A 54,930-nucleotide genomic window follows, 5' to 3' on the forward strand; every position below is an offset into this window, starting at 1 on the left:
CTCCCGCTGCGGTGAAGGCCCTTTGAATCAATACATACAAGCAATTTCAAGAGGCTGATTGGGTTTTAACCCTAGTAACGCTGACCGCCGATATCGTCGCTGCGCATGTCAGCAACAACAGCGTGGCGATATCGGACATTCCGCTCGTTATTCGGTCGGTGCATGAAGCCCTTGCCGGTCTTGGCGCGTCCGAGGCTCCGGAAGTCAAACAGGAGCCCGCCGTCTCGATTCGAGCGTCGGTGAAACCCGATTACATCGTGTGTCTGGAAGACGGCAAGAAACTCAAGATGCTCCGCCGCCATCTGATGACGGCCTATAACATGACCCCCGACGAGTATCGCGCGAAGTGGAACCTCCCCAAGGACTATCCGATGGTCGCGCCCAACTATGCCGAAACGCGTCGCACCCTGGCCAAGGCTATCGGCCTCGGAACCAAAGGTCGGGGCGGCGGCCGCAAGCCGGCCCCGCGCGGCCGTGCCAAGGCAAAATAACTCGGCGCCTCTTCCCATATAGATCGGCCGCGCCGATCACTCGGGCTCCGGGCAAAGTCTTTGATGCCATTAGCCACTTGGATGACCGCCCGTTGGTCGGTGGACGGCGGGCCTATTCGAGCGGCATCGCGACCGCGCCGCTCCGGGACCGCGGGCTGCCGCTCGCTCTGACGCCTTGCAAGGCGGGCGCCTCTCCATTCTTCATACTGCCGACCGACCGTAGGCGCGCCTCATTAGGGGCCCGCCTGCGGCGAACTCGAGCCATGCCCAAGACTCAAACCCCCAGAACCCAAGCCCCAAGTCTCGGCAGTTGATCCGCTGATGGTCGGGTTTGCTGGCGGGCGTTGCTGTAGGGCGGCTGCCCTCTATCGCGGGCACCGCCGCTCTATCTCCGCGGCGCTACGCGCCGCTCCGACCGAGCTCCGGCTTCGCCGGATCTCGGCCCTGCCGGGTAACGATCGGCTGCCGTAAGGAACATGCGCGGGAGCCGGGCGGGGCAAGGTCGGTCGGCCGCGCCCGCGGGATGGCCGGGGATTGGCCTCGCACGCATCGGCCGAGACTTCGAGATCGACCGCGAGCTGACGGAGCGCCCGCGCGGCTCCAAGCCGCTCGAGCCCGTCGCCATGTGTTGCGGAACTTCCGCGATCCGCGCGAGAACGCGCAAGTCGCGCAACCGTCCTCATCGTCTCGGCATCCATGCGCCCTGCATAGCGCATTTGCGTGCCTGAAGCGAGCGGGTGCGTGAGGGCGCGAGGGCGGGAGCGACCGCGGGCTGCGGCGCGGGACCGCGGCGCCGGGACAGAGAGGAGAGGGGGACCTTGGCGGGTGTCGCTTCGGGATTGGCCGGAGCGATGAACGTCAAAGGAAAGTCCCATGAATATCGGTGAGTTCAGCAATAACAACGGCCGTCTGATGGGGTCGATCGCGACCCGCACCATCGATCTGCCGCGTCTCGGTCTTCGTCCGGTCGAGAGCGATCACGAGCGGGCCCCGGCCTATGAGATCGTCGCGCTCAACGTCGGCAATCGCTGGGTCCAGCTCGGTGCTCTCTGGGAAGCCGTCGCCAAAAATACCACCGGCGAAGTCTTCCTTCAGGGCTCGATCGACGACCCGAGCCTCCCCGAGCCGCTCCCGATCGCGCTCTTCGGGTCGGAGCGGGATGGCTACCGCGTCGCGTGGCGGCGCCCGCAGCGCCGCGATGACTTTGGTCCCGCGATCCGCTCGTCGCGCCGCGACTATGGCGACGGTGAGCAGGGCGGCGGCTTCGGTGACAGCACCGCGGGCACTGACGGCGCACTGATGGACAATGGCCCGGATACCGGTGCCGACGTCGACGATCAGATCCCGTTCTGACGGGCACGCCTGACAGGCCGGGGGCTTCGGCTCCCGGCCCATTTTTTTCATCCAGCTTGGGAGGCCGTCATGGCCCAGATTCGTCTCATCGAATGCGGCGCCGTCATCGCCGCTGTCTTCGACATCGTTGCCGGAACCACGCTCGAACCGCTCGCGCCCGTCCTCGCATGGGAGGTCGTCAACGGGCTGCGCCCGCTGGAGGGCATCGCCGCCAGTCCGGCGCAGCGGAAGCCTGCGGGCGCAACGCTCCACTGATCCCCGTGCGGCCGGGCGGCGCAGCCGCTCCGGCCGCTTTTCATTTTTGCTGACCGGAGGTCCATCATGACCAACGCCAACCCCGCGTCCGTCGACCGCTTCGCCGACCTGAAACAGCTTTACGCCGAGGCCATCGCCACCCCTGAATTTCAGGCCGCCTTCGGCGACCCGATCCCGCTCTCGATCGTCTCCGCTGGCGACGAGCCGACCGACCTCGACATGCCCGAGCCTTTCGCCGCGCAGGCCGAATGCGGCGGCGTGATCGCCGCCATCTTCGACCTCTTCACCGACACCCGCCTCGAAGCGTTCGCCCCGGATATCGCATGGGGCTTCGTGAATTCGTTCCATTTCACGGCTGGAAAGCTTGCGCGCCGCGAAGATTCAATCGCGCAGGAACTCGGTGATCTCGCGCGCATGCCCGATCTCAGCGAAGTCTATGCAACGAGCCTCGAGGAAAAGCAGCTCCTCTGCCGCTCGCTCGCCGAGCAGCGCGACGCCATCGAATGCATGCGCGACTATGCCGCCGAAATGTATCGCGCGCTCACCGGCTGGCCATGGTCGCCGGCGAAGGGAAGCCGGGCGTCGTCCGTCTCGATGGCGAGCCAGATCGCGGCGCAGGATTTTCTGCGCGAGCGGGCGCTCGCCGCGCGCGAACGGCATCTACCGCAGGGCCCGATCGTTGTCTTCTCGGGTCCGGCCATCTGGTCCGACTGGGAACCGCTCTGGGCGCGGCTCGACCAGATCAAGGCCCGCGTGCCGCATATGACGCTGGTGACGACCGGCCAGCGCAAGGGCGCCGACGCGATCGCGGCGGCATGGGCGGCGCGTCCGGAGAACAGCGTGCCGCTCGTCGCCTATGGCCTTTATGGTTCGGGACGGAAAACCGCCTTCAACCGCAACCGCAAGCTCGCCGAGTTGAAGCCCGTCGAGGCTTTGCTCTGCGAGGGGTCGGGGCTTCAGGCAAATCTTTATCAGCTCCTTCGCAAGGCCGGGGTGCCGATTCATGCTTTCAAGAAGCCGGACGGTGTTGCGCGCCCGGCGGCACAGCGGGGCCCCGGCCTCCGCCTGACGGCGTGACGGCGATGGCGATTCCCGACGCTTATCGGCGGAACTTCGCGACGCTCCGCCGCGCGGCGGAAAATGGCGACCTCGCCCTCATGGAATGCACCGACGCCGCGTCGGGAGAGCCCCGCTATGTCATCTGCGCGGTGGGGCGCGAGGGTTCCAGCCATGTCATGACCCCGTTCGGACATTTGCATGACGGAAACCCGTTCGAGGCCTATGTGCCGCCGACCGGAGAAACCTTTGATCCGGATTAAGGAAATGAGCGGCCGCCTCCTTTGCGAGGCGGCCGCTCTTCTTGTTCATTCGGTCAGCAGCGCCAGCCGCCGCAGCGCTGCGGCGAGTGCCGCGCGATGTGCGGTGACCTCCAGCGCCTGGGGCATGCCGGTCGCGTGGAGCGAGACTTTGGAGCCGGCTTTCGCCGGCTCGATCGTGAAGGTCAGCCTCATCATGCCAGCATAGGCGGGGTCGGTGTTGGTATAATGGATTTCCTCGACGATGCGCTCATCGGGCACGAACTCGGCGAACTCGCCGGTGATGATCTCGATAGCGGCCGCGGGGCCATCGGTCTCCGTTCGGTCCGAATAGAGAAGGTTAAGACAGAAGCGGCCGCCCGGCTGCGGCTCGAGCACCGAATAGGTGCCTGTCGCGCCATCCGGCACGCGCCAGCCCTTCAGCGTCTCGGCGTCGAAATAGGTGCGGAACAGTTGCCGCGGCGTCGCGAGAATGACCCGCGACGCGCTGTCCACGCGCTCATTCTTTTCGCACCCGTTCAAGATCGTTCAACCTCCAGAATCTGCGCCAACCGCTACGGCCGGACGTCCCCGCTTTATCCTCGCTGCGGCCTGATCCGTTTCAAGGAATAGAGCACATGGGACCGTGCTTTGCGGCAACCATTTGCGAATCGGGGGCATCGAGCCCCCGCTTCGCAAGCCTCTTCTTCTCTCTCAACTCTTTTTAGTGTGGCACGGGGGCAGCGTCGGCCTCAAGAACGACGGGGCCCCACCATTTTCCTTGGCGGGGCGAGCGCCGCACATCCAGTCGGGCGACGGGTGGCCGCCAAAGAAAATCGTGACCCCCATCGCCGCTTCGCGGTCGGGCTGCGCCCGATCCTTGACCCCGTCGCTCAGAGCCCGTGCAGGGAAAGAGACCTCTTTTTCAAGGAGGTTCTCATGACGAAGCTTACACAATCCTTCCGCACCGCAGACGAAATCGCCGACCTTATCGCCGAGGAAACTGTGTCGCCCGCCTTCGAAAACGCCTTCACCGAAACCATAGGCGGGTTCCGGATGGGCTATGCCGACGAGCCCACCGACGCCGACATGCCGCTTCCGCGCGCGGCGGAACTTGCCACCGAAATGGCGGTCCGCACCTTCTTCGACCTGTTCCGAGACACCCGCCTTGAAGGGATCGCGGACCGCATCGCGTGGGGCATCGTCCATAGCTTCCACAAGGTCGCGGACCAGCTCGATGCTGAAGCCGACAAGGCCGCGCTGAAGGTCAAGGATCTGATCCGCGACGCCGACGGCAGCGAGATCCTGACCGCTGAGTTGGAGGAGGCGCAGACCTTCTGCCACTCCCTCGACGAAGCGCGCGACGCGGTGGCCTGCATGCGCGACTATGCCGCCCAGACCTTCGCCGCCGAAACCGGGCGTCCATGGTCGGCGCCGCGGGGCTCGCTGGTATCGAGCAAGCGCACCGCTGCGGTGGTGGCCGCGACCGACTTCCTCGCCGCGCGGCGCCAGCGCGGGATCGATGCCCACGCCCCGCAAGGGCCGGTGGTCATATTCTCCGGCGGGCAGCAATGGGAAGATCACGCGCTCCTCACCGAGCGGCTCGATCAGATCAAGGCGCGTATCCCGGCGATGGTGCTGGCGACGACGGCGCAGTCCAAGGGGTGCGACGCGATCGCCGCCGCATGGGCGGCACGGACCGGAACACCACTCGTCGCCTTCACCCTCAACAGCAAGTTCGGACAACGCGCAGGATTTCTGCGTAACGAGCAACTGCTCGGACTGAACCCGGTAGAAGCGCTGGTCTGCGAAGGCTCGGGGCTTCAGTCCCATCTCGCTCGGCTGGTGCGCGCGAAGGGTGTGCCCGCGCATTTCTTCCGCTTCATCGACCAGCGTATCGCCGCCTGATCGGGTGGTGCAATGGGACGGTCCGGATTGCCGGGCCGTCCCTTTTTCTTTTCGTCAGGGGAAAGGTCGTCCGCACTCAGGGACCCCTGGCGGGGCCCGTCGCGCGACCGATGCGATGGCGATGCCATCGGCCTCCTGCGCGCGGCTTCGCCGTGCTCGTCGCAGGGGCATCCCTTCGGGATGGCTTTATTTGTGGGGCCGTATCGGCAGGGACTTGAGTGCTCCCACCGCCGCTGCGCCGCCACACCAGATAGCGAGGTCGACAAGCTCCCGAAATTCCCGCTCGGTCAATTCCTCGACGGCCAGCTCGCCGATGATCGACGCATAGCGGCCGCGCACGGCGCGGCGGGCAATCTCGACCTCCTCCGCAACCTTGCGCTGACGCGCTTCGAGGTCGGCGAGGCGTTCGCGTTCACTCTTCTTGGGCATAACCATCATCCTTCAAATGGTCTGCCCGCCGGCTTCCAATTCTACCCGAGGGAGTGCGCCATGATCAAACGGCAATTATCATGGCCGGCGTGCCGCCGGCAGGTGAAGAAATCCCCCCGGACGGGGGGAACCCCCGCGCCTTCCGGCACGAGGTGTCGCAGCGACACGTCGCTGCGTTGGGCGGACGCACGCCGTTGGCGTTTGTAATGCACCCTACGCACGGGTTCTGCGGGGCCAAACCTCCCTGCAAATCAATAGCCTAACCCTAAAGTCGAACGCTGGCGCAGGCGGCGTCATTTGGCCGCCGTGGCAGCCAGATGCGGCGGCACTTGGCTGCCATCCGCGCCAATGCCCTGATAATCCTTGGCATCTTTGGGCAGCCGTGGCTGCCGCGCTAAGCTATTGGAAAAACGGCAGGTCTCGGCTATAACAGTGGGGCTACGTGTCCTCACTTGCCGAAGCTCCAGACCAGGAGCTTGCCATGGCAAGACTGACTATTCGTCTTCCCGACGAACTATACGACCGCCTCGCGGCCGATGCCGATGCGGCGGGCGTCCCCACCGCGGCCTTCGTTCGCGATGCCCTCGAACAGCTGAACGGCGCCGACCCCTTCGGCTTCCATGCCCGATTCGACGAACTCCACTCGACCGTCATCCAGGTGCTTGCGATCCTTGCGTCCGACGTCGGCGCGCGCGCGCCCAAATCTCTCGCCAAGGGGATGGAGGATACCCGCCGTCTTCTCCTCGACCGGGGGCTGATCGGCGCGGGCGACCTGCCAGCTCTGGGGGAAGGGGCGTCGTCATGAGCATCTTCCGCAACGACACACTCGGCAGCTGGACGCGGGGCGGCCAAGCCATCGTCCACAATGTGCGGATGACCACCCAGGTCTTCTTCCAGACGACCCTCGCCGGGCTTAGCATCTGGGTCATCGGCGCGATCTGGTACGCCTTCGAAAAGTCCGATGCCTACCAGCGCTTCGTCCTCACCAAGCTCGTTGAGGCAACCTTCAAGGCCGATGCGGCGCCGGGAACCAACGACCCGGTCCTGTTCCGTACGCCGGAGGGCCGCGAATATTGGACCTCGGCCGACTGGCTGGTCGACTCCGCGATCGCGAAACAGGCGCTCGAAAAACTCGAGAGCGACCTCATCAGCGGGGCGATCCTGTCCGGGGTGTTTGCGCTCGCCGCGCTCGTCTTCGCCTGGTTCTATTTCACCCGGACGGGGAAGGGGCTCGGCTCCAACGAGTACCTGCGCGGGGCGCATTTCGGTACCGTTCGGCAGGTCCGCCGGGCGCTGCGCAGGGAGACGAAAGGAAGCTTCTCGATCGGCGGCATCAACGTCCCCCATGCCTTCGAGACCGAGCATGTCCTGATCTGCGGTGCACCCGGAACGGGGAAGACCAACATGATCGTCAAGATGCTCGAAGGCATCCGCGCCAAGGGCAAGCGCGCGATCGTCTATGATACCGCCGGCACCTTCGTCGAAAAATTCTACCGCGAGGGGAAGGACATCCTGCTCAACCCCCTCGACGAGCGTTCGGCCGTCTGGTCGCCCTGGGTCGATGTCCCGCACGATTATCATTACGACCAGATCGCGGAATCGACGATCCCCGACAAGCATGGCGATCCCTTCTGGCCGAAGGCCGCGCGCGGTACTCTGGTCGCCGTTCTGCGCAAGCTCGCAGCGCAGGGACGGACCTATGTATCGATCCTCCTCCACACCATCGTCCGCTCTCCGCTGAAGGATCTGTCCGCCTTCGCCGCGGGCACCGATGCGGCGGCATTCATCTCGATGGAAGGCGAACGGACGTCGGCGGGCGTCCAGGCTGAGCTCGCGTCGGTCATGCGCAGCTTCGCCTATCTTGACGATACCGACGACGGGCTTTCGATCCGCGACTGGGTCGCGACCGAGGGGGACGACAGCTGGCTCTTCGTTACCGTGAAGGCCGACCAGCTTCCTTCGCTCCGTCCCCTGATCACCGTGTGGCTCGATATCGCGATCAGCGCGATCATGAGCCTGAAACCCGATCAGCAGCGCCGTCTCTATTGCGTGATCGACGAGCTTCCCTCGCTCCAGAAACTGCCGTCGCTCTCTGACTTTCTCGCTCGCGCCCGCAAATATGGCGGCTGCGGCATCCTCGGCTTCCAGTCCTACCCGCAGCTCGAGGCGACCTATGGCATCCAGGATGCCGCGGCGATCACCGGCTATTGCTCCACCTGGGTCGCGCTCCGCGCCAACGATACCCCCACCGCCAAGCATGTCAGCGAGAATCTCGGGCAAGTCGAGCAGGTCGAGGCGAACGAGGGGATGAGCTATGGCGTCAACGACATGCGTGACGGGGTCAACCTCTCGCGCATCCAGGTGACAAGACCTCTTGTGATGCACACGGAGGTCACCAACCTGCCGAACCTGTCGGGCTATCTGCGCTTCGGTCGCGACCTGCCCGTCGTTCGGTTCGCGGATAAATATAATGACGTGCCATCCATCGTTGAGGCCTTCGCCGAGCGCAGCCGTCCGCCTCGACATATAGCACCACCACCGTCGTTGCCGTCGTCATCCGGTACGTCCGAAGAGGCATCAAGATCGGCGAAACCGGAGAAGAATGACGCGCCAGCGCGCAAGCGGACTGGCAGACGCGGACCGGACGTCAATGCGCCCGCGTTGAAGCTCGATCACCCGGCGGGCGCATCCGGAAAATCGCGTGACAACAAGAACGGGGAGGTCTCAGCCGCACCTGTCACGCCTACCGATGGTTCGCCCGACCGTCCCGCGACGCCTCTCGAAATTATCGCTCCGCACTGGGACCGCACCCTGCGACAGCATGGGCGTCCGGGTGGTCGTCGCCGTCCGGCGAGACCGGCATGATCCATCCGCGGCGCCTCGGAGGCAAGCCCGGCAATATCGCCCGCTATTATACGATCGGCGATTATTACACCAAGGGCGGGAACGAACCCTCGGAGTGGGGCGGGAAAATTGCGGCCGGGCTCGGGCTTTCGGGCCCGATCGACCGCAGGGCGTTCGAGGCGTTGCTCGCCGGCAAGGTCGAGGAGCAGCAACTCGGGCGCATCCGCCACGGCGAGGTTCAGCATCATCCGGGGTGGGATTTTGCGGTCAACGCCCCGAAATCGGTATCGATCATGGCGCTGGTGACGGGCGATGAACGGATCGTCGCCGCGCATGAGCGGGCAGTCGGCACCGCCATCGGCTGGATCGAAGAGCATGCCGAGCTTCGCCGACGTATGGACGGCAATATTCGGCATGAAACGACAGGCCAGCTGCTCTATGCGCGCTTCACTGAACATGCCTCGCGCGAACTCGACCCGCATCTCCATACCCACGTCGTGATCCTCAACATGACTCGGCATGCCGGCGACGAGCAGATGGCGAGCCTCGAAACCCGCGCCATGTTCGCCGAGCAGATGACTGCGGGACAAATCTATCGCAACGAACTCGCCCACGACCTGCGCGAACTTGGCTACGAGATCGAGTTCGACCCGCGAAGGGGACTGTTCGAAATCCGCGATGTTCCAAATGATCTTATATACGCGATGTCGCGCCGCGCTGAGCAGATCGATGCGCATGCGAAGGAGCATGGTCTCCAGGGGCAGGCCGAACGATCGATTTCCTTCTTCGCGACCCGGCCCCCCAAGCAGAAAGTTGATCTCGATACGCTCCATGCCCAGTGGGCAGAGAGATCGAAGGCACACATTCCCGCGCTCGAAGCTGTCCGCGCCGCCGCCGATGCGCGTGGGGAGAAGCATCTGGACGCCGATCCCGCGACCGCGCGCCGCGCAGCGCTGTTCGGACTTCGCCAATCGGAGACGCGCGAAGCGGTCAACAATCTCGGCCGGCTCATTCGAACTGGGCTCGCTTCGCATGTCGGCGACGTCCGCCTCCGCGACGTCCGGCCTCTGTTTGAGGAACATGAAGCGCGGCTCAAGCTGCTGAAGACGAGGGAGCTGACCGGCGACCAGATTCTCACGCGCGGCAGGACCTCGCGCCGCGCCGCGCGGCTAGAGATCGCGCTATCGACGCATATTTCGCTGAGCCTTGGCGATGGGGTTCCGCTGGCATTGCCGGAACAGGTCGACACGTCGCTGCGCGGTAGCATTCTCAACGATGACCAGCGAAAGGTGCTCGCCGAGATCGCGCTGTCCAGTGACCGCGTCATGGGTGTTCATGGCGTCGCCGGCTCGGGCAAATCCACGCTCATCAAGGAATTGAAGGCCGCGGCCGATGCCGGTTGGACCTTCATCGGTCTGGCACCGACCTCATCTGCGACCGCGAAGCTGGGCCAGGACGCTGCCATCGACTCTCGTACTGTCGCCGCGCTGCTGGGCGGCGGCGGGCATGATATCACCGATCGTCATGTCCTGGTCGTCGACGAGGCGGGCCAGCTCGGGAGCCGGCAAGCGCAGCGGATCTTGCAGATCAGCCACGACACCGGCGCGCGCGTGCTTCTTCTTGGCGACAACAAGCAGACGGGGGCGATCGAGCAGGGCAAACCCTTCTGGCTGATGCAGAAGCTCGGCCTTCCGACGGCTGAGCTCACCGAGGCGGTCCGGCAGCAAACCCGCGCGATGAAGACCGCGGTCGCGACCGCGCGCAGCGGGGATTATGCCGCGTCGCTGCAATCGCTCGACAAGATCATCAGCGGGGAGGGAGCCGACAAGCTCGCGGCCAACCTCGTCGCGGAATGGACGCGGCTCAAGCCCGAGAACCGTGACAAGACCAATATCCTCGTTCTCGACAACGCGACCAGGCTGATCGTGAATACCCAGATCCGAGAGGTGCTGAAACGGGAAGGCGCTATCGCCGCCGAAGATGCGCGGATCGATATTCTCGCTCCGTCGGGCATGACCGACCAGGAGAAGCATTTTGCCCGCTTTTACTCGGGCGGCCAGGTAGTGATGTTCGCGCGCGACAACGCGGGACTCGGGATCGCCGCCGGGGCAGAGTATCGCGTCAGTGGCCTCGCGCGGGATGCGCGCGGCCGCCAGATCGTGCGTCTTGTGGACGAAAAGGGCCGGACCATCCTCTGGAATCCCCGTCTTGGCCGCGCGTCGCAGGTCAATGTGTTCATCGGGGACAAGCGAGATATTGCCGCGGGCGATCGCATTCAGTGGCGGCTGGCGACGAAGGAACTCGACCTAAAAAATGCCGAGCGCGGGACGATCGAGTGTCTCGACGGGACCGTCGCGACCATTCGCTGGGACCGGAGCGCCGAGCCGCAGAAGATCGATCTCGCCGTTCATCGGACTTGGGACCATGGCTATGCCGAGACGGTCTATTCGGCGCAGTCGAAGACCTATGACCGAGTCTATGTCCTTGCCCCGGTCGGATCGGGCCTCGTCAATGGCCAGAATTACTACACCGCCATCACGCGCGCTCGCTATGGCGTGAAACTCTGGACCGAAGATCTCGAGCGCCTTGTGCAAAAGCTCGAGCGGTATTCCGGCGAAAAGACGTCCTCGCTCGAAGGCCTCGGGCGGCTCTGGCGAGACAGCCATCGCATCCGCGGCGCCCGGCTCGCTGAAAGTCTCGACTGGGCGCGAAAGCAGATGCTGAGCACGCGTGCGGATCGCGCCGAGCGAAGGGCCGAGCGGGAGCGGGAATGGAACGAGATTCTGCGCCCGCCATCGCTTGCAGAAATGCTCGCGGGCCGCGCGAGAGACGGCATGTCGAAGCTCGATGCCTATCTGAACGGCATTCTCGCCGGCTCGACGAAGGACCAGCGCGCGCATGCACCGACCGCTCCCGAGCCCGCCGAACAACCGCATTCCCGACAGCAAGGACATGATCGATGAACATATTCCGATTTCCACGGACAGCCGAAGCCGTCAGGTCGCATATCAGGGGCCGCGTTCCGCAAAGTTTGCGGTTCGGCGCGGCGGCGGCCATCTTCACCTTGGCGTTCGGCCTCTCGCTGCCGGCGATGGCTCGCGCGCCAGTCGCGACGGCCAATGCTGAGATCGCGCGCTGCATTCGCAGCGCAGCCCATGGCAAGCCGTGGCTCGAACGTACGCTTTGGGGTTTGCGCGATCAGGAAGGCGGCTGGATCGGCGCCGCTGTCGTCAACAGCAATGGCACTCATGATCTCGGGCCGCTGCAAATCAACAGTTGGTGGGTACCCAAAATTGCGGCGCTTGTCCGGCGATCCGAAACCCATGTCCGGCATTGGCTCCAGAACGATGCCTGTTTCAATGCCGAGGCGGCGCGCTGGATTTTTCTCTCGGGTCTGGCGGTCACGGGTGACTATTGGAAAGCGATCGGCGTTTATCATAGTCCTACCGCTTGGCGGCAGGCGCGCTATGCGACGAGCGTCGCAGCGCATCTCCAAAAGAGATATGGGAAGGCGATATTCTGATCACAGCCGAAGCTCCGCACGGGGCCGCGCCGGACATCATGAAAACCATGGCCCGCATAAGGGGTCGGCAAGGCGGCGCTGGGCGGCCTTGACCAGGCGCTGCACCCGCGACCGGTAAGGTGAGCTTTCTTTGCGCCACCGCTCCGACGCGACAGCGGAACCGAAGAAGGCCTGAGCGATCTCGTGCTGGGTCGCTCCCGTGGCGATCGCGTCCGCTGTTCTCAGTTCCAATATCCATCGCGGCGCCCGGGTCTCGCGCGGCTTAAGGGACGTAGGCAGTTCGCCGTCGGTAGCCAGTGCGACGAGCTGCTGCAGCGCGGAGATTTTCGGCCCCGTGTCCGCTAGACCTCCGATCTGATAATCCAGAAACAGTGGGCCGCCGAGCAGCGTCCCGTCATGGAGATCGAGCCTGATCACCCAATGTCCGTCGGATAGCAGCCAGTGTTCGGCGTTGGTTTCGTCGACGGCGACTGACACGAATTCGGCAAAGTTCCGGATATCGAGCAGGTTGGCGCTCGATGCCGATTGATCGTCCGCCGCGGTGCTGCGGAGAACCCTCGGATCAAGCGCCGGCGTCCATATTGGTCGAGCATATGGCGTCGCAAGATCCGGGTCCTCTAGTTTCATCAGTCCAAAGTCAGAGGGGACAATCTCACCAACTTCCCGATCCCGCCATGCCGCGCGATAGGGCGCGCTGCGCCGGAGCCATTCCCATGCGAAACTGCGCCGATCGGCAAACAGCAACACGGCATATTCGCTGGCCAGCAGCCAATCCGGCACTTGAGGTGCCGGTCCGGGATCGCCGCCCAGCCCGTTCACTCTGACAGTTCGTGATCTTGCTTTAGCGACCCCATGCAAAATGGATAGGCACGCCCGTCCGCGTTGTCAGCCGAATGCGTTCTGAAACAAACGGTGCAAGGCAGCGAAGCGCGCGCACGGCGAACTATCTATGCGCGGCGCGGCGTCCGACACCCCCTTTCCTGCTATGGCGCGCTTCGATTTTTCGGTTCAATTGGAAGGCCTTTCTTCGCCAGGGAGGCAGCCCATGCTTAAGGTGGTCGACCGGTTCAATCGAACGCGTGAGCACGTTGCGCTCCGTTCCATGTTTGAGGCGCGCAAACGCTTCTTTGTCGATGAGTTGGGGTGGGATTTGCCTGTCTTGGCCGGTCTCTACGAAGTCGATCAGTTCGATGATGGGCACGCAACCTACCTCATCGTTGTCGATCAAGACGATCGGCATCTAGCCTCAGCGCGCCTGCTCCACACGATCAGGCCGTCCCCGATCGAGTCCGCTTGTCCGCCCTTTGTCGAAGGGATTGTTCCGAAGGGGCGCGATGTTTGGGAGATTACCCGAATATGTTCGTTGTTCCCTGAGGGTAGCGACCGAGTTTGGGAAGTTCATGATATGCTGCTTAACGGACTGGCGAAGTTCGCCGTCGAAGCCGGCGTTCGAACTTACACGATCATCGCGGACCCCGAACACTCATCATGGTTTGCCAGTGTCGGCTGGAAGTGCAAGCGACTGGGCCCGGCACAGTATCAGGGTGGGCAGGTATTTACGGCGCTCGGGATCGAGATTGATCCCGCGATCCGCGCGAACTTTATGGCCGGCGGTATCGCCGGCGGGTCTCGCCTCTTCCAGCCCGAAACGCGCGCGGCGGCCCATGTGGCGCGCATTTCGTCAGCCAATCATCGACATCATGGAGCGGCGTTCAGGAGGACGCTGAGTCGAAAAATAACCGATTCCGGTTACAGTTCTCCTTGAAAGACCAGATAGATTTATCACTATATTGTCGCGCTTTTTTCAAAAGCGCGTGACCGGGTTCCGGTGCGAATGTTCAGGCTTTGGCTAAAGGCTCCGGTGCGCGATCCCAACGCGCGTTTCCAATAGCTCGGTCACATTTTTTCTTGTCGATCCTGTTCCGATTATAATCCGATTATAATTGGATTATAAAATGGATCGTCCCCTTCATCGAGCTTAGCTTTTGAATGCGACTCAATTTCGGTCGCAATCGATGGAAAGGACGAACCATGGACAAGCATGAAAACGGCATCGTCGACCTGGGCGATGCGCGCATCGAAACCCGCGGGTCGGGAGGCAACGGCGACATCGACCTCCAGACGTTCCAGCGCTACGTCGCGGGCGGCATCGAGACCGACGACTGATGCAAAGGGCGTGCGGCGCCCCGAGTGCCGCACGCCAGCGCAGTTCTCCCACGATGATGAGCCGCCCTCGCACGGACCTTCGGTACAGCATTATTGGCGCGGACGTCGTCTGCCTTGATCTCACGACCAGTCGCTATTTTCTCCTTCAAGGCGCAGCTGCCGAAGCCTTCAAAGCGGCGACTTTGGGCACGGCGACCTGCGGGCAATTGCGCTGGCTCGTCGAAAACAATCTCGTTGAAGCTGGCCCACCTGTTCCTGCACCGCGGCTCGCTCCACGGCCCGAGACGAGCGCTTTTGATAATTGTCTCGGGTCGGCGTCTCCATGGACATTAGTAGAGGCGCTGGCGGAACAGTGGCGCGCGCGCAGGAGTCTTGCGCGGCAATCGCTCGGAGCGATCCTGAAACCGAGCTCGCTGTCCCGCGGTGATCTCGATAGGTGCCAATCAACGGCGGCAGCATTTGTGCGGGCTTGGCGCTATCGCAATGCGACGGACCAATGCCTCGTGCGCAGCATTGCAATGCGCGCGATGTTGGCGCGCCGCGGTCTGGGATCTGACCTAGTCATAGGTGTCATGCTGCCATTTTCGGCACATTGCTGGATTCAGGTGGGTGCGGCGGTGCTGAGCGACCCGCTCGATCTGGTGGTGAATTACCAACCTTTGCTGACGGTGCGATGAGGCTCGCCTTCCGCCTTGAAATCGCAACATCAGGATGGGCCGGCCAGGAAGTCGCGGCTGACGAGGCGGATTGCGCGTACATCTCTGCGGCCGCGCGCCTTACGAGCCTCGCTCCCACTATCGAACTCGGCGAAGGTGGCTGTCTCGTCGGTCTTCTTTTCCGGCGCCAAATACCGGCAGTTCGCATCACCAACCTTGAGAATGCGGAGCGAAAGCGCATCATCGAAACAGATGGGCGCGCGTTGCTGTCTGACTATTGGGGTGCCTATATTGCAGTCCTCAGCCGGCCGGACGGCTCAGTCACTGTTCTGCGCGATCCATCGGGCATGATGACATGCTACATGAGGCGCAATGCCGACCACGTGACCTTGGCGAGCGAGCTGACCACCCTCGCAGTTCCGGGTCGCACCGCAATCGATTATGGGCCGCTCGCTCGCATGTTCGCCGGGATCGACCTGCTCGGACGCTGTACCGGCATCGTAGGCGTCGAGGAACTGCTTCCGGGAGAGCGTCTTGTCGTGAGCGCCGCCGGGCCCCATGTCGAGCAAGGCTGGTCGCCGTGGGATTATGTCCAATCGGGGAAGGGGTTCAGCTTCGACAATGCAGCACAAGCTCTTCGCGAAACGCTAAAGGACAGCATCGGAGCTTGGTCGACTTGCTTCGACCATATTCTAGTTGGCGCCTCGGGAGGCCTCGACAGTTCAATCGTCGCGGCCGCACTCGGCCCGCGCTCGCCAGCCATGCGCTGCCTCACGATGGTTGAGCCCGGCACGACGGGAGATGAGAGGCGATACGCCGAGGCGCTGGTCACGAAGCTCGGCACACGCCTCGATGCCCCGCTATACGACCTGAGTGCTGTTGACGTCTGCCGACCGGTCCTCCCTCATCTTCCTTTGCCCTTTGCAGCACACTATTTTCACGCGGTCTCCGCCGAGCATTCACGGATCAATGCCGCGTGGCCCGTCGATGCGTATTTCTCTGGCAACGGGGGAGACAATGTATTCTGCAGCCTGCGCAGCGCGGCGCCGCTCGCAGACGTGGTTCTCACGCGAGGCGTTGGGCCCAGCGCTTTTCGCACTGCGCTGGACCTCGCCGATCTTACCGGGGCCGGCTTGGCCGAAGTCATCCGAAAAGGCTGGGATCGAATAAACCGGCGAAAGGCTGGCCACCGGATTCAATATGACCTCACTGGCCTCGGCCCTGTCGGCCGAGCCGCGGCGCTATCCGGCGGTGATCAACATCCATGGCTTTGCGCGCCTCGACGCACACTGCCTGGAAAAGCAGCGCATATTGCGCTGCTCGCCCGCGCCCAAAAGAGCATCGAGCTTTATCCTCGATCCACAGCGGCCCCCCAAATTACTCCGTTGCTGTCGCAACCAATCGTCGAACTCTGCCTGTCGATTCCAACTTGGCAATGGGTACGCGGTGGCCGTGATCGTGCCGTCGCGCGCGCTGCGGTCGCCGATCTTCTCCCGGCCCTCATTGCCCAACGGAGGACAAAGGGAGGGCCGACGGGCTTCCTTCGGCGAGTCTTCAATGCGCGGGCGGACGACGCCATCCGGATGTTGGTCGACGGCAGACTGATCGCCGCAGGCGTATTGGACCCAGAGTGGCTACGGCGCGTCCGATCCGAAAGCTGGAGAGACGATGGCCGGGACATACGTCTCCTAGCTTTCGCCGCGGCCGAAGCTTGGGTGCGCTGGTGGGAAGAAGGCAGTACGCTGCCGGCCTAGTTCTTGAGTGGCAGTGGCGTGCCACAGTGCCGCGGCGCCTCATCGCGCATCTTGTCCCACACCGTATAGCGATCGGCATAGGGCGAGTTCGGGTCCCGCTCGCCGAGGAGCCAATAGTCGAACCAGGCGATATTCTCCTGCATCGCCCCGAGACGGTTCGAAGGTATATGGAAGATATGTGTTTCATCCGACGCGGCGTCGTCGCCAGGATAGAGGCTTAGCTCCGCGGGGACGCCGGCCTTCCGAAGCGCCGTGTGAAAATCGATCGATGGAACAAGCGGGGCGGCAACTTGTTGCAGCACCGCTCCGCAAACCTTGTCGGCTCGAAGCGACGGCGACAGCCGGCGATAATGCATAAGAGCCACCGGATCAGTCGGGGGACCTCCGAAAACGGCGTCATAAGAACCAGAGACATCGGGGTAGAAGGCCGGTTCGAGATAGCCGCCGTCACCGCTCGACGCTGCGCGAAACAGAGACGAGTTGGTGATGGTGACATTGACCATCTGCGAGCCTCGACTGTACCCCGCGATCCCGACCCGCGCTTGATCGATGACGCCAGTACCGACAAGCTCCATGACCGCGTCTTCATAGCTCGCCACTCCGTTGAGCCAAATCAACTGGCGCATGGTCTCCGGGGCGACCGCCTTCGTTTCGTTCCGCCAGGCGAGGCGGGCGGCCCACACCTCGGCATTTTCACGCGCGCTCGGCTCGTTGATGAGCAAAACGACATAGCCCCGCTCCGCGAATAATTGGGCAGGATATTCCCACTGGTTCTCGCGATTGGCGAACCGCTCGTCTGCATCGGTTCCGTGCGTGATAACTATAGCGGGATAGCGCTGGCCCGCCACATAGCGGCGCGGCCAGATGATGTAGCCCGTCGCCTTATTACCATGGCGGTTAGTCCAGGTACGCGGTTCGACCCGTAGCGAGCTGAGCCGCTCATGCCGCGGCGATACTGATGCAACTGGTCTGATCCGCCCAGACACGACGTCGATCTCAGCGATCGCCGGAGGCTGCGTCTGGCTCTGCGCGATGCAAGCGCCTTTGCTCAGCGATATTGTGAAGTCGCAGTCGTTGAGACTGAACGCGCCGCCGATCGTTCGAAGTCGGCCCGGTTCCAGCACAATAAGACCGAAGCGAGGGTTGTCGAGCATACGGACACCCACGATCGATCGCTTGCCGTCCGCCGAACGGACCCCGCTCGCAGCCCGGCCATCGAGAGCAAAGGGTAAATGACCATAGCTGTGCCGCGCGCCTCCCGTCATGGCTTCGACAAGCTCGCGGCGGTCTCCATAGCCCTCCGATGAGAGTTGCCCACCTAGCGGGCCAATTGCTTGCGCGCTTTCCGCCAGAGTATCGAGGACCCGGGCCGTCTTGGCCGCGAAGGACCATGCCATCGTGACCACACGTGATCGACCTTCGGGATCGACATCGGTCACATTAAAGAGGACGGCATCAGACGTCCACCGGACGAAATTGCGCTCGAAAAATGTAGTGATATCATTGTTAGGCCGCGTGGCGATAAGCGTGTCTCGCCCCTCGGATCGCAAATAGATTGAAGCGGTGGCAGTCCCCGGCGCGCGCCGCCGCGCACGCTCGATGACGACATCCTCACCATGACGTACCCCGGTCGCTTGCGGTGCCGCATCGAGCACGACATAGAATAGCCGCTTTCCATCGGGCGACCAGTCATGCGCTCTCACGCCGGTAGCGAGCGGCGCATGCCCGTATCCCGGATAGACCGCGCCTTCCGTGTCCCCGAAAATCGCCGTTGCGGGATGAACAATCAGGGGTGTAATCGAGTCGTCCATTTCAATGCGATAGAGCTGCACGCCATCACCCTTGTCGATGCGGGCGCTCCAGGCATCCTCGCCCGGGATACGGTGGAGCTGGTCGATCCATTGTGCGCGCAGGATGTCGCGCGTCGCTCCGCTTTCGAGTTCGACGCGGCGTAGCACGGCCACCATGCGACGGCTCGCCACGTCGGCAACGCGCACAACATAGAATGCGCTATGGCCGTCGGCGGAAATGGAAAGTCCACCGACTTCGGGAATGCTAAGCTGATCCTCCAATGTCCAATGGCGGGCTTGCTGCGTTGCGGCGGGGGTCGCGACTGTCAGCGCGGCCGTCACGGCGGCACTAATCGGCTTAACTATCATCACCACTTTTGTCGAAGTGTAAGACCGACGAAGCGCCCGACCGCCGAATAGTTGGTCGTATCGAAAGGGGTGTCGAATGGCGACGCAGTGAGGATAGCTGTCGGCTTTCTATCGAAGAGATTGAGCGCTGCGATCGATACGTCAAATCCTTGGCCGATCTGGACGCGCGCGGTGAGATCGACGGTCGTGTAGGCTGAGATACGCGAGGTCACGGTCTGGCGATCGTCATCGAGGGCGCTCATGTGGTTCACGAAGGCGGAAAAGCTGTAGCGATCGCCGCCGTAGGTCAGCCCAGCACGCCCACGAAAATGCGGCGGGTGGAAGAGCGTCGCCGCGAGGCGAGTCCAGGGCGCTCCCGAAATAAGCTGCTGACGGCTCTTGAGAAAAGTGCCGGTCGCCGAGAGCGACAGCTCCCGGTCGCCGCCGATGGTAATCCGGTAGCGGATCGACAGGTCGAGGCCCGAAAAGCGCTGACGCGCGACATTGCGGGTGCGCGAGTCGATGAAGGCCACGACGTTTGCCGGATCGTATGGAAGCCCCGTGCTGTTTTCGAGTCCCAGCACTGATCCATTGATCGTCGCCGTGAGGCCGGCGGGGTCCGGATCGAGCGTCACTAGATCGGCATAGAGCGGATTATCGAGCACCCCGACAAGCGAGGCGGCGGGAGCCGCGACACGGTCGCTATAGTCGATCCCGAACCAAGCGGCTGTGAATTCGAGGCCCCGTGCCGGCGTCAACTGGGCGCTCAAGGTTAGATTTTCGGAACGCTCGGGGCCAAGACGACTGTCGGGCCCGGATGCAATAAGAACGGTCGCGCTAGCTGGGTAGCCGGTGCCATAACGCGCGGCTCGCGCGAGCGCCGAGTAATAGCCACCATATTGCTGATAGAGCGTCGGCATTTTGAACGAACGGCCCCACGAGGCACCCAGGCGCAAGATGGCGACCGGCTCCCAGATAATGCCAAGCTTCGGGGTCACGATGCTTGCGGAATCTGAATAATCCTCGAAGCGCAGTGCTCCGGTCAGCGACAAACGGTGCAGGCCGCCTATCGCTTGCGCAGGAGAGGCCAGCGGCACCAAAAGCTCGCCATAGGCAAAGAGGTTATCCCGGCGCCGGTCTATGTCATTGAAGGGCAAGGTTGCAAAGAAATCGTGGCGCCGAACACCTGCTCCGAATGCCACGCTGAGCGCACCGGCCGGAAGTTCGGCCAATGGGCCTTCCACGCCCGCTTCGAGCGCGAGGTTTCGATTGAAGACATCCTTGTCGTTATGGATCGCTAGCGCGCCGCCCAGATAGAGATCGGAATATCCACCGGTACGGTCAGTCCCGAAGAATCCACTCGCCTTGAGCCGCCAATCATCCCCGAGTTCGGCCGTAAGGCTCGACGCGATGCCGAATATTTCGGAGCTACTGACGTTCTCTAGGCCAATAGCCTCGGGCGCAAGCACCAGATCATAGCCGGTGACCGAATGAATACGGCTCTTCTTGTAGAGCAGGTCGACCGCAAGCGAAATGTCGGGGCCGATGGTTTGATGTCCGCTTATCAGTATCGAGTGTCGCCAGGTTTTAGGCACTAGCGTTGTCTCGGGGTTATTGGCGATCGCATAACTGCGGTCCCCTGCGAGGATCGCCGATGACCGGCTGTAATCATAAGCCGCCAACAAGTTGCCCGAGGACCAGGTTTTGCCGCCGAGGATCCCATATTGCTGCTGGACATTTCCACCTTCGGTCGATGCCCCGAGGCGCGCCATCGCTGCGACACCCTCAAAGTCTCGCTTGAGCAAAATATTGACGACACCCGCAACCGCGTCGGCGCCATAAATTGCCGATGCTCCATCCGGAATAATCTCGATCCGTTCGACCGCAGCGACGGGGATCGAACTCACGTCCATAACCGACGAGGCACCGGTATAAGCGAAGCGGTTGCCGTTGAGCAGCGTCAGGGTGGCGTTCGAACCGATGCCGCGCAAATTGAAGGTCGAGGCGCCATTGACGTTAGCGTTCTCATTGGGAGCGCCCTGACTGTTTCCGATGCCCGGATTTTGTCCGCCTCCGAAGCTCTGCGGCAGGCTGCGCGCGACCTCGCCGAGATCGGATTGACCCGCGTTCCGAATGTCCTCACTCGAAATTCTGATCACCGGCGCAGCGGGTGGCGCGCCTTCGATCCGAGTGCCCGTCACGACGATAGCGTCACTCGACTGCTGCTCAGAGGCCGTTGCTGCGATTGATCGCCCGCGGATGATAACGGCTCTGTCGTCAAATCGAGCGACGAGATTAGTCCCTCGCAGAAGCCGCTCGATAGCTTGCTTGACCGTATAATTGCCGCGAAGTTGTGGGGACGAGACGCCCGCCAGGTCTTCCGCCGGAGCATAGAGCTCCCACCCGGCTTTGGCTGCGACCGATAAGAGTGCATCACCGAGATCCTGCGCCGGAAGGTCAAAGTTATAGCTCTCAGCTTCCTGTGCATAGGCGCTTGTCGGCACAGCGCAGGCCGCGATTCCAGTCAGCAATGCCAAAGCGGGCCGTGAATTCCTCATAGCCATTGTCCCCATCCGTGATCCGCCCGCGCGTGTTGAGCGCGGGTCGCTGGGATGCCTGACGAAGGGATTTCGCAACCCGCAGTGGGTCGCCGAAAAAATTATCGCTTTCGAAGATGAATGCCGTCGTCGCGGTACGAGATACGGAGCTTAAGAGACTCAGCGATCCGCTCTACGAAGACATCGGTCTTGTTGATCTGGAAGCGCCCCGAGGCGATCAACGCGGCCGTGGCGTTATCGTCAAGGATGATGGGCTTCCCGGAATAGCGATTGGCTTGGGCCACCAACTGGTCGAGGCGGATCGATCGATGCTGGACCCAGCCGCTCGGCCAATCTTGGCGCGCGTTTGCGCCGACAACTGGTGGCACCGACACAGCACGACCGTCGGTTACGCTGTAGCCAAGCACTTCACTCTGATCCGCTGGCCGCGCTGGCGCCGCTTGCGGTCCCGGGGCTATGGGACCGACCTTGGCCTCGCCGCTGATGACGCGGACGGTAATGTTCTGATCGTCGCCATAGGCAACATCGAGCACGCCTTGAGAGGCTGTGACTTCGCCGGCGCCGGCCCGCACCCGGAATGGTCGAGCGTCTGACGCGACTTCAAAGCGCGCTCGCCCTTGCGAGAGATGCAAACTGCGCTCGGTCGCGGTCATCGACACCTCGACCCGGCTGTCGGTATCGAGAGTGGCATTTGTGCCGTCGGAGAGTCGGAAACTGCGGATCTCGCCGCGCTGGGTCACGAGCGGCTCGGCGGCTAGCGCCGACATGGACTGCCCGGGGAGGGGAGCGCCGCCCGCGCCGAACGCTATCATCAGGACTGCCACCGCAGCGGCGGCGGCTGTTCCCCACATCAGCCAATGTCTAGAGCGAGCGGGACGCGGTGCGTCAGCTTCGCGTTTCAGCCCGAACTCATCGGAATCCTTCAGGTGCTCACCGACGGCATAAATCTTTTCGATCCATTCGAACTCACGGCGGTGCTCCGGCGATGCGTCGAACCATTCGTCAAACTCGGCACGGGTTTCGGGGCTCTTGTCCCGATCCAATCGTACAACCCATTCGCGGGCTTGCTGATTGATGGACACATGTTCGTCTTCGCCCCGTTTATTGTCGTTCATCGATAGATTTCCATAGCGTCCGAGAGATGACCAAGCGCCCGCACCATATGATATTCTACAGTCGAGATGCTGATTCCCAACTGTTCATGAATCTCGCGATAGCTCAGTCCATCGACGCGGCGCATCAGAAAAACGCGGCGGGTCTTCTCGGGCATGGTTCTAATGGCCTGCTCATATTCTTTCAGCGCGTCAGTCACGTGCAACCCATGTTCCTGTTCGGGAGCGCTCATGGCATCCCATTCTTCTTGAAGGGGGAGCAGCACGACATTGTCGCGCTTGCGCTTGCGTGCGCGATCGATAAGCAGATTTTTCGCGACGCGGCGCAGGAATCCTCCGGGGTTCACGAGGCTGTTCCGCTGGCGGCTTCCGGCCGCCCGCACGAACACATCCTGCATCAGATCGGCCGCGGCGTCGTCGCCGGCATGACGGCGTAGATAACCAAGCAGGTTGGGGCCGTGGACGCGGAACATCTCATCGAGGCTCATCGTGCCTTCCGGCGCTACTCCGGTCGAGCACGACGTATCGGGCACGGTCGCTGCGGTGATGTGACACGCAGGCGAACGGGAACGTGGGTGCTGCTCGCCAGTGAAGCGCTTGAAGGAATGGAAGGGCACGCGTCAGCCTGAATATGGCAAGCCAGATGCTCCGACGAGGCCGGGCAAATGGTATCCAGTGCTACGCCGCCGTTGACTGCCAGTCTGACAGACTTGCCCGGTTCGGCCACCTGTCCCTTGCGGACCGGTGTTCATAATGCCTGGCGGAAGATCCACGCGCCCGCTGCCAGTTGCGATGCGCGCCCAATATTCATGGCGAATCTCCGATGAATTGGCAAGTCAGAGCTGGCTCTCGGAAATCGACCTCGACGACAACGAAGATCAATTCGCCGGCTTGCCCAGATCTTCACGCAACTTGGTCAGCCTTTCGGTGCAAATCTCATGGACCAACTGCCCGAGCACTTCGATCCGCGCGGCGAGCCACTCGAGCTCCTCCACCGTGATACGATAGTGCTTCGAATAGCGCGCCTTCACATAGGCGTCCTTCAGCTTCTCGAACCGCGCCCGGTCAGCACGCGTCTCGCGCGGCCAAGCATCGACAAGGCGACGATCAATCCGCTCGGCCTGCTTGCGGAGGAAAATCAGATTATGGACATGCGGCGTGTAGAAAGTCTCGACCAGAAGTATGCAATGGTAAAGCATCTCAGCGGTCTGATGCAGGTCAAATGCAGCCGGCTTTAAGTGCCGCTTTTCGATATGAAACTTTGCACCTTCGTATTTTTGCATCGCGCCAGGAAACCAGTCTTCGAAATACTCCTCCGCCATCGCCAGCGCCGATTCCGGCGTCTTTGGCTTCGGTTCGTGGAGTTCATCGTCGACTGTCTGATAGAGCGCGATGCCGTCGCGCCGGACGTCCATGAAGAAATAGCGGCCATGCGCCAAGCCGTCATTCACCTCCTGGATTGTGTGCACGATGAAGTTCACCGGTGTCTTGATCGTCTGGGTGATTGCCAGTTCTCGCGTCAAGCGATCGTCGGCCTTCAACCAATAATCGACGCGATCCGTCAGCCTTTTATCGTTGACGATGATCAGCAGGTCGAAGTCCGACCGATAGCCCTTGGCCGTGTGCGGCTCGTCCACCCAGTCGCCGCGGGCATAGCTGCCATAGAGAATAATTTTCTCGATACGACCGCGTTTCTTCCATTGCTGCGTTGCCAGTGCCAGCGCATCCTCGAATTCTTCGAAGATAATCTGGACGACCCGCTCAAGGTCTCGACGCTTCTGGGGAGGGATGTGGTCAATGTTCGTCCGCATGAGAACAGCCTAGCAACACTGTGCCCACGATGCACCCATTCTTCGGGTCCATCTTTGACTAAAGCGGCGGGTCGGCGCGCGCCCATTGGTTTTCTTGCCGACGACCCTCGCAGCGAGCCCTGGTCGCCGCGGACGACCAAGGTGCTGCCCATTGAAGCTTTCATCCGCAGTCATAATCATCTCTCTGCTGCCCGATTCCTATCGCGAAACGGTGCTGCTGAGCAAACGCGCAAAGGTGCCCGCTTCATGTCTGCGTCGTTCGTGATAGCGTCCCAGGAGGTCCCGAAAGATGCGGCGGTCGTGTCTCTCGCTGGCCATCGTCTCAAGCTCGGAAAGTTCGTCCGCCGCGTCGGCGAATACCTCGAGTTCGAGCATACGCGTCCGATGCAATCGGTCGTTGAGTGCGCCCACCGCGGCGACGATTTCTCCATTTGCCGAGTAACTCGCCAGCCGAAGGAAGAGGCGGCTCGAGCGGTCCGCGATATCACCCATATTCTGGTTGCCGTCGCGTGGAAGCCCAGCCTTGCCGACGGCCGCGAGCAGCAGCAGGCGATTGAGTCCAAAGAGATCGCGTAGCTCGGCCTCGCTATACAGCGGAACGCGAAATCCTTCCCCCGCGATGAAATCCACCATGCGTTCCCCGGCAAGCCGATTGAGGGCATCGCGTACTGGTGTGATGCTGACGCCGATCTCGTCCGCGAGCCGCGCTGCTTCGATCCGAACGCCAGCAGACCAGGCGCCGGTCATCAGCCGATGCTTGGTCGCGGAATAGGTCGGCTCATGCACATGGGCGGGACTCATTGCTCAGCCCGCCGACGCCCGGAAATAATCGGCAAGCATCGCCTCCTGATCGGGGCGCAACGCATCGATCGCACCGATATGGTCGGGAACATTGTCGTCCAGCAATATCGATGGGCATTGCCCTTCATAATTGCCGAGGTTGGGGCGGTGCTGCGCATATCCCGCGAGCGCGGCGAGTTCGGGTGAGAATTTGCGGGCGATATTCGGCGGATAGGAAAGCCACAGATTCTCATAGGGCTTGAGCCATCCGAGACTGTAGCCGATGACCACCCCGCGGCGTACCGATTGGGTCAAATTGGGCCCGGCGCCGTGCGCGGTCGAGCCAAGGAAGCAAATTGCTGAACCCGGATCGCAGATCGCGGCAATCGGGTCGCCGACATCCTCCTTCTCCATCCCGTCGCGGCCGTGGCTATAGGGATAGATTTGGGTCGCGCCGTTATCAGCCGTGAATGGAGTAAGCGGCCAGATGACGTTGATCAGATATTCATGCTCGCCCTTGGCGCCATTCCACATGTCATGATCGCGATGGGGAAACTGCCGCGTCTCACCGGGATGGATTTCGATCGCTTGCGCCACATTGAGCTGAATCCGGTCGCACGCGCTGCCGAGTATGGCTTGAACGGCGCCGAGGGTCGTCGGCTCCAGGGCGAGCGTTTCAGCATGGGCAGATCGCTTCAAGAGCCCGCCGAACCGCTTGGTGCGGTAGCCGTAGAAGCGCCCCTGGCCGAAAGGCGTCGCCGCGAAGACGGGATCGAGGTCGGCATTGAATGCATCGATCGTCGCGGTCGGCAAAACGTCCGGGACGATGCAATAGCCGCATTCGACCAGCCGGGCGGTCAGTTCTTCGGAAGACATATATGTCATTCCACCAACTCCTGCTGGCCGAACAGTGCGAATGTCAGCGGTTCGAAGACGCCGCCGCGCTTCAGGCCATCGATCGTGCGCTCGTCGATCTGAATATGGAGGGCAGCGAGCGTTCTCCCGTCCTGGCGTAAGGGCCTTCCGAGCGGCCGGCACAGCCATCCGAATTGAAGAATTTGTTGGAGCCAGCCGATTTCGGCGACCCCAGTGTAATCCGTGATGCCGGTCGCCAAGGCATGCTCGGCAAGCGCGGTTACGAGTTGGTTTCGCGCCATGCGCCTCTCGCCGGCTGTCTGATTCCGGTCGAGGCAAAAGCGAGTGATCTCCCTGACATTCGGCCCTGCGGGGACGGGCCCGTCGCAGAGAAAGGGATACAGGTCGCCGAGCAGATGCGAGCTGTCGGTTGGCAGCAGCCGCGCGGATGCGCGGTGGCGACCCCATTCGTCGGCCAGAATCAGATAATGGGCCGCCGGAGTATCGAACTGGTCGATCTCGAACCGGCCGTCCAGAACGGGTAAGTCCCATTTTAGCAGGTCGACGAACACCTCTTTGCGGGCCGCGAACATGGCGCGCAGCACATCGTTCTCGGACACCTCTGGCGTCCGCGTGGTAGGGGTAGGCATATTGGCTCCTGGGCTGTCTGTTCCCGGAGTCTCATCATGATTTTGCCGATCTGCCTATAGCATGAAAGGGGGATGGCTTCCCACCGAGCCATCCTGATCCAGTGTCAGTCAGTGAACGGCGGGCCGCGCCCACCGGATGATGTCGCCGAAGCCGATCAATCCGTCGAACAGCGCGCAAAGGATGAGCGCCTGCCGACAATGCACCGCATATCGATCGCGCGCCGTTCTAAGATGCTGATTGACTGTCTCCTCGCTTATTCCAAGGATGGCGGCAATTTCGGCCTGGGACTTGCCGCGAGCAGACCAGAGGACGCATTCTCGCTGGCGCTTGCTCAGGACTGGACGCTCGCGCACGGGCGCGACCCCGACGATCCGCCGCGCGCTGGCCAATGCAAAGGCGCCGACAATTTCGGCGACATGAAGCATTTCGCGAGGGATCTCCCGGTTCGGACGAACGGCGAAAGAGCACGATCCACTGGCCTCGCCCGGCAAATGCCGGGGGACCGTGAAGCCGTCGCCGACGCCGTTTTCGCGTCCCACCGCCAGCATATGCCGATCGCCTTCGGTCATGGGGACGAGATCAGGCAGATGCTGCCACTCGAAGCCGACTAGCGATCGTTCTCCTGCCCGGCGCACCGGATCGGCGCCCCCGAGGTCGAAGTCGACATAGACATTCGCCCAAGCGTCCGGATAGTCATGGATCAGCAAATTGGCTTCGGCTTCGTCGCCGGCTCGCCGATCATAGACCAAGGCAAAATGATCGAAACACATTCGACGCGCTGCGGTCATCAGCGCTGCATGAAGTTCATCTTCGTCATCTACGGAACAAATTTCTGAAACCAGATCTTCCATCAAATGCAATCGCATGATCATTGATCGACCGAGGGCGCGTTCCCAACCCGCCATCCCGCAGGTCGCTCCTAATGTCATCGAATTCGGTTCCTTTCCTTCATCGACGATCGCTGAACATGAATGCTCGATACCGAGCGGTTGAAATAGATGCTGAATAGCTCGGTGGCTTCTCTCCTTTGCTGCGCCCCGACGAAGGCGTGGGTCGTTCCGCCAGCGGTGATAAGTCTCGGCATAGACATTGATGCGAATGTGGTGTGCCTTGGTCGGGGCGAGCCTCGTCATGTCTCGCCGCCTTCGGAGAAATAGGCATGCAGTCGGTGCGCGACCGAGGGCGCGAGCCGTACAAATTGTCGCCTGCCGTCGCTGGGATCTTCGGCGCGATAAATGAGTTCGGCGTCGCACAGCTTTTGCAGGACCCGCATCGCGCTGCTCAGAGGACGCTCGACCGCCCCGCATAGCGATCCGGTCGATATCGGTTTGTCCTCGCACTCATGGATGAAGAGCTCAACCAGCATATCCCATGCTGGTTCGCCGAGAATTTCTGGCGAGCCGAATAACTGCTGCCTTAACAGGCGCCGTCGGACAGCGCGTCGGGCGTTAGCAAGCGCTTGATCCGTTCGCGCTTGCTCCGAGCTCGATCGATCGGAAGCGCTGTCTCTCAAGTGCTGGCCTGCCGATTTGGCGGTTGTATTCGGTCGCGGGCGCGACTTCATTATTCGCCGGCACTCGGAGTTCGTGACAACGATGTGTTCGACGATTTCTATGTCGAGCGATCGGGAAATCTGTACCAGCGCGCGTGTTGCAATCAGGTCCTCCTCGCTGGGCGTCGCATCCCCACTGGGGTGATTGTGAACGAGGATGAGGCTCGCGGCGTTATGTTCCATCGCCCGGCGAAAGATTGGCCGAGGATAAATTACGAGCTGGTGCACCGTTCCGCGTTGCACTTGCTCATCGGCAATCAGCCGGCCAATGCCATCCAGAAAGAGGATACGGAGGGTTTCATCCTGGAGCGAGCCCATCGTGGCAATCAGATGCCGCAACAGCTTCTGGTCGCCTGGATCGATTATTCGCTTTCCCAGTTCCCCGCGCGACCCTTCGAGCATTAAGGCGCGCGCGCCTAACAGGAGTCCAGGCACCGCGCTGCTTTTCCCGCAAATCCGGGCCAGACTTTCCTTCGACTGCGAACAGATTCGATTGAGGGTGTGAAACTCTGCGAGGAGCGCGCTTGCTAATTGCTGGCTTTGCTCAGGGGCGACGATCGCGATGAATTTCGCCAGGACGGATCGCTGCCGTTCTGCTGTAAGCGTTGCTGATGACGCCATGTTGCAAAGATCAGAAGGGGAGGCACCAGCCATGACCAGGCGACCTGCATGATCATGTAGGCAGCCGGGTGCATCGACAAATCGGACGCCCGGCTGAGGTGTGCCATCAATGGGAGCAGGTGAAGCGCAGCGGCTATCATCGGCCAGAATCGGTGTGCGATCAGCGCTAGGACCAATGTCGAGGTAGCGCCGAATCCATCGATAACAAGATGACCGAAATCGAGTGAAGCATAGCCAAGCGGAACGAATCGATGGAGTATCGGATCGGATGCGACCATCACGATCGCAACCCCCGCCATCACCCGTTCGGGACCTCCACCGCGCCGTGCGGCGTAACCGAGAGCCACCAAAAGAAGCAGGAAGAATGCCGCGACGCGCATTGCGATCCATATTCATAGTAATGGCCCCCAGTCAAACCGTGTCAGGCAACGGCGTGGAGCGGCACGACCGCCGATTCCTGGAGCGGGCAGTCTTCGTGGATGTCGTAGCCCGCGGTTTCTCGACCGATGGTCACCAGATCACCGTGAACGCGGAATACCTCGCCGCTGATATCGACCAGCGACATTTGCGCCTTGGCGAGACGCTGGATCATCGCATGGCCTTTCGCAGCCGGTACTCCGGCAGTGTCCCGGCGGGCCGCCACGACACTGGTGGTGAGCGACAGAAGGGCGATCATCGCGTCATCGATGCGAGCCTCTGCCGCCGGCACGTCCTGCTGCAGGCGGGTTACGATGGGTTCGACTTCGGTATGCATGGCTTCTCCTTGCCGGAAGCCGCGGCGGCTCCGACTTTGTGGTTGCGACAATGTGGGATCAGACGGAAATCAGCTGCGTAAGCACCAATGCAATCGCAAGCCCGACGAGTGCTATGATCGCCGCAGAGACCGCTATGGTCACGGTGATCAGTAACCTGCTCTTCGTGGCATGATCATGCCTCCATAGATCCTTGAACGGTGATGGGCGCCTCGGCGGCTCAACCACTGACGTCATGTGCTCGCTCAGTGCGATGGCCTTGAATGCACTTCCGTTCGTGTCGATGCTTGGCACGCTGTTCTGGGGTTGGGGAAGGTCTACCGGATCATATATCACCCGATCATATATCGGCTTTAGCCGGGAATAGATGATCGCCGTTTCATCGCGGTCGGAAGCGCTGAGAATATTGCGGGCCGCCCTGATGCGCTGATCGACGGTCACCTTCGCAATGCCGAGTTCGCGGGCGATTTGTTTTGACGTTTTGCGCTCGACGAGCAGATCGAGGCAAGCACGCTGCTTCTCGGTCAGCCGAGACCAGCGTTCGGCATCATCCGATTCTCGCGATCCCAATTCGTCCATAGCGCCGCTGCCACTGTGACCCCTGGTGGCCAGATTTTCCTTCGGAGTTAGAGATATTTCACGCGGAAGGCCCGGAGGTCGAGTCGATATTACAGTTTTTTGCAGTCAGTGGCGCCGGGTGCTTTGCGGAGTTTCTCGAAATTGAGCGCCGCGAGGTAGGTGATCAGTGAAAATCATGGCTGCGTATGCGCAGGATTTCATCTTGTTCGGCGGTTGTCCCGAACGGCGGTGAGGGCAATGTGCGCCCGCGCGGCGCCCATGCCGGATCACGAGGATCCCGGCGTTATACCTTGAAAGGGTCGATGATGGCGGACGGCTGGGCACATGACGGTGCTGTGCAGGAACAGATCGAGGATACAGTTGCCGATGCGGTCAAGATCGCGCGTTCACGCATCGCGTCGGGCGAAGGGACGCGCTTCTGCGAGGACTGCGGCATGGAAATTCCCGCCGCGCGCCGCAAGGCGATGCCATCGAGCCGGACCTGCGTTTCCTGTCAGGACAAACGCGATGCGTCGATCCGGCCAGCGGGCTCCAATCGCCGCGGCAGCAAGGACAGCCAGTTGCGCTGAAGCGGCTTTTGCGCGCGGCGATCTGTTTTGCCGGCTTGCTCATTCATGGTTAGGATCGACCAAAAGAAAATCGGAGTCGCAATCATGGGTGCCAAGGCCGACAACGACCTTTGGGGCCAAGCGCTCGCCATCGAATCTCAATATGGCGATCGCGGACCCGAGGTTATCACGACAATGATCGACGATTTGCGCCGCTCGGGTGATCACTCGGGCGCCGCGTTCTGGACGAAGGTAGCCGTTTGCCTGACGGATCTCCATGAAATCCGCTACGTCGGCAGCATAGCATCGCCGGCGGCAGACGGTCGGCGGATTGCCGCCCGTGCCGCCGCGCAGGGACAGTCCGGGCCGACGAGACAGCACCCCGATGCGGCTGCCTCGCGTCCGAATCCGGCGCCGGAAACTAGAACGGATAATTGATCCCATAGTAGCCGTAGACCTCGCGGCCATAGTCGCGATCAAAGGTCGGCTCGCTATCGGCGCCATAACGCGGCGCCTGTTCGAGAACCTTCTTGTCGAGATCAACGACATAGCCGCCCTGTTCGGTGTCGTAAGTCAGGACGTCCCAGGGCAGCGGATAATAATCGCTGCCAAGACCGAATAGACCGCCGAACTGGAGGGCCGCATATTCGACGCGACCTTCGCGCTTCGTGACCATGAAATTGTAGATCGATCCGAGCTTCTCGCGGTCGCGGTTGTAGACGGCGGTGCCTTCCACCTTGTTCGAGGCGATCAGGCGGCTGGTTTCGTCCGTGGCGATGTCCGTGTCAGCCATGACATGTTTCCTTTCTGCGTCTCCCCTCTCTCCTCACGCTACGCTTTGCATCCCGCAATCTTTCCCTGCTTCAATCGAGCATCCGGCAATATTCGCTGAGACGTCGGACTCGTGTGACGAGCCGAACGCCAGCTCAGTCCGCGCACCACCCGCGCATGGCGCGATCGTATTTAGCGCGCCGCACTGACCTTGCCTTTCGGCCGCTCTTTTTCATGAGCCTGATCGGCTTCAAGCATGCGCCAGCTGCGGTCGCGTTCGGCCCGGCGGTTCGCAATCGCCCCGCGCTGCTGCTCGCGCGGGGTTTCCTGGGACGCCGAGTCGACGACGCGAGCGCTAGCGAACTCGGCCTGGTCACGGGCTGCAATGGATTCAAGGCGGCGCTTCGCCGCGCTCTGAGAGGTTGGCCAATGATATCGAGCCGTCTCGGCTGAAGGGGCGCCGGTTCTGGTGCCGATGAGGCGCTAAATATCAGGCTCGGTTCCCATAATCAGCCTCAGGCATTCTCGAACGGTGATAATGCGCGCCCCGCCATGGCGCCCGAGACTTAACAAGTCGGCCTTATCGCCGGTGATCAAAAGTTCGGCCATCCCGGCCTCGATCGTCGCCAGAAGATAGTTGTCCCAGGGATCCGGGCTGACGGACACGTCGGGCAGATTCTCTATGACAATGGCGCTGCCCTTGAGTTCATTGACGAGTCTGCCGGCAACGGCTGGATTCAAGCGGGCTCGCAGTTTGGGATAGCGTGTAACGCGCCGAATTTCCTCTAGCTGCTCCGCAGAGGTGATTAAGGTGACCTTGCCTTGGCGCCACAAGGCAATCAGCTGAAAGGGAAGCGACCGCCCGTGCAGGAGTGCGCTGACAAGCACATTGGTGTCGATGACAACGCGCATTGATCAGTTCCGACGCGCATCCGCAATCGCTTCGTCGATCAACTCGCTCATTTCTTCCGGCGAGACGTCATCGAAACCGGCACGGGCCTCGGCGAGCGTAAGATCGAGCAGGCGCCATTTCACGGACTCTTCAATGAAGCGCGATAGATCGCCCTTTTTCATTCCGCGCTGAGCTAGATATGTGCGGACATCAATGTCGGTTTCGGTCGCGACATTGACGGTCCAACGCGTCGCATCTCCCATAATCTAGACTCCTCATGGACGTTTAAGCGGATAAGCGCTTATCATCTTTTACGCCAATCTTCAATTGCGACATATGCGCTGGATCGACTTGCCACAGGGGGGCTCGATTTAGCTTACCCCGATTTTCGAGCCTCTGCACGGAACACAATAGATCGCAGCATCCACCTCGGCGCCGGATGTTCCGGCTCTCCACGTCAAACTGACGCGAGGCGCAAACGGACGCATGGCGACGCGGATCGAACAAGATGATCCACCGTTCGATGTCGAAGCTCGACGGCTTCGCCTATGCCGTGAGCTGCTTGTCGAACGGCAGATCATTGCGCGGTACCTCAAGAAGCAAGACTGGAGCCATGCGGGCTGGATCATGCTACTGGAACTCTATGTCGCGGATACGGTCGATAAAAGGCTGCCGGTTTCGAGCCTGGGATATGCGAGTGGCGTTTCGATTCCGACTGCGACGCGGCAGACCATTGAAATGGAATCCTGCAAATTTGTGGTTCGCGAGCGCGATCCTCACGACGGGCGTCGAACGAACATCGCCCTGACCGCTCGCGGTCGAGCCATCCTCAGGTGCATTCTAGACGACTATGCGAAGTCCCGGGCGAATGCCTGATGGCTGCCGCTTCCTCGATCGTCCAGAACGAAATCTGTCATGCCTAAACGAGAGACGAAGAATCTGGCTTCAAGGTTCAAGGGAGAAAGAGGGAAGCCGAAGTTGATGTAACTACAAAAGGAAATTGGAAAATCATCGGATCAGGGAAAGCAAAATGTCCATTTCCGGAAGCTCTTTTGATTCCTTCAATCGGCATCTTCTGATAGGCTGCCGACCGAGAAAACACATGCAGGCGAGCCACCTTTCCGACGCATCAACAGCCGATACCGTTCGGGAGCCCGTCGCGCGCGATTGGCTCTGGAAGCCGTGGTACGCGAAGCTTTGGTGGGCAGCGATTCCGGTCTACTGGGCAGGCGCGGCGGCCTCGCTGAAACTCCCGGCTCTGGCGGAGTTTTATACCAGCGCTCTGGCGGGCTATCTCAACATGCTCTTCTTCCCGCTGACGACGCTGCTGGTGCTTGGTTTTGGATTCATCCGAGCTTGGTTGAACAGGCCGCTGTCTGGCGAACCTCTCTCGGACGAGGAAATCGACGAACTCGAACAGATGAGGATGGAGGACGAGCACTGGGAGCGTCTTGGGCGACCTCATTGGTCGGTCGACATCTATGATCCGCGCTCCGGCGGACTCTATATAGGCAACCCACTCAGCCCTCAGCACCCTGGACGTCGAGATTAGCGCTTCTTGTAGCTGCTATCTCCGTCGAATGGACCATTTGCTAGGTCGGTAGAAAATCGGCCACTGCTCAAGATCGAGGATTGTTCAAGCGACGTCATCGGCCCAGTAATATCGGCGGTTCCACGTGCGGAATCGGCTTGCCCAAGGTAGCGATTTCGCAGCCCCTCGGGGCCAAGCACCTGACGGTTCAACTCGCTCGTAAATGTCGTTTCAGGGTTTACAGAGCGCGCAGCCGCCCGCTCTGCGGCGGATATCGCCTCGCGTACATCATAGTTTACGATATCGAGCGAAGCCCGAGCGGTCTCGTTACTCGTGCCCATGTCGCTGCTGCTATATCCCAAGCTGCCGCCGACGCTCCCTGACGTTGCTGTCTGTGATCGTTCCTTACCCTTGACCGAACCACCACGCGACGCATAATCACCGCTTTGGGCACTTGCGCCGACATTGCCGCCAACCGTCGTTCCCATTGAGATTTGGTCTTGCGCCGAGCGAGATATAGCCCGCTGCCACCCGGTCTGGGCCATGATCGCGGACACGTCGCGCTGAAGCGTATCGGCGACCTGCGGATTGAGCCGCCACTCGCCGTTGCGGTCCATTTCGAACCCTCCACGGAGCCAGTTGGCCATCATCGCCTGACCCTCGGGGCCGCTGCTCAGCATATGCTCGACAGTGTCGGGGCCGGCCTGCTTGCCGGCTTCATATTTGGTGCTGGTATCGCTGCGCGCGGACTGCGTGAACCCGGTGCTGCTCGATACGAGCAGATCATTGTCCGCGAAACTGAAGCGCGCGCGGCCCCCCTCGGCGATCGCGCCATATTGGCTGTCGTTGATGAGGCCGGCGGCGCGGAGCTGTCGCGCGACATCGGGCGAGACATTGAGATTGAGATCGCCATTCTGCGCCATGGCGAGCTCGCGCTTGGTCATGTTGATGCCCTCGCTGCGCAGCAGACCCTGCATGCGTGTGAGCCGCTCGTTGTCGACGATGCGCGTCAGCCGCTCATTGCGCGCGCGATCGGCAATCCCGGCCGCGCCGCCCTCGGCCATGTCGACCTGGTTGCCCGCCGTGCGGCTGAGTGCCTGGATGAAGCTGTCGAGCCGCGCCGCCTCGCGCGTGGAGACGCCGGCGGCGGCTGCGCCTTCCGCGAACCCGAAATTGTCGCTCTGCCGCCGCTGCTCGCCGATGCGCGCGGCGCCACGCACGCCGTCATGCCCGACCTCGCGCTGGGCATCGAGCTTGCCCGAGCGTTCGGCAAAGTCATAGCCAGCCACCTCGCGGGTGCGGCCATAGACGCTCTTTCCCTCACGCCCGGCCTCGGCTGTCGCGCCGTCGGCGGTGCCGAGCTGGACCGAGGCGTTATAGGTTTCCAGCGCGCGCATGACCTGCGCCTCGTTGCGGCCCGTCGCGCGGGAGAGCGAGGTGATCGCCGACGAGCGGGCCTCGCCCGAGAGGGTGTTGATGAAGCCCATGCGGCGCGAGGTTTCGTCGACGGACAGGCCGAGCATCGACGCGGCGTTGCGCTGGCCCTCGTTATTCCCGGTGCGCCACGCCTGCTCGGTTGCGACGTTGCGCCGTTCGATCCCGGCGACATTGTCGCCCGCATAGTCGCGCCGGCCTTCCATCGCGCCGACATTGACCTGCGCGGTGGTGAGATCGTTCCGCAGCATCGCCTCCTGGTCGTAGGTGTTGGCGATCAGCTTGGCGAAGGTCGGGTCGGCCGAAGCCTGTGCGATCACGGTCGAGGCCTTGAGCGCGGCATCCTTCTGGTCATAGCCATTGCGCTCGAAATGCCGCTGCGCGCCCTGCATCATCATGTCGTAGGCCCGCGTGTCACCGAACGCTTTCCACTGCACCATGTTCTGCGCGAAACCGGCGAAAGCCCGCTCGCCCGCCTGACCCGGCCCGAAATAGTTCGTCCCCAAGTTCCGCAGCGCGTCCTTCTCGGCGAAATTGTGGATCGCTGACGTCGTCGCATTGGCGCGCACGGCCGCGGCCGTCGCGGGATGGGTTAAGTCGCGGCCGACAAGAGCAGGAGCGAGGCCGCCAAGTTCGCGCGCGGCATCGGTCGCTCCGAGCGCAAAACCCGTCGTTCCCGCGATGCCCGGCGTCCGGTCGGCGAGATATCCGCCGGCCGCGCCGAAAGCACGATTGGCGCCCATGGCGGACCGCACCCCAAAATCCCCGAAGCTCGATGCCGCGCTGCGGCGCGCCGTCGTGCCGGTCGCCGAGGCCTGCGCCTCGAGCGCCTGAGCGCGGCCTTCGTGCGTCATGATCGGCGTCGCGGCCGCGGTGCCCTGGCCCTGCACGCCGAGCGCGCCGCTGGTGAAGGAGGTGAACACGTTGCCCGAGAAGCGGAACACGGTGAATACGAAGGCGCCGGCGAGCCCGGCGGCGGCGGTGCGAAAACTCCCGAAGATGGCCAGCGCCTTCATCGCCGACCCCGGTGCGAGCATCCAGGCATTGGCGGCGACATGGTTCGAGCGCATCTCGGCAAGCACATCCATCGCGCGGCCGAGCGTGAGCTGGTAGATGCCGGCATCGATCACGCCCCACATGGCGACGAAGACGAAGAGGCCGAGCGCGAAGCTCGCGACGCGCAGGTTGATCGGGGTCAGGATGAAGAGCAGCGCGATCGGCATCATGAACAGCATGATCCCGAAGACGGTGGCTCGGATCGTCGGCATCCATTCGTTCGCGGTCGACATGGTCGCGAGACCGCTCGAGACGACGGCGCGGTTGGCCATGACGCGCGCGGCGGTCGCGGGGCTGTCTTCGAACAGCACGTCGCCGACAGCATTGCCGAGGTTGATGTTGGTCATCAGCTGCTGGAGCGTCAGCGGCGTCGCCAGCATCTTGTCGCCGAGCGCGCCAAGATTGGACCTGCAGCGTTGAAGCTGGGCGGCGTTCGAGACATCATAGCCGGTACGCTCGCAGACCTGACGGCTGTAATCGTCGAACAGCGCCGGATCCGAAAGCCGGCCCGAGATATGCGTCCAGGCCTCGGTACAGCTCACCGTCGTTCCGCCCTTGTCGGTCGCGGTAAAGACGGTGCTGAAGGTTGCAGGGCCCGCCATCGCGGCGAAAGCCGCTGGAAGATCGTTGCTGGTGCGGAAGAGCTGATCGTCGTCGATGCCATAGGCGGGAGAGACGCGCGCGACGGGATAGCATTGCCGGACATAATCCTTGATCGTTGCATCGAGGAAGCTGTCAGTCATCGGCCCTCGCGGGCTAACAGCGTTCAGGAACAGGTCGAAGCTGTGGCCGCCGGCGCCGAACTCGAGCTTGGCATTGGGATCGATGGTATTGTCGTCAATCGTCTCAGCGATCGCGCGCTCCATCATGTTGGTGACGCCCGCGACCAGCACGATCAGGTTCGGGACGTCGCCAACGGGCTGATAGGCGTTGCGGACCCGGTCGTAGACATGGACGGTGCCCGTGGTCGCGACCATGCCGACGAAGAGCCCGATGCCGACGAGCGTCTGAAAGCCGAAAGCGACGATCCCCATGCCGTTGCCGCGCACGCTCGCGAGTAGCGCGCCGAGCGCGATCCCGGCGACCGCGACGATGAGCACCAGCGTTTCGTAGCGCGGATCGGCAAAGATCATCGAGACGAGCCGGAACGCATCGACGGTCTCGTTGAACCCGTCATAGGTGTGGAAGCTGGTCTCGAGTGCGAGCGCGGGAGCGGGCAGCAGCGCGACCAAGGCGGCGGCGAGCGCGGAAAGCGAACTGACACGCATGGCCGTCAGCGATTGCGGTTGGCGGCGGCGCCGGCGGCGTCGCGCGCGTCGCGGTCGCGCTGGCGAACGAGCCCGGCGTAATTTGCCGATAGGTTCGCCTGGTTCAGCGACGCCATATAGGACTGGCGCATCTGCGCGCGCTGCCGCAGCACTTCTTCGCGGAGATCGCGGAGCTGCTCGATGCCTTTGGTAAGGATGCGCGTCTGACAGATATTTGCGTTGCCGGCGTCGGCGGCACCGGCGACCGACGTTCCGCGTTCGGCATTGGACAGCGCGAAGTCGATGCTGCGGGTGAGGTCGTTGAGCATCTGGTAGGCGAGGGTCAGCGCGACCAGCTCGTCGGTATCGCCAATCACCGCGTCCTCGACGCCTTCGCGCACGCCCCATTCGAGCATGCGGTAGATGGGGAGGGTCTTCACATTGGCAACGAACTGCCGTTCTTCGGCCGTCAGTGCGGTGCGGGTGCGGATCTTGGTGGCGATCGCCTGCATCCGTTCGCGCGCGAGGACGAGCGCGCCGCGGCCCGGCCCGTCGACCCTGCAGTCCGCGCCCGTCGGCGGCAGGTTGAGCGATCGGGCCGGTACCCGCCCGGTCAGGAAATCCTCGACGGCCTCGGTATCCTGGCGCGGGCAGGCAGGGATGGCCGAGAAGAGCGGCACCTTGTCGGCCTGATCCCAGCGCATGTAAACATCGCCGACCCGCGCGCGCATGACGTTGGTCCATTCGCCTGCACCGACGCGCGCCGCGGCATGCGCGAGCAGTGAGCCGGTGCGGAAGATGTCGGTGACCTCGCGCGGGCAGTTGGCGAGCGCCTCCTTCAGATCCTCGGTCGGGTTGTTGTTGTTCGCCTCGATCTTCTCGCGGCTCTGCTGATAGCTTTTGGCATAGCCCTGCTTGATCGAGCGGTAGCCGGTCATCTCCTCGATGATCCCCGACATATTGTCGTCGCCCTTCGCAATCTGCACCATGCGGTTCGCGAGACGGCAGTCGTTGACCTGGATCGAGTTCAGGAAGTTGGTCGCGGCTTCCATTTTCGAGATGATGTTGCCCATCTTCTCGTCAAGGGTTTCGAGGAGATACTGGAAGGCGACGGCGGGCGCGGCCTGCAGGATGCTCTCGAGCTTCTGGACGAGATAGTCGGGATCGAGAAACGACATGCCGCCGAGGAACATGTCGATGCCACCGCAGCCCGCGCGCACCTTGGGCAGCGTCACGCTCGTCAGATAGTCGTGGTGGACGTCGACGCGGCCCGAGAAGCCGCCCGCGGTCACATAACCGCGCGCCTGGTCCTCGAAACTACCGGGCGACGTGTAGGTCACATTGTCGAACCAGTGTTCGGCCCAGCTTTGGGCATAGGCTCCCGGCGCGCCGGCTCCGCAGGTTGACATGATGAGGGCGATCATAATGGCGCGGCGGCCGCCAAGCGAGGACATCAGCGTTCTTTCTCAGGGGCGGGATGTGGCAGGCTGAACCCACTCATGGTCGCTTGTGTTGACCTCTCGCGACAAGGACAGAGGCACGTACGCGCCTCTCAGAGGCAAGGTCCTTCCGCTAATATGTCCCACGCGAAATGGGCCACTGCCATGTCGATCATCGCCTCGTCCCATGTTTCAGGGTCGGCAAGATGCCGTGATGGATTGCAAACGCTTTCAAAGGATCGTATGTGTATGATCTAAGAAAAGGATACACATCATGCGGACCAACATCGTCATCGATGATAATCTTATGAACGAAGCTCTTCGCGCGACGGGTCTCAAGACGAAGCGCGAGGCCGTTGAACTCGGCTTGCGGACGTTGCTTCGGCTTCGCAAACAGGACGAGATTCGAAGGTTCCGGGGCAAGCTCACCTGGGCGGGCGATCTTGACGCCATGAGAACCGACGGGTGATCCTCGTCGATTCCAGCGTCTGGATCAATTACTTCCGGGGCGATGCCACACCGCAGACGGAGAGGTTGGACGCGTTGCTTGGCGCGGAACCGCTGCTGACCGGCGACATCATTCTGGCCGAGGTTCTGCAAGGTTTTACCAGCGATCGCGCCTTCAACGTCGCGCTAAGATTGATGGGGTCTCTCGACCAGATCGATATCGGAGGTCGTGACGTCGCAATCCAGGCGGCCCGAAACTTTCAGACCCTGCGCGGAAAGAGGATTACCGTTCGCAAGACAATCGATACGCTGATCGCCACGCGATGCATCGAGGATGGATTGTCACTGCTCTATAGTGATCGCGATTTTGAACCCTTTGTGGAGCATCTCGGACTGGCGTCGGCCATGTCGAGCGCACGTTGATGTGTGATCACTTATCCTTGCAAATCTGGACCGTGGCTCCAGATTTGCAAGGATAAGTGATCGGCCAACTTGGCCTCGTCGCCTTGAAGGGAGTCTCGAACCGGCATTCGATCGAAATTATGGCTTCGTTCGGCGCTGCAATGAGATGCCCGGCCCCTGAGCAACAATTCCCGTGAATTTCGAAAACGCCCGGACCCCGGCTTGCAGGGCGCATGCCGGTCAGTATCTTTACGGCGAGATATAAATTGCGCGCGATATTGGGCGCATGATTCGGTGCCAACGGCAATCGGAATGATCCGGTTCGTATCGTTCACCGGTCGGACTCATGCGGCCGGGTATCCGGATTCAGGATAGGCTGTTTCGCTGAAGCTCGTCCGATCAGGTCTCGACTGATTTCTCGGGAGTGGGCAACGAGATTGCGCGTCTTTTCGCGAAGCATGAGCTGGCCAATAATCCCTTCAACATAGGCGGGATTCGTTTTGTTGATGACTGCCAGAGCCGTTTCGCACCTCGCGCGGCCGCAATGCTCAATAGCCCCGACTACATAGTCGGGTCCAAAATGCTCGGCGACCGCTGCAAGGTCGAACATATCGCGCGGCTGGAAACTCCAACCGCGATAGAAGACCTTTTTAGCGATGATTTCCGCTGGCGTTTCAAGCGCGATGGCGTGACCTTGAACGTCGTGCGCTCGTGTTGGATCTGGAATGATGCTGTCGCAGCAGATGAAATCAATTTCGCCCAGATCGTGATAAGCAAGCTTCAGCATATCGGTGCCTGCCTGATAGCTGTCAGGAGCGTGATCGAGTTTGATGCCTTGCGTTTCCGGATTGAGAAATGGGAGGATTTGTGGATCGTCCAGAAACAGGTCGATGTCGTGACTTTCACGATGATCGATCTGCAGCATCAGTGCGGTTCCGCCGCCGAAGCTCCACTGAGGCGCGAAGCCGTTCGCCTTCCTGAAATGGTCAAGAATATCTACGGCGAGATTGAAAAGGACCGGCCATTCGCTCGGCCGCTTTGCAGACACGGCGTCAGGCCGCCAGCGGTAGCGTGTAGCCCGAAAGTTCGGAGATTTTATCGGCGACTTGGCTCGCTTGACTTGCGTCTACGCCCATCGCTGCCATGAACTGTTCCTGGACGTTCAGCGGCACTTCGGAGAAGAAAGCGAAAACCGGCGCGTTGCAGTCAATCGCGCTCTTCAAGTCGACGATCATGGCAGCAAGCTGATGTGCGGAAACGGCCGCCCCATAAGGGGCGTTCACCGTCGTCAGCACTTGAGTTACAGCGTTTGCCATCATTCCACTCATAACACGATCCTGTTTGGATCGTTGTTTTCATATAGTCGCGAGCGGTTATCAAAACAAGAATCTCGCTCAGGTCGCGTCCTACGCCCGACGCGAGGCAATAATGACAAGACCAGATTCAGCTTATGAAGCATGCATCATGGCTTTGATGTTTCAAGCAGATTCCGCGCCAGAGCTAAGAAAGTTCCGTCCGGCTTATCGCGACGGGCCCCCAACGATTCCAGTGAATTTCGAGAGTGCGCGGACGCCTACCGCTGGGCGAACGCCCGTCAGCATCTTCGCGGCGAGATAGAGGTTGCGCGCTAAATTGGGCGCATGATCGGTCCCGACGGCGATTGGAATGATCCGGTTCGTATCGTTCATCGGACGCACCCATGCGACCGGATGCCCGATCCAGGGCAAGCCGAGCCGGCCCGATCGCAGCATCGCTTCCTGCGCGGAAATGGCGCGGACCTGCCAGCCATATCGCCTTCCCAGACTTCCGAGCTTGGTCCAGAGATCGGCGCAGGGAACGCAGCCGGGCGCGGTGCTCATCTCGACGACGAAGGCCGAACTGCGTCCGCGCAGTTCCTCGGTAAAGTCCGGCGGGAAAGCGCGCGTCACCGGAACGCGCGAGAGCCAGTGGTTCATCGCCGCAGTTGTTCCGACCGGATGGATCGCGGCGCGCGCTGCATCCTCGCGGCTGACAGTCTGCGCCATGCCGGGCGAAATGACTAGGATGCTCATGCTCAGCGCGCTTGCACATCGCGCCAACATACTGAACTCGCCTTGCAGGTAAGGGGATTTGCTCTTACCTTGTGCTATTGAAAGGACTCGCCACATGAACGCTGTTACCATTACCGCGAAAGGGCAGGTCACGCTGCGGAAGGAATTGCTCAGGCATCTCGGCGTCCATCCAGGCGACAAGATCAGCTTTGACAAACTCCCCGGCGGTGAAATCAAGATTCGGGCCATCAGGCCTTCCGGAAAGATTGAGGATTTCTTCGGGTCACTCAAGCGGGAAGGCCAGCGGCCCATCTCGATCGAGGAGATGAATGAGGCCATTGAAAAGGGCTGGGCCGGACAGCTGTGAAAATTACTGCCGACACCAATATCCTCGTCCGATCCGCAACGCTGGACGATCCCGTTCAAAGCCCCTTGGCAAAAAAGCTCCTGAAGGAAGCAGAACTTATTGCTGTGACGCTTCCGGCCTTGTGCGAGTTCTGCTGGGTGCTCAGGAAAGTGTATCGCTATGAGGCGGCAAGGGTCGCTGCATCGGTCAGATTGCTTATCGACGCCGGCAATGTCGCAGCGGACCGACAGGCTGTTGAAGCGGGGCTTGCAATACTGGAGCAAGGTGGAGACTTCGCTGATGGGGTCATCGCCCACGATGGCCAATGGCTGGGAGGCGAGACCTTCGTGAGCTTCGATCGAGGCGCTGTTGGCCTTCTGGCAAAGCATGGGCAAGCTGCGATGAACCCCGATCAATCGAAAGCTTGATCCGACTGCGCGGCGCTGCGCGGCAATAGACGCTGTCATCGACGCGGCTCCATGCTTGCGCCCACCAAATCGCCGCCGAGTGCGCGCGGATCGGTCGCCGATACCGGCCCGTTGCCGAGCGCATCGAAGAAACCATCTTCCTCGCCCGCGCCGGTCAGGAACTGCTCGGGGCGGATGTCGCCGAGCATCAGCCGCACGGCCTGGTATGTGGTCTGCGCGAGATTGGGATAGGATTCGACACCCGACGCGATCACCATCCTTGCCGAGCTGTCGCGGCGGATCACCATCGTCGTCGGCGTGATCTCGACGCCGAAGCGCTGGCCGAGTTCGGGACGGCGCTCGAGATCCATCTGTGTGACCTGCCAGCCCGTCTCCTCGCGGAACCGTTCGAGGATCGGCCATTGCACCCGGCAATAGCCACAGGAATTCCGCGAGAACATGACGAGCGCGAACTGGCCTGCGTGGGCGCGGAGATACCGGCGGCGAACCGCTTCCTTCTCGGCACCCATCGCCGCGCGCGCGTCGCCGACGATCGGGTTGGCGGACTTGGCATTGAGTTCGGGGTTCTGGAGCAAGGCGATCTGAGTCACGCCTGCGAACGCACGTGCCTTGCGCCGCGCGAAGTCCTGCAGCCGCCAGAAGTCCGCGACCGCGTCGACGGTGAGCACGGTCGCGGCATAGTCGCGTTGCTGCTCGATCAGCTTGCGGATTTTGGGCGGCGTCCATGTCGCCAGTTCCGCCATCGGCGGTATCGCCGGCTTCATCAGCGCGTCGGGCTCGGCATCCGCATCTTCGACCGGCGGCGGTGCCTGATACCACCAATAGCCCTGCTTCGGTTCGCGGGTGGGTGAGGTCGGCTGCGCGGCGGCGGGGAAGGCCGTGATGAGCGCCGCGAGGAGGGCAGGGCGGATCACAGCAGCTTCTCCATGCGGGTGAGGCGCGCGATCGGCACCGGTCCGTAATAGCGGCTGTCGAACCCGCTCGGGTGCAGCGAGCCGACATAGATCAATCCCGGCGGGATCAGCCCGTGATCGGGCCGCCAATAGTCGAGCCGCTGGCCACCCCGGCCATAAGGCTTGGTCACGCCGAGCAGCACGCCGTCGCAATAATACCAGCCATCCATGGCATCGGGCTCCATCGAAGATGGCTTTTCGATCAGCGATATCCGTTCGCCCGGCATGCAGAGCGCGCGCTTGGTCACCTTGACGGGCTCGGAGCCGGCCAGCGGATGTGAGAGCATGAACAGGACGAGGTCGCCCTTGGCGATCGGCCCCGGCGCCGCGCGCACCGCCAAGGCGTCGATCGACGGTGACATGACGAGAATGGCTTGCGGGATCGCCCACCAGGTCAGCAGCGCGAGGGGCACGAGGAGCGCCGTCGCCTTCCAGAGCCGGTCGGGGCGTGCGGGTTCGCCGAGCCCCGGACTGCCGAGCGCAACGGCTGCGCGCCGCGGCAGTCCCTTCAAACCGATCGCCAGATGCTTACCGGCCTTCCAGGCGAGACTGAGCATCGCGCACCTCCTCTTTTCCGCCGAGGCGGGCAATTTCCTCGAGCAAGCCAGAAAGCGCGGCATCGCCATAGGCGACGTGCGCAGCGCGCGGGCTTTCGTCTTCGCGCTCGCAATAGGGGAGCACCGGATCGCCCGGGATCATGGCGAGCGCGGGCACGCGGGTGACGCCGTGCTGGCGAAAGACCAGCGGGTCGACGATCACCTGCACGTCGCGCATCACGCATGCCGGTCCCTCGCAGCCGGGATCGAGGCGGAGAATCTCGGCGGTGAGCTTCGCCATCGGCGCGACCTTGGCCATCCCGCCCGGCATGCCGCGGAACGCGAGGACACCGCGTGCCTTCTCGAGCTGCGCTGCATAGGTGCGCAGCGTTGACGTCGGCATCGACGAGGAGACGAACAGCACAGGCACCCAGCCTTTCGCCGCCGGCGCCGGACCGGCATCGGCGACGGCCTTGATCTCGGGCGCTTCGAGCCCGAGTGCCTGGCCGAGCCGCTTCGCCATCGCCTCGCGCTCTGCGGCGAAGCGGTCTTTGCCGGTCTCAAGCGCATCGCGGGCGCGGGCTTCCATCGCTGGCGACTTGGCACGGTCGCGCATCGCCTCGAAGGCGCGCCGGCGTTCGACCTCGCTCGGCTTCGGCAGGTCAGATGGGCCGTTTTGCTGTTGGGCTTTGCGGCGCGACACCGCGCCCTTCAGCCGGTCCATCGCCGCTTCGCCCTCGCGTTCTACCTTCTCGCGCGCCGACGGGTTGTCGTCGATGCCCGGCGATATTTGCGCTGCGGCAAGGCCGGCGATGCCGGCTACGTCGGCGAGCGCCACCGCGAGTACGGCGCGGCGCCTAGCGGCCGATGGCCTGCATATAGGCATCGATACGATCCTTCATGTCTGACTGGATGTCGGCCTGCGCGCGGGCCTGAACTTCCGAATAATATTCGGAGAGGTCCATTCGGCTGAAGTCGAGCGCTTGGAACTCTTCGGGCGTGAACCCGCGGCAGTTCGGCGTCTTCACCGGTCCCCAGCCATCCGCGAACGACTTCAGCTGCGGGCGGCCCTGTTCCTGGATGATGCGGCCGAGCTTGGTATTGAAGCAGCAATGGCTGCGCGACTTCTGGACGCAGATGCCGAGGATCTTCGACGAGCAATAGGAGCCGACCTCGACGCACATGCCCGAGCCGCGTAGCATGCCCGTCTCCATGTCCTGCTGGTCGCAGGAGGAGAGGAGGAACTCGATCATGACGTTGACCGCGAGGCTGATCGCGATCGAGGTCGGATCGATGCCGACAATGATCGCATTGGCGCCCGCGCTCGCCGCCTGGCTTGCCGTCGCGCCCGCCTGGAAGGCGGCATAGGCGGCTTGGGCTCCGGTGAACACGCCCTTGGCGATCGCGATCTTCGTCTGCGTCGACGCGATCGACGAGCCCATTCCGTCCTTGACGATCTTACCCTTGTCCTTGCAGCAGTTGGAAAAGGTTGTCTTGAGGCCCGCTGGGCGGCAGCGCAGCGCGCGGCCGCCGAATATCTCGATGTTCCCGAGACAATTGCCGTCGGTGTCGACTTCGCCGTCGGCGGGCGCGCCCGGATCGTCGACGACGGGTTCATCCTCGATCGGGTTTGCCGCGGTATCGATGCAGGCGTTCGGCGAGCAACTCGGCACGCCGCCGCTCGCCAGCGTCTCGCACGCATATTGCGAACCAAGCGGGCAGGACGACGCGCCGCCGGGCTCGGGCGCGCACGATGCCCGTTCGATCGGGCACTGCCAGCTACCACCTTGCATCCCGACGCAGCTAGCGGTCTCGCCCGCGTCGTCGGCGTCACCATTGCCATTGAGGTCGACCGCGCAAATCTGCTGCGCCTGCGCTGCCGACGCGTAAACGGCGAGCGCGAAGGCGACGATGCCGAACAGGATCAGCGCGAGGCGCGACGGCCAGAAGAGAAAGCGGCCCATCATCGCGCTGTCGCCGTGCAGGCGAGATCGGCGCCAGCGAGCCTAACCGTTTGCATCATGACCACCGCCTCGGGAAAGGTATCAAGGCAGCCGCAGGGCGTGACGATGGTCTCGCCGGGACCGGCGGGACAGACATTGCCCGGTGAGCAGGCGTGATAGAAGGTGTCGAAGCCGGTCGGGCTGGTCTGCTGCGCGCCGACGACGCCCGCAGGCGCCGCGTCGGTATTGGCTTTCGCAGAGCGCGTCTTGCAGACCGCCTCGCAAGCTGGAACCGAGCCGCGATCGGGAAGCGCGAAGGCGCGCGTAGACGCGGCGCTGCCGCCGTCGGCCGTCCGAACGCGGTCGGCGAGCAGCGTCTCGGTCGAACGATCGATGATATAGGCGCCGCGCGACAGGTCGGGTTCGGGCATCGCGCCGGTGTCGATCGCGCATTTATAGGTCCGCTGGCGCAGGAAAAAGTCGCGGGTAAGGGTAGCGGTGCAACTGCCCGTGCCGAACTGGCGCGACCGCGGGAGGGGGCGAAGGCCGGTGCCGACGCCGTTCAGAAACGTCTGGACGCCATCGACGCTCTCGCTGTCGAGGCGGCACTTTTGATTGGCGCCAATATCTGCGCACTGGTCGACGAGCCGGTCGCTCGGTTCGCATGCGTCCGAAACGCGAATCTCGACGTCGACCAGTCCCCATTCGGTCGTGAGAGGCGCACCGCCGCCGCCGCCGCGCACGCGTGCCGACACCGTCGTCGGCCCCGCCCGCAGGTCGGTGGTAAAATCATAGGAGGTGTAATTGCGCGCCGCGCCGCCATCGGTGCGGCAGTCGCCTGAAGGCAATCCTGTCGTCAGCCACGGACGCGGCCCCGCGGAGCCGACGACGCGGCCGTTGATGCGGCCCTGGACCCAGTCGTCGGCGCCCATCTCGACGATCCGCGCCGACAGGAGCTTCGCGGGGTCGCTGACTTCGAAGCGCGCGGTGAAGATCGGCGGCGCGCTACTGCAATTGCCATCTCCGATGATGCGAAAGCGTCGGCAGCCTTCGCCGCAGCCCTGAACCGAATAGATGACGCCCGTCGCGGAGACGATATCCTCATACGCGAGCGGCCGCAGTGTGACGTCGCGTTCGATCGTGCAGGCGCGGACCTGTTCGGCCTTGCCGATGCCGGCGGGCGATCCCTTGAGGCTCTGGAACAGCGAGCTTCCGGCTGCGGTCGCCGCGGCGTCGCCGAGGATCGAAGTCGGACGGCCGCGATAGGCTGTTTGCGGAAGGTCCGGCAAAGCCGTGCAGGCGGTTGATTGCGCTCCGACATACTGGATCAGCGGGCCGTTGATGCGCGCCTCGGCCACGCCGACGCGGGGATCGTGGCTCGTGAGTGCGCCGATCGCGCCGCCGCCGAGATCCTTGAGCACCGACGGCAGATTGTCCATCACGAGATTCGCGCCGCAGCTATTGTTGATGCAATAGCAGCCCGCGAGTTCGGCCATTTCGGCGGCGGCGAGCCCCAGGTCGCCCGAGACATCGACGTTCCAACGATGATAGTTGCACGCGTTCCAGCTTCCGGGCTGGCAAGCGATGACGCCGTTGGCGCAGATGCCCGAGACGGGCACGGGCAAGGTGGACACGCGGTCGAAGCTGCCGTCGAGATCGGTGTCGCGGGCGATGCGGACGGTGTTGATGTCGCCCGTGCCGTCAGGCTGGATCAGGATTTCGAGGAGGCTCGATGTTTTCTGGCAGGCGAGACTCGGCGTAAAGCTCTGGCTGCGATCGACCGTCGCGATCGGCTGTCCGCTGAGGCCGGGGGTGAGGTAATTCTCCTGGATCGCCTTGCTGGTCGAGGACTTCGCGCGAGAAGCTTCCGCGGCTGCGCGCGCGCGGTCCTCGACTGACTGCGCCAGTGTGCTGGCGGAAGCCATTGCCGCCATCGGCAGCAACAGGAGAGAAACCGAGCGCTTCACGAACGATCACCGTCCACAGTGCGCGATCCATGCGCGAGCCGAAACAGGTCTCCCGCCCGGAAGTCATCGGATCCGGGCGAGAGGTGCCGATAGACGGCCTGGCCGTCGAACACCGTGAGCACCGCTTTTACCCGAGGACACGGCGGGATCAGGGCCGGTCTCGCTTGTGGCGATGGCAATTTACCCGTATCGTCTGCAGGTGGAGCGGCGCCCGAGAGGGGGCAGGGCGCCGCTCCCGCCTCGCGCGCCTGCCGGCAGCCACCGGGGCTGTGGCGGGCAGACCGGGCCGATTCCGGGCTGCGCACGAGACGATCGGGGAGTGCCGGGTCAGGGCGTCGAAATGCCGGCACAGCAGATCGCTTTCTCGAAGAGCATGAACTGGGCGTTGTCCTTGCCCGGCGCGTGTTTGCCGGAGGTCCAGAGCGCGCCGGGACGGCCGATGTTGACGCACTTGCCGCCCTTCACCGGCTCCATGAGCTGGAGTTTGTATCGGCTCTTGGTCCAGATCGGCTGCGGCTTGAACGAGCAGCCGTCCGCCGAATGGATGGTCAGCGCGCCGAGCCGGCCCATCATGAACGTGCCGCGCGCTGCCAGCCCCGCCCAGGCTTCGACGCGGTCGCCCATGTGAATGTCGCCGGCGACAGGATAGGTGCTTCCCCAACTGCCCATGCACCAGAAGAGCGGGTCGATGACCTTGCCCGCTGCCGCCGCGGCGCTGTCGGACATGCAGGCAAGGCCGGCCGCGGGATTGCCGAACAGGATGCCTTCGGGCTGGATGATCGCTCCCAGCGTCCCCGACTGCCAGGTCGGCATCACCTCGGTCATCAGCGCGACGTCGAAACCGTCATCCTCGAGGCACGGAAGATCGCTGAACATGTCGAGCATCTTCCAGACCGGCGCGACATAATAGTGCATCTGCGCGAACAACTTCGTCGTGTTCGTGCCGTCCGAAATCGACGACTGGCTGCCCTGGAGCTTGCCGCCGGTCGCCATGATGTCCGTGCCGAGCGCCATCATGCAGCCGGGTTCGGTCACCACGTCGATCATCCGGTTCGGAGTCCAGAAACTGACCTTGACACCGAACCAGAAGGTTGCACCTTTGCGGCACGCACACAGCGGTTTCGACGCCGATTGTGCGTCGAGCGCCTTGTCGAGCTTGTCGTAGCTGCCGGCGCGCACGCCGCCGATGGTGATGGGGAAGATGCAGTTCCAACGCACCTTGGTGATCGGGTTGAAGATCGTGTCGCTCGGACATTTGGATGCTTGCGCTGGAGCGGGGATGAAAGCGAGAACTGCGCCGAGCCCGACGGGTACCGCCCAGCGAAAGGACCGGCGCGTCTTCTTCGGCTCGACTTGGCGCCTGGCGCCGCTGCTCCCCGATGCGGAAGTCGCGCGCAAGTGTCGGCAAGCTGGCATGACTTCTCCGTTCCGCCAGGTAGGGCGCTGAAAAGGTTGGATGAGGCTTCGGCGCTCTGTATGGGCGATTGGCCTGCCCGAAGCGGAGATGGACCCGCCGACATGCTCGTCGCAACCAGATGGGAAAGGATATGCCGCGGATGGGCACATCGTTGCCGCTATCAGCGGTGCGGGGCCGGCTTCCGTGACGCTGAGGTTGGATTTGCCGATCAGATGTCTGCTCGCGGTCCCGTCGCGTCCTTGCGGACCAGACCATGGCGAAGGGAAGGCACCAAAGCTCGCTTCTTGCGAAGCGAGTTCCTCCAGGCATCAACGAAGTCGACGATCGGGCCAAATGGGACCCTGCGGAATCTTGCGAACTTCATCGAAGTAAAAAAAGACGCCCGTCCAGCCGAAGCCAGGCGGGCGTCAAGATGAAGAACTCTGTCTTCGTTTCCGAGTAGAGCTCCCCTGGGTCGCGGCGTCCGAATAGGCGGATGACCGGATTTGCGATTGGATGAAGGCGCCAAAAAAGAGCTGGCGAAATTACGGCGTGCTCGCCGAGCGTAGGATTTGGCTCGCGGGAGCCGGGCCTTTTCGTTCAAGCGCGAACTCGCTGACCTCGAGCTTTTGTCCGACCTGCGCGACTATGACCGGCGCAACGCGAAGATCGAGCCGCTCCTTCACGCGCTCTTCGAGAATGAACAGCGGGCGCGCAACCTTCTCTCCGAGTGCGATCGGGTCGGTCACCTCCGGGCCGCCCCCGGCGAGCAATATCCAGTCGCTCGCCCGCGCGTGGCCAAGCGCCCAGTTCAGGTCGCGCGAATGAACCACGATCAGGCGCTGCGGCATCGACACATAGGTGAGGGGGTTGAAGGTGTAGCCTTTGGGATAGAGCAGTTTGCCGTCGTCCAACCGGACCTCAAAATCGAGCGTGTGGAACGGCACGACGCTTCGTTTCCTGTTCGCGCGCGCAACGCCGAGTGCGGCTGACTGCATTGCGCTCCACTTCTCACGCGGACCGAAACGACCCGCGATGCTTTTCGGCTGCTGCGCAACGCGCGCCTCGATTTCAGAAAGGGCATCGGGTTCAGCGATCGCCCAGGTGCGCCCGACCGCCGCGGTCTGTCCACGCGCCGTGGCGGCGATGACGAATGCCCCAAACACGAGCATCAACGAGGTGCCAAACTGCCAGGCGGCCACTCGAATGCTACCGCGATCATGTTCCACGACGATATCTCCTCCATCTTTCTCGCGGATCGGAGCTGCCAACACCGATGATCGCACCGACAAGTGAAACCAACGAGAGAAGGCTCAGCACGACGATGAGCGATCGCGGCGAGTTCGCGATTGGGCCGGGCGCGGCGAAGAGGATGAGGGCTTGCGCCTGGCCGAGCATCAGGCCACCGACGGCCAACCTGACCGCGATGGGCGAAGGAGCGTGGGAGAGGAGGCCGTTCATCGTGTCCGCCGATGACCGCGCCACCGGAGCATCAGACCGCTCGTCACGGACGAGAGCCAGATCAGGAGCAGCCCGCTTGCGAAGCAAGCGATTCCGACCGTCACCGACGCCTGCGTAAACAGCGACGTCGGCTGGTCAACCAGCAGTCCGGCGATGAGAACGAGGCCAGCCATCATGACGGATTCGATCATGACGAGCCGGAACCGCCAACCCAGTGCCTGCCGCTCGGCCACTGCCGCAACGGCCGCGTCGAACAGCGCCCGATCGGCGGGCAACATGGCGTCGAGCTGCATCGCTAGCTCGTCGGGATGGAGCGAAGGCCGCTTCATGCCGCTGGCTCCGATGCTCGCGGCAAGTCGCGGCGATCGCCCAATATCTCGCGGGGATCGACGTCGGCGAGCTCGCACACAGCCTCGAGCGGCGATCGCCCGGCCCGGATCAGTGCTTCGAACGCCGCGACTTCGCCGGGCGCGCTGGTGTTGATCCAGTAGCTGAAGGGATCGACGACAAGCCGCGCGACCCCGAGCCCGAGCGGAGAGTCGATGAAGACCTCGCTATAGTTCGGCTTGTTGTTGCGGACCGATTTCAGGAGGTCGAGGACGAACCCGGAATAGTCAAGAATTTTGCTCTCGACAGCACGATCATAGGTGGAGCCTTGCAGGAGGAACCGCGTCGCCGCATTCTCGAGGATGACTTGGCCTGTGCCGCCGAACAGCGTGAGGTCGTTCATAGACTGGAGGACGATGCCGAAGCTGCCCTGATATTTGCGGGCACGGCGGTAGCCTTGTGCGAAGGCTTCAGCCAGCCGCGACAGATCCTGACCATCGCTTTTCGTCATGAACTGCGCTGCTTCGTCACAAAGCACGAAGCGGGGCCGGTCGCGCGCCGAGAGGTAGAGCTCCTGCGTCACCGCATTTACCACCACCATGACGATGACGTTGAACAGGTCAGGCATGGCTTTCAGCCGCTCGAGCTCGAGGACGACGAACTCGTCGGCGGAGATGTCGAAGGTCGACGGCCCGTTGAAGAAGTGCCCGTAAGCGCCATCCGAGCCGAAATCCCTGAGATTGAACGCGAGCTCGCGCGCGACCGGCTTCAGATGCTCGACACGGTCGAGATCGGCTGCGGCAAATTGCGGATAGGCACCGAGCCAGGCGCGGACCCAGTCGATGCCTTCATCGGCATAGCCCCCATCGATCGTCCACTGGACGGCCGACTTGATGAGATTCCATTCTGAGGTCGAAACGCCTTTGCGCGTCGCCGCGTTCGCCATCTCGGCAACGATCGCGACCGCCATCGCGATCGCCGAATGCTTGTCCTCGCCGTCGAGCGCGAGCCCGAGGTCGAACGGGTTCAGAACCAGCCGTTCCTCGCCGACGTCGATATAACGACCCGAGCAGAGGGTGCAGAGCTTGCGGTAGGAACCGCCAATGTCGATGATGCGGATGAGGGCGTTCTGGGCATAATATTGCCGGCAGAGATCGTTGAGGAGGAAACTCTTGCCCGCGCCGCTTTCGGCCGCGACCACAAAATTATAATTGTTGATGCGCGGATCGAAGAGGTCGAGTGTGACGAGCTGACCCTTGCGGCCCACATAGAGCAGGGCAGGGCGGCCGCCTCCGCGAAAGTCGGTCTGGATCGGCACCATCAGCGCTGCCGCCTTCACCGGCATCCGGAAATCGCGCTCGAGCATCTTGATCGTTCGGCGCTCGGGATAAAGGCCGAACGGCAGGCTCGCGGTCAGCAAGATCGGATTGAGGTAGGATTCTTCCTGCACCATCCAGGGCAGCGGTTCACTTTCCCAGAGGCGCTTGGCGCGCGCGGCCATCTCGCGGGCGTGATGGGAATCGCGGCCGAACACCCAGACGGTCGGCATGACCGAGACGAAACGGCTGTTGCCGGCCTCGTCGAGCACCCAGCCGATTTCCTCGATCTGTTTGCCGACCTCGACCGCAAAGCTGCCCGCCGCTTTCTGCGCCGACAATATCTGGGCGCGCTTGTGAATTTCGAACTGCGAATGGTCGAAGAGGATGTTGAGGCAATAGAGGAAGGGGCCGCCAATCTGGTCGCTGTCCTCGGCGCTCCCGCGCATCCCGCCCATCAGCCGGTTCATGCGTTCCGCGGTAACCCGCCTCGCCGGCGCTTTCGGCGTCAGGCAGCGTGCGACCTGGCCCCCGAGGAACACTTCGGGTCCGTCGAAAGCGAGATCGGGTCCGGCATCGACGATCTGCTTGCGGATCGGCGGGGCGGGGTGCCCGGCTGCACCGCTGGCGAATACGCCAGGAGCGTCCTCGAAGACGCCGTTGAAGATACGGCGATAGAAGGAGATCATTTCGTGCGGCTCGACGCGGCGAATGCCGAGCTTGGCAAGCTGCTCTTCGATCTGGCGGCGCAGGTCGCTGTGCATGGGGGCGCGCGTTTTGACAGCGAGGAAGGTCCGGAAATCACGCACCGGAATGCCGTGGAGCGCGCCAAGCCCGTCCCGGCCTTCGTTCAGATAAGCGTGCGTCCGGCGCGCCGATGCCTGGATCAGCGGATCTGGCCGGGTCTTGAGGTCGAGATAGGCGTCGAGCGCTGGCGCAATCAGCGGGTCGGCGAAGCTGATAAGCTGGACGACGCTGTTCTCGGGAAACTGGACGTTGAACAGGCCGAGCAGCGCCTGGTGAACATGCGCGAACATATAGGCGGCAGGGGTCAACTCCCAAGCATAGCCCCAGCCATCATCGATGCAGAGAAAGGCTTCCTCTTCCTCGACCCAGGCGACGAGCGGGAGGAAATCCGAATAGCGGTCGCGCGCAACGGCGCGGTGCAGGTCGGAGAAGGTAAGACCACCGCCGGTTCCGGGCGCCTTCATGGCCGCGGCTCCGCGCGCGCGGGCACAACCGGCGGCGTCAGTTCGCTTCCGGGCACCTCGCGGATCTGCTCGAGCACCGGCACGCGCGCCGCGGCTGAGACCAGCGGCACGAGATAGCCGCCGACGACCCAGGAGGGGGTCTCGAGCACCGAATAGACGAAGCGCGACATGTAGAGCCGGTCGGGCCGGTTCCGATCGGCATAGGGCAGGATCAGTGTTCGCACCGCCTGCGCCGGCCGCAGCATCGGCGTCTCGGGCGCCTCGATCAGCCCCTGAAGCTCCCGGTAGACGCTGTCGCGGTAATCACCATAGGCATCAGCATCGCTGCGTCCTCGGCGCGCGGTGCCGCGCTGGTTCGCCTTGAGCAATATCTTGTCGCGTGTCACCGCCGGGTCCGAACGCGAAGCCCGGCCCTCCGCCGCATCCTCATAGGCTTTCTCGGGATGGATGCACTGGCCGTGATCGTCGTTCTTGCAGCTGAACTTTTCGCTGTACGGCGACATCGCTGAGCCGAGCGTTGCGCACCCTGAGAGTGGCAAGACGCCGGCAAGCAAGAGTGCGGCTGAGCAGAGGCGCGCGCGGCGCCGGTTTGACATATCGGTCATCGATATTCCTCCGAGGATGGGCGGGGGCATCAGAACTTGCTCCCGGCGGTCGGCTTGATCTCGAGCGTGACGCCTTCCTGGATGACGACGACGACGTCCTTGGCGGCGCCCACTTCGACGATAGGTCCCGCCTGCCGCGCGAGATCGAGATAGAAGTCGGTGAGCTTGTCGGACGACTTCGAGAGGCCGCCGGCGATCCCCACCTTGGCGGCGTCGCCGACATCGAGCGTCCGCACCGAACCCAAGGCCGATGTCGACACGTCACCGACCGTGTTCTCGACCGTCTGGCTGATCCCGCTGATCGTGCCGGCGATGAAGGCGCGCGCGAGACTCGCGCCGGCGCGCGTTACCACCTTGCCCGACAGCCCCTTCTTGCCGTCGGTGTCGACGAAGAAACCCTTGATCGGCTGGTCGACCACCGAGCGTTCGTCGAAATCGACGCAGGACAGCGACACGAGCTGGACCTCGACCCGCTCCTTGGCGAGGCTGCCCGTTGCATTGCCGATGACGAAGCAGCCCGAGAGATTGGCCTTGACGTCATTCGGCAGCACGGCGGGCGCC

The 54,930-nt window shown here is 62.6% G+C and carries 59 protein-coding genes (1 of these 59 only partly in view); 23 read left to right on the forward strand and 36 right to left on the reverse strand.

The genetic code is table 11. From position 1 onward, the window contains the following. Positions 1-26 precede the first annotated feature (26 nt). From AC3WS4_RS24100 to AC3WS4_RS24120, 5 genes are all read left to right on the forward strand, one after another. A complete protein-coding gene (locus AC3WS4_RS24100; RefSeq protein WP_039575583.1) occupies positions 27-491 on the forward strand; it encodes a Ros/MucR family transcriptional regulator in 465 nt (154 codons plus the stop codon). Between the two features lie 873 nt (positions 492-1,364). Next, positions 1,365-1,844: a DUF736 domain-containing protein gene (locus AC3WS4_RS24105; protein WP_039575580.1), complete on the forward strand. Its 480-nt coding sequence runs from the start codon at positions 1,365-1,367 to the stop codon at positions 1,842-1,844. 69 nt (positions 1,845-1,913) lie between these two features. Then, positions 1,914-2,099 carry a hypothetical protein gene (locus AC3WS4_RS24110; RefSeq protein WP_039575578.1) on the forward strand — a complete coding sequence of 62 codons (186 nt, stop codon included), beginning with the start codon at positions 1,914-1,916 and terminating at the stop codon, positions 2,097-2,099. Between the two features lie 66 nt (positions 2,100-2,165). Continuing rightward, the gene (locus tag AC3WS4_RS24115; RefSeq protein WP_039575576.1) at positions 2,166-3,176 is read left to right on the forward strand and encodes an SLOG family protein; all 1,011 of its coding nucleotides are present in this window, start codon (positions 2,166-2,168) and stop codon (positions 3,174-3,176) included. 5 nt (positions 3,177-3,181) lie between these two features. Beyond that, entirely contained in the window at positions 3,182-3,418 is a 237-nt protein-coding gene (locus AC3WS4_RS24120) for a DUF6117 family protein (RefSeq protein ID WP_039575574.1), read from the forward strand. 45 nt (positions 3,419-3,463) lie between these two features. Here the strand turns inward: AC3WS4_RS24120 and AC3WS4_RS24125 are convergent, their stop codons facing one another. After that, on the reverse strand, positions 3,464-3,910 hold the full coding sequence (locus AC3WS4_RS24125) for an SRPBCC domain-containing protein (RefSeq protein ID WP_160292417.1): 447 nt from the start codon (positions 3,908-3,910) through the stop codon (positions 3,464-3,466). A gap of 423 nt (positions 3,911-4,333) precedes the next feature. Here AC3WS4_RS24125 and AC3WS4_RS24130 point away from each other — a divergent pair, with 423 nt between their 5' ends. After that, positions 4,334-5,302, forward strand: a complete 969-nt coding sequence (locus AC3WS4_RS24130; RefSeq protein WP_039581070.1) for a DUF2493 domain-containing protein — start codon at positions 4,334-4,336, stop codon at positions 5,300-5,302. A 186-nt stretch (positions 5,303-5,488) separates the two neighbouring features. Here the strand turns inward: AC3WS4_RS24130 and AC3WS4_RS24135 are convergent, their stop codons facing one another. Then, positions 5,489-5,731: a hypothetical protein gene (locus AC3WS4_RS24135; RefSeq protein WP_039575569.1), complete on the reverse strand. Its 243-nt coding sequence runs from the start codon at positions 5,729-5,731 to the stop codon at positions 5,489-5,491. A 481-nt stretch (positions 5,732-6,212) separates the two neighbouring features. On the opposite strand from AC3WS4_RS24135, the gene AC3WS4_RS24140 reads away from it, so the two are divergent. The 4 genes from AC3WS4_RS24140 to AC3WS4_RS24155 all read left to right on the forward strand — a co-directional run bounded on the left by AC3WS4_RS24140 (position 6,213) and on the right by AC3WS4_RS24155 (position 12,098). Continuing rightward, on the forward strand, positions 6,213-6,536 hold the full coding sequence (locus tag AC3WS4_RS24140) for a ribbon-helix-helix protein, CopG family (protein ID WP_039575565.1): 324 nt from the start codon (positions 6,213-6,215) through the stop codon (positions 6,534-6,536). Then, positions 6,533-8,596: a type IV secretion system DNA-binding domain-containing protein gene (locus tag AC3WS4_RS24145; protein WP_081997364.1), complete on the forward strand. Its 2,064-nt coding sequence runs from the start codon at positions 6,533-6,535 to the stop codon at positions 8,594-8,596. Before AC3WS4_RS24140 ends, AC3WS4_RS24145 begins: the two co-directional genes overlap by 4 nt. After that, on the forward strand, positions 8,593-11,538 hold the full coding sequence (mobF, locus tag AC3WS4_RS24150; RefSeq protein ID WP_039575562.1) for a MobF family relaxase: 2,946 nt from the start codon (positions 8,593-8,595) through the stop codon (positions 11,536-11,538). Before AC3WS4_RS24145 ends, mobF begins: the two co-directional genes overlap by 4 nt. 101 nt (positions 11,539-11,639) lie before the next feature. Continuing rightward, positions 11,640-12,098 (forward strand): lytic transglycosylase domain-containing protein, encoded by a 459-nt coding sequence (locus AC3WS4_RS24155; RefSeq protein ID WP_492743038.1) that lies wholly within the window; start codon positions 11,640-11,642, stop codon positions 12,096-12,098. Positions 12,099-12,134: 36 nt separating this feature from the next. On the opposite strand, the gene AC3WS4_RS24160 is transcribed toward AC3WS4_RS24155, so the two are convergent. Beyond that, positions 12,135-12,917 carry a DNA -binding domain-containing protein gene (locus tag AC3WS4_RS24160; RefSeq protein WP_148309127.1) on the reverse strand — a complete coding sequence of 261 codons (783 nt, stop codon included), beginning with the start codon at positions 12,915-12,917 and terminating at the stop codon, positions 12,135-12,137. A 226-nt stretch (positions 12,918-13,143) separates the two neighbouring features. Between AC3WS4_RS24160 and AC3WS4_RS24165 the strand changes: the two genes are divergently transcribed. The 4 genes from AC3WS4_RS24165 to AC3WS4_RS24180 all read left to right on the forward strand — a co-directional run bounded on the left by AC3WS4_RS24165 (position 13,144) and on the right by AC3WS4_RS24180 (position 16,674). Then, positions 13,144-13,863 carry an acyl-homoserine-lactone synthase gene (locus tag AC3WS4_RS24165; protein ID WP_160292416.1) on the forward strand — a complete coding sequence of 240 codons (720 nt, stop codon included), beginning with the start codon at positions 13,144-13,146 and terminating at the stop codon, positions 13,861-13,863. Positions 13,864-14,129: 266 nt separating this feature from the next. Beyond that, positions 14,130-14,264, forward strand: coding sequence for a hypothetical protein (locus AC3WS4_RS24170; RefSeq protein WP_267127959.1), 135 nt, complete (start codon positions 14,130-14,132; stop codon positions 14,262-14,264). 56 nt (positions 14,265-14,320) lie between these two features. Beyond that, entirely contained in the window at positions 14,321-14,941 is a 621-nt protein-coding gene (locus AC3WS4_RS24175; protein WP_310311248.1) for a lasso peptide biosynthesis B2 protein, read from the forward strand. Then, positions 14,938-16,674: an asparagine synthase-related protein gene (locus tag AC3WS4_RS24180; RefSeq protein ID WP_039575556.1), complete on the forward strand. Its 1,737-nt coding sequence runs from the start codon at positions 14,938-14,940 to the stop codon at positions 16,672-16,674. The genes AC3WS4_RS24175 and AC3WS4_RS24180 overlap by 4 nt, the downstream gene beginning before the upstream one ends. Here AC3WS4_RS24180 and AC3WS4_RS24185 read toward each other — a convergent pair. The 13 genes from AC3WS4_RS24185 to AC3WS4_RS24245 form a co-directional block, all read right to left on the reverse strand. Further along, on the reverse strand, positions 16,671-18,806 hold the full coding sequence (locus AC3WS4_RS24185) for a prolyl oligopeptidase family serine peptidase (RefSeq protein ID WP_294048535.1): 2,136 nt from the start codon (positions 18,804-18,806) through the stop codon (positions 16,671-16,673). The two genes, AC3WS4_RS24180 and AC3WS4_RS24185, sit on opposite strands and share 4 nt — an antisense overlap. A 26-nt stretch (positions 18,807-18,832) precedes the next feature. Beyond that, complete coding sequence (locus AC3WS4_RS24190) at positions 18,833-21,349, reverse strand: TonB-dependent receptor domain-containing protein (protein ID WP_294048536.1); 2,517 nt, start codon at positions 21,347-21,349, stop codon at positions 18,833-18,835. A 122-nt stretch (positions 21,350-21,471) separates the two neighbouring features. Beyond that, positions 21,472-22,485, reverse strand: coding sequence for a FecR family protein (locus AC3WS4_RS24195; protein ID WP_052208299.1), 1,014 nt, complete (start codon positions 22,483-22,485; stop codon positions 21,472-21,474). Next, entirely contained in the window at positions 22,482-23,099 is a 618-nt protein-coding gene (locus tag AC3WS4_RS24200) for an RNA polymerase sigma factor (protein WP_454890259.1), read from the reverse strand. The genes AC3WS4_RS24195 and AC3WS4_RS24200 overlap by 4 nt, the downstream gene beginning before the upstream one ends. A gap of 261 nt (positions 23,100-23,360) precedes the next feature. Then, positions 23,361-24,293, reverse strand: coding sequence for a HEPN domain-containing protein (locus tag AC3WS4_RS24205; protein ID WP_039575551.1), 933 nt, complete (start codon positions 24,291-24,293; stop codon positions 23,361-23,363). A 198-nt stretch (positions 24,294-24,491) separates the two neighbouring features. Next, the gene (locus tag AC3WS4_RS24210) at positions 24,492-25,094 is read right to left on the reverse strand and encodes a GntR family transcriptional regulator (RefSeq protein ID WP_039575548.1); all 603 of its coding nucleotides are present in this window, start codon (positions 25,092-25,094) and stop codon (positions 24,492-24,494) included. A 3-nt stretch (positions 25,095-25,097) separates the two neighbouring features. Next, a complete protein-coding gene (locus AC3WS4_RS24215) occupies positions 25,098-25,958 on the reverse strand; it encodes a phytanoyl-CoA dioxygenase family protein (protein ID WP_039575544.1) in 861 nt (286 codons plus the stop codon). Continuing rightward, positions 25,955-26,578: an acyl-homoserine-lactone synthase gene (locus tag AC3WS4_RS24220; RefSeq protein ID WP_052208297.1), complete on the reverse strand. Its 624-nt coding sequence runs from the start codon at positions 26,576-26,578 to the stop codon at positions 25,955-25,957. Before AC3WS4_RS24220 ends, AC3WS4_RS24215 begins: the two co-directional genes overlap by 4 nt. 108 nt (positions 26,579-26,686) lie before the next feature. Continuing rightward, complete coding sequence (locus tag AC3WS4_RS24225) at positions 26,687-27,712, reverse strand: LuxR family transcriptional regulator (RefSeq protein WP_228383648.1); 1,026 nt, start codon at positions 27,710-27,712, stop codon at positions 26,687-26,689. Further along, the gene (locus AC3WS4_RS24230) at positions 27,709-28,752 is read right to left on the reverse strand and encodes a JAB domain-containing protein (RefSeq protein WP_158514392.1); all 1,044 of its coding nucleotides are present in this window, start codon (positions 28,750-28,752) and stop codon (positions 27,709-27,711) included. Before AC3WS4_RS24230 ends, AC3WS4_RS24225 begins: the two co-directional genes overlap by 4 nt. Beyond that, entirely contained in the window at positions 28,659-29,132 is a 474-nt protein-coding gene (locus AC3WS4_RS24235; protein ID WP_039575541.1) for a hypothetical protein, read from the reverse strand. Before AC3WS4_RS24235 ends, AC3WS4_RS24230 begins: the two co-directional genes overlap by 94 nt. Positions 29,133-29,173: 41 nt before the next feature. Further along, entirely contained in the window at positions 29,174-29,506 is a 333-nt protein-coding gene (locus AC3WS4_RS24240; RefSeq protein WP_039575537.1) for a hypothetical protein, read from the reverse strand. Between the two features lie 58 nt (positions 29,507-29,564). Further along, positions 29,565-30,083, reverse strand: coding sequence for a sigma factor-like helix-turn-helix DNA-binding protein (locus tag AC3WS4_RS24245; protein ID WP_039575534.1), 519 nt, complete (start codon positions 30,081-30,083; stop codon positions 29,565-29,567). Positions 30,084-30,388: 305 nt separating this feature from the next. Here AC3WS4_RS24245 and AC3WS4_RS24250 point away from each other — a divergent pair, with 305 nt between their 5' ends. Together AC3WS4_RS24250 and AC3WS4_RS24255 are read left to right on the forward strand one after the other, a co-directional pair. After that, positions 30,389-30,652, forward strand: a complete 264-nt coding sequence (locus AC3WS4_RS24250) for a DksA/TraR family C4-type zinc finger protein (RefSeq protein WP_039581049.1) — start codon at positions 30,389-30,391, stop codon at positions 30,650-30,652. An 84-nt stretch (positions 30,653-30,736) separates the two neighbouring features. Next, a complete protein-coding gene (locus AC3WS4_RS24255; protein ID WP_054724989.1) occupies positions 30,737-31,069 on the forward strand; it encodes a DUF6961 family protein in 333 nt (110 codons plus the stop codon). On the opposite strand, the gene AC3WS4_RS24260 is transcribed toward AC3WS4_RS24255, so the two are convergent. Next, positions 31,053-31,424, reverse strand: coding sequence for a PRC-barrel domain-containing protein (locus AC3WS4_RS24260; RefSeq protein ID WP_052208294.1), 372 nt, complete (start codon positions 31,422-31,424; stop codon positions 31,053-31,055). The two genes, AC3WS4_RS24255 and AC3WS4_RS24260, sit on opposite strands and share 17 nt — an antisense overlap. Before the next feature lie 212 nt (positions 31,425-31,636). On the opposite strand from AC3WS4_RS24260, the gene AC3WS4_RS24265 reads away from it, so the two are divergent. Next, complete coding sequence (locus tag AC3WS4_RS24265; RefSeq protein WP_039575531.1) at positions 31,637-31,855, forward strand: hypothetical protein; 219 nt, start codon at positions 31,637-31,639, stop codon at positions 31,853-31,855. A gap of 30 nt (positions 31,856-31,885) precedes the next feature. Here the strand turns inward: AC3WS4_RS24265 and AC3WS4_RS24270 are convergent, their stop codons facing one another. Together AC3WS4_RS24270 and AC3WS4_RS24275 are read right to left on the reverse strand one after the other, a co-directional pair. Then, positions 31,886-32,314, reverse strand: a complete 429-nt coding sequence (locus AC3WS4_RS24270; RefSeq protein ID WP_039575528.1) for a putative toxin-antitoxin system toxin component, PIN family — start codon at positions 32,312-32,314, stop codon at positions 31,886-31,888. Positions 32,315-32,317: 3 nt separating this feature from the next. Continuing rightward, on the reverse strand, positions 32,318-32,557 hold the full coding sequence (locus tag AC3WS4_RS24275; protein WP_039575525.1) for a ribbon-helix-helix domain-containing protein: 240 nt from the start codon (positions 32,555-32,557) through the stop codon (positions 32,318-32,320). A gap of 223 nt (positions 32,558-32,780) precedes the next feature. Between AC3WS4_RS24275 and AC3WS4_RS24280 the strand changes: the two genes are divergently transcribed. Beyond that, on the forward strand, positions 32,781-33,170 hold the full coding sequence (locus AC3WS4_RS24280; protein ID WP_052208293.1) for a MarR family winged helix-turn-helix transcriptional regulator: 390 nt from the start codon (positions 32,781-32,783) through the stop codon (positions 33,168-33,170). Between the two features lie 154 nt (positions 33,171-33,324). After that, complete coding sequence (locus AC3WS4_RS24285; protein ID WP_228383647.1) at positions 33,325-33,846, forward strand: hypothetical protein; 522 nt, start codon at positions 33,325-33,327, stop codon at positions 33,844-33,846. Here the strand turns inward: AC3WS4_RS24285 and AC3WS4_RS24290 are convergent. Both AC3WS4_RS24290 and AC3WS4_RS24295 read right to left on the reverse strand, forming a co-directional pair. Further along, a complete protein-coding gene (locus AC3WS4_RS24290) occupies positions 33,843-37,583 on the reverse strand; it encodes a conjugal transfer protein TraG N-terminal domain-containing protein (protein WP_039575519.1) in 3,741 nt (1,246 codons plus the stop codon). The two genes, AC3WS4_RS24285 and AC3WS4_RS24290, sit on opposite strands and share 4 nt — an antisense overlap. A gap of 5 nt (positions 37,584-37,588) precedes the next feature. After that, on the reverse strand, positions 37,589-38,971 hold the full coding sequence (locus AC3WS4_RS24295) for a conjugal transfer protein TraH (RefSeq protein ID WP_228383646.1): 1,383 nt from the start codon (positions 38,969-38,971) through the stop codon (positions 37,589-37,591). A gap of 304 nt (positions 38,972-39,275) precedes the next feature. Between AC3WS4_RS24295 and AC3WS4_RS24300 the strand changes: the two genes are divergently transcribed. Together AC3WS4_RS24300 and vapC are read left to right on the forward strand one after the other, a co-directional pair. Continuing rightward, positions 39,276-39,470: a type II toxin-antitoxin system VapB family antitoxin gene (locus tag AC3WS4_RS24300; RefSeq protein ID WP_039575512.1), complete on the forward strand. Its 195-nt coding sequence runs from the start codon at positions 39,276-39,278 to the stop codon at positions 39,468-39,470. Further along, a complete protein-coding gene (vapC, locus tag AC3WS4_RS24305; RefSeq protein WP_039575509.1) occupies positions 39,467-39,871 on the forward strand; it encodes a type II toxin-antitoxin system VapC family toxin in 405 nt (134 codons plus the stop codon). Before AC3WS4_RS24300 ends, vapC begins: the two co-directional genes overlap by 4 nt. A gap of 310 nt (positions 39,872-40,181) precedes the next feature. Here the strand turns inward: vapC and AC3WS4_RS24310 are convergent, their stop codons facing one another. The 3 genes from AC3WS4_RS24310 to AC3WS4_RS24320 all read right to left on the reverse strand — a co-directional run bounded on the left by AC3WS4_RS24310 (position 40,182) and on the right by AC3WS4_RS24320 (position 41,901). Then, positions 40,182-40,898 carry a nucleotidyl transferase AbiEii/AbiGii toxin family protein gene (locus AC3WS4_RS24310; RefSeq protein WP_052208291.1) on the reverse strand — a complete coding sequence of 239 codons (717 nt, stop codon included), beginning with the start codon at positions 40,896-40,898 and terminating at the stop codon, positions 40,182-40,184. A 4-nt stretch (positions 40,899-40,902) separates the two neighbouring features. Beyond that, entirely contained in the window at positions 40,903-41,178 is a 276-nt protein-coding gene (locus AC3WS4_RS24315; RefSeq protein WP_223181289.1) for a hypothetical protein, read from the reverse strand. 192 nt (positions 41,179-41,370) lie between these two features. After that, a complete protein-coding gene (locus tag AC3WS4_RS24320) occupies positions 41,371-41,901 on the reverse strand; it encodes a thioredoxin domain-containing protein (RefSeq protein WP_052208289.1) in 531 nt (176 codons plus the stop codon). Between the two features lie 94 nt (positions 41,902-41,995). On the opposite strand from AC3WS4_RS24320, the gene AC3WS4_RS24325 reads away from it, so the two are divergent. Then, positions 41,996-42,247, forward strand: a complete 252-nt coding sequence (locus tag AC3WS4_RS24325) for an AbrB/MazE/SpoVT family DNA-binding domain-containing protein (protein WP_039575504.1) — start codon at positions 41,996-41,998, stop codon at positions 42,245-42,247. Continuing rightward, positions 42,244-42,654 (forward strand): type II toxin-antitoxin system VapC family toxin, encoded by a 411-nt coding sequence (locus AC3WS4_RS24330; RefSeq protein ID WP_039575502.1) that lies wholly within the window; start codon positions 42,244-42,246, stop codon positions 42,652-42,654. Before AC3WS4_RS24325 ends, AC3WS4_RS24330 begins: the two co-directional genes overlap by 4 nt. Positions 42,655-42,689: 35 nt before the next feature. Here AC3WS4_RS24330 and AC3WS4_RS24335 read toward each other — a convergent pair whose 3' ends face one another. From AC3WS4_RS24335 to AC3WS4_RS24390, 12 genes are all read right to left on the reverse strand, one after another. Beyond that, positions 42,690-43,568, reverse strand: a complete 879-nt coding sequence (locus tag AC3WS4_RS24335) for a conjugal transfer protein TraF (RefSeq protein ID WP_039575499.1) — start codon at positions 43,566-43,568, stop codon at positions 42,690-42,692. Then, positions 43,565-44,164, reverse strand: a complete 600-nt coding sequence (locus AC3WS4_RS24340; protein WP_039575497.1) for a S26 family signal peptidase — start codon at positions 44,162-44,164, stop codon at positions 43,565-43,567. The genes AC3WS4_RS24335 and AC3WS4_RS24340 overlap by 4 nt, the downstream gene beginning before the upstream one ends. Continuing rightward, entirely contained in the window at positions 44,136-45,029 is an 894-nt protein-coding gene (locus AC3WS4_RS24345; RefSeq protein WP_039575495.1) for a type-F conjugative transfer system pilin assembly protein TrbC, read from the reverse strand. The genes AC3WS4_RS24340 and AC3WS4_RS24345 overlap by 29 nt, the downstream gene beginning before the upstream one ends. Then, complete coding sequence (gene traN, locus AC3WS4_RS24350) at positions 45,001-46,110, reverse strand: conjugal transfer protein TraN (RefSeq protein WP_039575491.1); 1,110 nt, start codon at positions 46,108-46,110, stop codon at positions 45,001-45,003. The genes AC3WS4_RS24345 and traN overlap by 29 nt, the downstream gene beginning before the upstream one ends. Continuing rightward, the gene (locus tag AC3WS4_RS24355; protein ID WP_039575490.1) at positions 46,107-48,020 is read right to left on the reverse strand and encodes a hypothetical protein; all 1,914 of its coding nucleotides are present in this window, start codon (positions 48,018-48,020) and stop codon (positions 46,107-46,109) included. The genes traN and AC3WS4_RS24355 overlap by 4 nt, the downstream gene beginning before the upstream one ends. Before the next feature lie 360 nt (positions 48,021-48,380). Continuing rightward, positions 48,381-49,334, reverse strand: a complete 954-nt coding sequence (locus AC3WS4_RS24360; RefSeq protein ID WP_039581037.1) for a TraU family protein — start codon at positions 49,332-49,334, stop codon at positions 48,381-48,383. A gap of 660 nt (positions 49,335-49,994) precedes the next feature. Further along, a complete protein-coding gene (locus AC3WS4_RS24365) occupies positions 49,995-50,621 on the reverse strand; it encodes a conjugal transfer protein TraW (protein WP_039581035.1) in 627 nt (208 codons plus the stop codon). Positions 50,622-50,667: 46 nt separating this feature from the next. Continuing rightward, positions 50,668-50,910 carry a hypothetical protein gene (locus AC3WS4_RS24370; RefSeq protein ID WP_054724994.1) on the reverse strand — a complete coding sequence of 81 codons (243 nt, stop codon included), beginning with the start codon at positions 50,908-50,910 and terminating at the stop codon, positions 50,668-50,670. Beyond that, a complete protein-coding gene (locus tag AC3WS4_RS24375) occupies positions 50,907-51,239 on the reverse strand; it encodes a hypothetical protein (protein ID WP_039575486.1) in 333 nt (110 codons plus the stop codon). Before AC3WS4_RS24375 ends, AC3WS4_RS24370 begins: the two co-directional genes overlap by 4 nt. Beyond that, positions 51,236-53,764, reverse strand: coding sequence for a TraC family protein (locus tag AC3WS4_RS24380; protein WP_039575485.1), 2,529 nt, complete (start codon positions 53,762-53,764; stop codon positions 51,236-51,238). Before AC3WS4_RS24380 ends, AC3WS4_RS24375 begins: the two co-directional genes overlap by 4 nt. Then, on the reverse strand, positions 53,761-54,369 hold the full coding sequence (locus AC3WS4_RS24385; protein ID WP_039575484.1) for a TraV family lipoprotein: 609 nt from the start codon (positions 54,367-54,369) through the stop codon (positions 53,761-53,763). Before AC3WS4_RS24385 ends, AC3WS4_RS24380 begins: the two co-directional genes overlap by 4 nt. A 29-nt stretch (positions 54,370-54,398) precedes the next feature. Next, positions 54,399-54,930: the 3' portion of a TraB/VirB10 family protein gene (locus tag AC3WS4_RS24390; RefSeq protein WP_039575483.1), read on the reverse strand. Its footprint extends 761 nt past the window's final position; 532 of the gene's 1,293 nt are visible here — the last part of the coding sequence; its start codon lies off the right edge, out of view — the gene reads right to left on this strand; it ends in the stop codon at positions 54,399-54,401.

Source organism: Sphingopyxis sp. EU05-FHT14B03, from assembly GCF_058790875.1.

Coding starts and splice junctions, on each gene's coding strand:
- AC3WS4_RS24105 (WP_039575580.1), top strand. CDS start 1,365: ATGAATATCGGTGAGTTCAGCAATAACAACGGCCGTCTGATGGGGTCG.
- AC3WS4_RS24110 (WP_039575578.1), top strand. CDS start 1,914: ATGGCCCAGATTCGTCTCATCGAATGCGGCGCCGTCATCGCCGCTGTC.
- AC3WS4_RS24115 (WP_039575576.1), top strand. CDS start 2,166: ATGACCAACGCCAACCCCGCGTCCGTCGACCGCTTCGCCGACCTGAAA.
- AC3WS4_RS24120 (WP_039575574.1), top strand. CDS start 3,182: ATGGCGATTCCCGACGCTTATCGGCGGAACTTCGCGACGCTCCGCCGC.
- AC3WS4_RS24130 (WP_039581070.1), top strand. CDS start 4,334: ATGACGAAGCTTACACAATCCTTCCGCACCGCAGACGAAATCGCCGAC.
- AC3WS4_RS24135 (WP_039575569.1), bottom strand. CDS start 5,731: ATGCCCAAGAAGAGTGAACGCGAACGCCTCGCCGACCTCGAAGCGCGT.
- AC3WS4_RS24140 (WP_039575565.1), top strand. CDS start 6,213: ATGGCAAGACTGACTATTCGTCTTCCCGACGAACTATACGACCGCCTC.
- AC3WS4_RS24145 (WP_081997364.1), top strand. CDS start 6,533: ATGAGCATCTTCCGCAACGACACACTCGGCAGCTGGACGCGGGGCGGC.
- mobF (WP_039575562.1), top strand. CDS start 8,593: ATGATCCATCCGCGGCGCCTCGGAGGCAAGCCCGGCAATATCGCCCGC.
- AC3WS4_RS24165 (WP_160292416.1), top strand. CDS start 13,144: ATGCTTAAGGTGGTCGACCGGTTCAATCGAACGCGTGAGCACGTTGCG.
- AC3WS4_RS24170 (WP_267127959.1), top strand. CDS start 14,130: ATGGACAAGCATGAAAACGGCATCGTCGACCTGGGCGATGCGCGCATC.
- AC3WS4_RS24175 (WP_310311248.1), top strand. CDS start 14,321: ATGAGCCGCCCTCGCACGGACCTTCGGTACAGCATTATTGGCGCGGAC.
- AC3WS4_RS24180 (WP_039575556.1), top strand. CDS start 14,938: ATGAGGCTCGCCTTCCGCCTTGAAATCGCAACATCAGGATGGGCCGGC.
- AC3WS4_RS24195 (WP_052208299.1), bottom strand. CDS start 22,485: ATGAACGACAATAAACGGGGCGAAGACGAACATGTGTCCATCAATCAG.
- AC3WS4_RS24205 (WP_039575551.1), bottom strand. CDS start 24,293: ATGCGGACGAACATTGACCACATCCCTCCCCAGAAGCGTCGAGACCTT.
- AC3WS4_RS24210 (WP_039575548.1), bottom strand. CDS start 25,094: ATGAGTCCCGCCCATGTGCATGAGCCGACCTATTCCGCGACCAAGCAT.
- AC3WS4_RS24215 (WP_039575544.1), bottom strand. CDS start 25,958: ATGACATATATGTCTTCCGAAGAACTGACCGCCCGGCTGGTCGAATGC.
- AC3WS4_RS24220 (WP_052208297.1), bottom strand. CDS start 26,578: ATGCCTACCCCTACCACGCGGACGCCAGAGGTGTCCGAGAACGATGTG.
- AC3WS4_RS24225 (WP_228383648.1), bottom strand. CDS start 27,712: ATGACGAGGCTCGCCCCGACCAAGGCACACCACATTCGCATCAATGTC.
- AC3WS4_RS24230 (WP_158514392.1), bottom strand. CDS start 28,752: ATGGCGTCATCAGCAACGCTTACAGCAGAACGGCAGCGATCCGTCCTG.
- AC3WS4_RS24235 (WP_039575541.1), bottom strand. CDS start 29,132: ATGCGCGTCGCGGCATTCTTCCTGCTTCTTTTGGTGGCTCTCGGTTAC.
- AC3WS4_RS24240 (WP_039575537.1), bottom strand. CDS start 29,506: ATGCATACCGAAGTCGAACCCATCGTAACCCGCCTGCAGCAGGACGTG.
- AC3WS4_RS24245 (WP_039575534.1), bottom strand. CDS start 30,083: ATGGACGAATTGGGATCGCGAGAATCGGATGATGCCGAACGCTGGTCT.
- AC3WS4_RS24250 (WP_039581049.1), top strand. CDS start 30,389: ATGGCGGACGGCTGGGCACATGACGGTGCTGTGCAGGAACAGATCGAG.
- AC3WS4_RS24255 (WP_054724989.1), top strand. CDS start 30,737: ATGGGTGCCAAGGCCGACAACGACCTTTGGGGCCAAGCGCTCGCCATC.
- AC3WS4_RS24260 (WP_052208294.1), bottom strand. CDS start 31,424: ATGGCTGACACGGACATCGCCACGGACGAAACCAGCCGCCTGATCGCC.
- AC3WS4_RS24265 (WP_039575531.1), top strand. CDS start 31,637: ATGAGCCTGATCGGCTTCAAGCATGCGCCAGCTGCGGTCGCGTTCGGC.
- AC3WS4_RS24270 (WP_039575528.1), bottom strand. CDS start 32,314: ATGCGCGTTGTCATCGACACCAATGTGCTTGTCAGCGCACTCCTGCAC.
- AC3WS4_RS24275 (WP_039575525.1), bottom strand. CDS start 32,557: ATGGGAGATGCGACGCGTTGGACCGTCAATGTCGCGACCGAAACCGAC.
- AC3WS4_RS24280 (WP_052208293.1), top strand. CDS start 32,781: ATGGCGACGCGGATCGAACAAGATGATCCACCGTTCGATGTCGAAGCT.
- AC3WS4_RS24285 (WP_228383647.1), top strand. CDS start 33,325: ATGTCCATTTCCGGAAGCTCTTTTGATTCCTTCAATCGGCATCTTCTG.
- AC3WS4_RS24290 (WP_039575519.1), bottom strand. CDS start 37,583: ATGCGTGTCAGTTCGCTTTCCGCGCTCGCCGCCGCCTTGGTCGCGCTG.
- AC3WS4_RS24295 (WP_228383646.1), bottom strand. CDS start 38,971: ATGTCAACCTGCGGAGCCGGCGCGCCGGGAGCCTATGCCCAAAGCTGG.
- AC3WS4_RS24300 (WP_039575512.1), top strand. CDS start 39,276: ATGCGGACCAACATCGTCATCGATGATAATCTTATGAACGAAGCTCTT.
- AC3WS4_RS24315 (WP_223181289.1), bottom strand. CDS start 41,178: ATGAGTGGAATGATGGCAAACGCTGTAACTCAAGTGCTGACGACGGTG.
- AC3WS4_RS24320 (WP_052208289.1), bottom strand. CDS start 41,901: ATGAGCATCCTAGTCATTTCGCCCGGCATGGCGCAGACTGTCAGCCGC.
- AC3WS4_RS24325 (WP_039575504.1), top strand. CDS start 41,996: ATGAACGCTGTTACCATTACCGCGAAAGGGCAGGTCACGCTGCGGAAG.
- AC3WS4_RS24340 (WP_039575497.1), bottom strand. CDS start 44,164: ATGCTCAGTCTCGCCTGGAAGGCCGGTAAGCATCTGGCGATCGGTTTG.
- AC3WS4_RS24345 (WP_039575495.1), bottom strand. CDS start 45,029: ATGCCTATATGCAGGCCATCGGCCGCTAGGCGCCGCGCCGTACTCGCG.
- traN (WP_039575491.1), bottom strand. CDS start 46,110: ATGATGGGCCGCTTTCTCTTCTGGCCGTCGCGCCTCGCGCTGATCCTG.
- AC3WS4_RS24355 (WP_039575490.1), bottom strand. CDS start 48,020: ATGGCGGCAATGGCTTCCGCCAGCACACTGGCGCAGTCAGTCGAGGAC.
- AC3WS4_RS24365 (WP_039581035.1), bottom strand. CDS start 50,621: ATGCTCGTGTTTGGGGCATTCGTCATCGCCGCCACGGCGCGTGGACAG.
- AC3WS4_RS24370 (WP_054724994.1), bottom strand. CDS start 50,910: ATGAACGGCCTCCTCTCCCACGCTCCTTCGCCCATCGCGGTCAGGTTG.
- AC3WS4_RS24375 (WP_039575486.1), bottom strand. CDS start 51,239: ATGAAGCGGCCTTCGCTCCATCCCGACGAGCTAGCGATGCAGCTCGAC.
- AC3WS4_RS24380 (WP_039575485.1), bottom strand. CDS start 53,764: ATGAAGGCGCCCGGAACCGGCGGTGGTCTTACCTTCTCCGACCTGCAC.
- AC3WS4_RS24385 (WP_039575484.1), bottom strand. CDS start 54,369: ATGACCGATATGTCAAACCGGCGCCGCGCGCGCCTCTGCTCAGCCGCA.